This window comes from Roseovarius sp. (assembly GCF_027019125.1).
GTDB lineage: Bacteria > Pseudomonadota > Alphaproteobacteria > Rhodobacterales > Rhodobacteraceae > Roseovarius.
Window position 1 is genome coordinate 1 of record NZ_JALUXE010000009.1, and the last position, 57,344, is coordinate 57,344.

Genomic DNA, 57,344 nt, shown 5'->3' on the forward strand with positions numbered 1-57,344 from the left:
CCGCTGTAATCCCGCACCCTCTGGGTGATCCATGAAACAAGCCCCTCACAGCCTCCAACGCCATGATTTATATCTGAAATAATATGATCACGACAGCAAAATCAAAGATTTACTTGGGGAATGCGGGATCAGACCGCAACTCGGCACCCCCGTGGGCAGCGTCACGGCACAGAGCCCCAAGAGATTGCCCACCCGCGTATTGCGCAAGGTCAGCAGGTTCTCGGTTACGTAATAGTCGGGATCGGCCAGGAGCCGCGCCTGATCGGGCGGCAGATTGGGGGCCGCTGGCATGAGCACCGCATCATAGCCCGCCACCCGCACATTCCACGCGGCGCGCAACGCCTCGAGCTTGCGCCACCCCGCCACGTAATCCGCGGCACTGATGTCCTTGCCGCTGCGGAACCGCTCGAGAATCGGCGCGAACATCTTGTCCGGCGCTGCCTCGATCACCTCGCGCCAGAGCCCATAGGCCTCGCCCGTGAACAGCACCGGCGAGAGCGGCAGCGCCTCGGCCACCTCGGGCGCCTCGATCTCTTCGATCACCGCGCCCGCCTCTCGCAGCACTTCCAGCGCGAGCGCATGGGCGCGCGCCGGTTCGGGCCGAATATCCTCCATCACCGACGTCCGCAGCACCGCAAACCGCAGCCCCGCCAAGGACGCCCCGCGCAAATCCGCCGCCTTGCCCCCGTCCAGGGCCGCCAGCATCAGCGCGCAATCCTCGACCGAGCGGGCCAGCGGCCCCACCGTGTCGAACCGCAGGCACAGCGGCACGACCCCCTGCAACGAAACCCGCCCCGAAGTGGTCTTGAGCCCGACCAGATCATTCCACGCCGACGGGATGCGCACCGAACCGCCCGTGTCCGACCCGATCCCGCAGGGGGCCAGATCAAAGGCCACGCTCGCGGCCGCCCCCGACGACGATCCCCCCGGCACGGCCTCCGCATTGTTCACGCAGGGCGGCGTTGCCGTCACCGGATTGAGGCCCAGACCGGAAAAGGCCAGTTCGCTCATATGCGTCTTGCCAAGGCAGACCAACCCCGCCGCCGTGCCATTGCGCAAGACTTCGGCATCGCGATCCGGCACCCGGCCTTGCAACAGCGCCGATCCCGCCTCGGTCGCCACGCCTGCGCTGTCAAAGAGGTCTTTCCAGCTGACCGGCACCCCGTCGAGCAGGCCCAGACGCTGCCCCGCCTTGGCCCGCGCCGATGCCGCCGCCGCTTCGGCCCGCGCGCGCTCTTCGGTCACCGCGCTGTAAATGCGGCTCCGCAGCGGATGAGCCTGGATTGCCCCCAGATAGGTCTCACACAGCGCCTCGGGGTCAATCTCGCCACGACCAATGCCGCGCCCCAGATCGCCCGCCGTCATCTTCAGCCAGTCCTGCATCGCGTCCCCCTCTTGCGTTCAAAAACCATTGCTAGCGGCAGAGCGGCGCATGGACAATCCCGCGCGCACGCACATATTGGGCGCATGACACATGACAGCGACCTTCTCATCGTCGGTGGCGGCCTCAACGGCCCCACCCTCGCCCTTGCCGCCGCTCAGGCGGGGCTTTCCAGCACGGTGATCGACGCCCTGCCCGAACCCACCCGCAAGAACGCGGCCTTCGACGGGCGTGCCTATGCCTTGGCCCTCGCCTCGGTGCGGCTCTTGCAGAACCTCGGGATCTGGGACCGCGTGGCCGAACACGCCCAGCCGATGCTGGAAATCAAGGTTTCGGACGGGCGCGCGGGCGAAGGCCCCTCGCCTTTCTTCCTGCATTTCGACCATGCCGAGATCGAAGAAGGCCCGATGGGCCATATGCTCGAAGATCGCTACCTCCGCCGCGCCCTGATCGAGGCCATGGCCGAAGAACCGCGGATCACCCAGGTTTCCAACGACACGGTGACAGCACAAGAAAGCGACGCCACCGGCGTCACCGTCACGCTCGCCTCGGGCAAGACCCTCACGGGCCGCCTTCTCATCGGGGCCGATGGGCGCGCCTCGGGCACCGCCGCGCGCGCGGGCATCCGGCGCACCGGCTGGGGCTATGGCCAGACGGCACTCGTCGCGGCCATCGAACACGAATTGCCGCATCACGGCATCGCGCATCAGTTCTTCATGCCCCCCGGCCCGCTCGCGATCCTGCCGCTGCCCGGCAATGTCAGCTCGATCGTCTGGTCCGAGACCGACGCCACCGCCGCCCGCTTCGCCGCCCTTCCCGACGACGAATTCATGGAGGTTCTGCGCCCGCGCTTTGGCGATTTCCTCGGTGCCATCAAACTGCGCGGCGCGCGCTACACCTATCCGCTCAGCCTGACCGTGGCCAACAGCTTTGTCGCGGACCGCCTTGCGCTGATCGGTGACGCCGCCCACGGCATGCATCCGATTGCCGGACAGGGGCTCAACGCGGGCCTGCGCGATGTCGCCGCGCTGGCACAGGTGATGACCGAGGCCGCGCGCCGGGGCGAGGATATCGCTGCACCCGATGTGCTCGCCCGCTACCAGCAATGGCGGCGGTTCGACACCGCGACGCTCGCCTTGGCCACCGACCTCACCAACCGGCTTTTCTCCAACGACAACCCGCTCCTGCGCGCCGCCCGCGATCTTGGCATGGGCGCGCTCGGCCATATGCCCCGCCTGCGCCGGGGCTTCATCCGCGAGGCGGCGGGGCTGACAGGGGACTTGCCCGAGTTGATGAAGGGGTGAGGGATACACGATCCAATCCTCCGCGACCCGTAGGGTGGGTGACAACCCACCATAACCCCCACGCCGCCGCACATCCCGTAGGGTGGGTGCCAACCCACCACAACCCCACGCCGACGCACATCCCGTAGGGTGGGTGCCAACCCACCACACCCCCACGCCGCCGCACATCCCGTAGGGTGGGTGCCAACCCACCACAACCCCACGCCGACGCACATCCCGTAGGGTGGGTGTCAACCCACCGCCTACCCCCGCTCCAGAAACCTAATCACCGTATCGCCATAACGCCGCTCTTCCAACAGGCGCAGCCCCTCGGGCGGGGTGATTGCGGCACTTTCCTCCCAGACGATCAGCGCCTCGTCAGAAATCCAGCCCCCCGCCAGCGCCGCCGTGAGCGCCTCTTCGCCCAGGCCCTTGCCATAGGGCGGATCGAGAAAGACCAGCTCATGCGCCGCCGTGGGATTATTCCCCGGCCTGCGCGCATCCAGAGGGAACACGCGCGTTTCCTCCTCGGCGCGGCAAAGCCCGATGTTCTGCCGCAAGAGCGACAGCGCCTTGCGCCCGCTCTCGACAAAGCTCACGGCCTCCGCCCCGCGCGACAAGGCCTCCAGCCCCAGCGCGCCGGTGCCCGCGAAAATATCGAGCACCCGCGCCCCCGTCACCGGATCGCCATAGCCCCCGGCCAGCACGTTAAAGAGCGCCTCGCGCACCCGGTCCGACGTGGGCCGCAGATGCGCCGCCACATCGCCCTTGCCGACACTGGCCAGCGCCCGCCCGCGATGCGCCCCGCCGATGATCCTCACCCGAGCAATACCTTGAGATCGGCCCCCGCATCCGCCACCACCGCCGGATCGGCGGATTTCCCGGCATCAATCAACCGCTTGCCCACCATATAGGCGCGCGGATCGTTCATCGCGTCCACCGCCAGCAACTGATCACCCCGGTAGTACCAGAACGACATCGCCGCTCCGCCATCGCGCGTCACGATCCGGTCATAGCCGGTGCTCAGCCCCGTGATCTGCAACTTCACATCGTATTGATCCGACCAGAACCACGGCTTTGGTACATAATCCACGCCACGCCCCAGGATATTGCCCGCCACACAGTCGGCCATGTCGATGGCATTGGGCACGCTCTCCAGCCGCAGGCGCCCCTCGCCATGGGGGAAGGACGCACAATCGCCCGCGGCCCAGATCGCGGGATCGGAGCTGCGCCCCTGCGCATCCACCGCGATTCCATTGTCAATCGCCAGCCCTGCCGCCTCGGCGAGGGCGGTATCCGGCACGATGCCAACGCCAACGATCACCATGTCCACGGCCAACTCCGTCCCGTCCGACAGGCGCGCGCCGCTGACCTGGCCGTCACCCAGCAAACGCTCCAATCCCACGCCCTCGCGAATATCGACGCCGTGCCGGCCATGCAGTGCGCGGAAATAATCCGAGGTCTCCTTGGCCGCCACCCGCTGCAGGATACGCGGCGCCATCTCGACCAGAACCACCTGCATCTCCCGGCTGGCCGCGACCGCCGCCGCCTCGAGCCCGATATAACCGCCGCCCACGATCAGCACGCGCGCGCCGGGGCGAAACCCCGGTGCCATCGCATCGACATCGGCCAGTGTGCGCACCACATGCACACCGCCCAAGTCACCGCCAATCGCCGCAGGCAGGTGGCGGGGGCGCGATCCGGTGGCCAGCACCAGATGCTCATAGCCCAGCCGCTCCGCGCCCATCACCACGCTGCGCGCCGCGCGGTCAATCGCGGTCACACGCACGCCCAACCGCAGGTCAATGCCCGCTTCGGCATAATAGCTCTCGGGCCGCAAATAGAGCCGCTCCAGAGCCATCTCGCCTAGCAGGTATTTCTTGGACAGGGGCGGGCGCTGATAGGGCGGCACCGGCTCTTCGCCGATCAGCGTGATGGGGCCTTCATAGCCCTCGCTCCGCAGCTTCGCCACCAGCGAGGCCCCCGCCTGCCCCGCTCCGATCACCACGACACCCGACATCCCGCTCTCTCCTTCTTTGGCATGGTCACTTGCCTATCACCGGCCTATATCTACTTCCATCCCGAAACCCTCGACAGACAAGGAACGACCATGACCCTTTCTTCCGGCGACAAACTTCCCGACGCGACCCTGCTGAAACTGGGCGACAAGGGCCCCGAAGCGGTCGATCTCAAGAGCCTGACCGCGGGCCGCAAGGTGGTGATCTTTGCCGTGCCAGGGGCGTATACGCCCACCTGTTCATCGGCGCATGTCCCCAGCTTTATCCGCACCAAGGCGCAATTCGACGCGGCGGGCGTCGACGAAATCATCTGCGTTTCGGTCAATGACCCCTTCGTGATGAAGGCCTGGGGCGAGGCCACGGGGGCCACAGAGGCCGGCATCACCATGCTCGCCGACGCCGAAAGCGCCTTCACCAAGGCCATCGGCCTTGATTTCGATGCGCCGCCCGCGGGCCTGCTCGCGCGCTCCAAGCGCTATGCGATGGCGGTCGAGGATGGCACCGTCACCGTGCTGCATGTCGAGGAAAGCCCCGGCACCTGCGAAGCGACAGCCGGCGAATCGCTGCTCGCGGCGCTCTGAACCGGACCAGAGGTGCGAGGGGCCAGCCCCTCGCGCTCCCCGGAGTATTTGCACCATAAAGAAACCTCACACCCCCGGTGGTGTCAGGATGTGACGCAAGAGCGCCAAGGGATGCGCCCGCAGACTGAGGCGCAGGGCGGTGTAATCCTCCACCACCTCCTCGCCCAGCGTCATCGCGGGCAGATGCGCGGCAGGCTCGACAATCCCCTCGCCGTCAATATCCCGCGCAAAGAGCGGCAAGGGCTGCTCACCCCCGATTGCCCGCGCCTGCCAGAGCGCCTCGCGCCGCGTAAGACCAAGCGCCGCAAACACATCCGCCTCAGCCAGACGGGTCAGTGCCGCGGGCGCCACCCCCGCCCGCCGCCAGACATCTTCGGGGCCCACATAGCCATTGCCCCGTGCCGCCGCGATCCAGTCGGCCTCGTCCTGCGCCACGCCCTTGATCTGGCGAAACCCGAGGCGCAGCGCCAACCGCCCCCGGCTGTCCGGCTCGATGGTATTGTCCCAATACGAGGCGTTGATGCAGACCGGGCGCACGGTGACACCATGTTCGCGCGCATCGCGCACGATCTGCGCCGGGGCATAGAACCCCATCGGCTGGGAATTGAGCAGCGCACAGGCAAAGATCGCCGGGTGATGGCATTTGAGCCAGGCGCTCGCATAGACCAGATGCGCGAAACTGGCGGCATGGCTCTCGGGAAAGCCATAGCTGCCAAAGCCCTCGATCTGGGAAAAACAGCGCTCGGCGAAATCATTGTCATACCCGTTGGCCTGCATGCCCTTCAGAAACCGCGCGCGAAACTCAGAGACATTGCCATGTTTCTTGAAGGTGGCGAGCGACCGGCGCAAACGGTCCGCCTCTTCGGGCGTGAACCCCGCGCCGATGATGGCAATCTGCATCGCCTGTTCCTGAAAGAGCGGCACGCCCAGCGTCTTGCCCAGCACCCGCCCCAGTTCATCCGACGGGAAACTCACCGCCTCTTCGCCATTCCGCCGGCGGATGAAGGGATGCACCATATCGCCCTGAATGGGACCGGGGCGAATGATCGCCACCTGTATCACCAGATCGTAAAAGCAGCGCGGGCGCATGCGCGGCAGAAAGTTCATCTGCGCCCGGCTCTCGACCTGAAAGACACCCAGACTGTCGGCACGGCTCAGCATGTCGTAGACTTGGGCGTCCTCGGGCGGCAGCGTGGCCAGGCTATAGGCCTGCCCGCGATGCTGCACCAAGAGGTCAAAGGCCTTGCGGATACAGGTCAGCATCCCCAGCGCCAGCACATCGACCTTGAGAATCCCCAGCGTGTCGATGTCATCCTTGTCCCAGCAAATGACCGTGCGTCCCTCCATGCTGGCATTCTCGATGGGCACCAGCTCATCCAGCCGTCCCTCGGTGATGACGAACCCGCCGACATGCTGGCTCAGATGCCGGGGAAAACCGATGATCTCGCGGATCAGCGCCAGCGTCCGCGCCAGACGCGGATCGCGCGGATCAAGCCCGATCTCGGCCAGGCGCGCAGGCTCCAGCGCCCCCTCGCCGCCATGCCCCCATATCTGCGAGGTCATGGCCCCCAGCAAATCCTCCGACAGCCCCATGGCGCGGCCCACCTCGCGGATGGCGCGCTTGGTGCGGTAATGGATCACCGTGGCGCAGAGCCCCGCGCGATGCCGCCCATAGCGCTCATAGATCCACTGGATCACCTCCTCGCGGCGCTCATGCTCGAAATCCACGTCGATATCGGGCGGCTCGTCGCGCGCCTCGGAGACAAAGCGCTCGAACACCATCGTGCCGATCTCGGGGCTGACAGAGGTGACACCAAGACAGTAGCACACCACCGAATTGGCCGCCGATCCGCGCCCCTGACACAGGATCCCGCGCGACCGGGCAAAATCCACCACGTCATGCACGGTCAGGAAATAGGGCTCGTAGCGCAGCTTGGCGATCAACGCCAATTCATGCTCCATCATGCCACGCACCCGCGCGGGCGCACCGCCCGGATAACGCCAGTCCAGCCCCGCCTCGGCCAGACGCCGCAGCCTCTGGGTTGGGGTCTCGTTCTCGGCAACCTCGCTGGGGTATTCATACCGCAGCTCTTCCAGCGAAAATCTCAGCCGCGCGGCCAGCGCCGCCGCGCGGTCAATCGCCCCTTCATGCCCCGCGAAAAGACGGCGCATTTCCGTCTCTGACCGCAGGCGCTGTTCGGCATTGCGCAGCGCATGACGACCCAACCGGTCCACCGTCACCCCCAGCCGGATCGCGCTCAGCACATCGGCCAGACGGCGGCGATGCCCGCGATGCAGGATCGGTGCTGCCGCCGCCACCGTCGGCAGGCCCAGCCGCGCCGCCTGCCCCGCCAGCCGCGCGAACCGTGCCGGATCACGCCCGTCATAGCGCGGGCTGAGCAAGAGCGCGACAGAGCCCCCCCAGCGCTGCGCCAATTGCCCAGCCTGCGCCTGCCACGCGCGCCCGGGGCCGGGATGCAGCAAGAGATAGAGCCCCGCCGCCCCCGCCAATACATCCGCCAGCCCCAGATCACAGGTCCCCTTGACCGCCCGCTGCCGCCCCAGGCTGATGAGACGGCAAAGGCTGGCCCAGCCGCCACGATCCATCGGCAGGGCGGTGATCTCGATCCCTTCGCGCAGCACCAGCCGCGCGGCGGGAACAAGACGCGGGCAATTGGCCCAATCGGGCGGCGCAGGCTCCGGCGCGGGCGGCCCGATGGGCCCCTGCCGCGCCTCCAGCGCCTGCCGCGCCGCCACCTCGCGGGCAATCTCGCGCGCCGCCGCATGGGCGCGCACGATCCCCGCCACCGAATTCACATCGGCAATCGCCACGCCCGAGAGGCCCAGCGCCGCGGCATGACGGATATATTCCTCGGGATGCGACGCCCCGGTGAGAAAGGTGAAATTCGACGTGGCAGAAAGCTCGGCAAAGGGCATGGCAGCACTGATTCCCAGACCCGCCCAGTATGTTCACTTTTTGTTCTTTTTTCCACCCTGCGTTTGCGCGCGCTCAGCGGCGCGTGCGCATGCAAGGCCCCCCTTGCAAACACTCCAGCGCCTTGTCCAGCATGGCAGGTGTCGGATCGGGATGGCTCATACCGCCGCAGGGGTCCACCGTCAGCACATAGCCGCCGTCCCGCCGCTCCAGAAACCCCAGATACTCCGCCCCCGGCACCGCCGAGGCACACCACGGGCCAAAACATTGCACGTCGAGCGTGATGGCGCGGTCGAACGCCTGATCGAACCCACCCTTTGTCAGCGCCTGCCCCGTCAGCCGCGCCGGGATCAGCGTATGCGCGGGCTTTTGCTGCGGGATCATATCGGTGCCGGGCAGACGCGCCGGATCAAACGTCAGCCGCCCCTGCACCACGATATAGGTCTCCTCCGCCTCTGCCGCGCGCCGATAGGTCTCGGCCACATCCGGTGGCAGGCAACTCAAGGCGAGGGCCGGTCCTCCCAGCGCACATCCCAGCGCCAGAACCGCCGCCCGGATCACAGCAAGGCCCCGAATTCATCCAGCACGCGCGAATAAACCGCCCGTTTGAAGGGGACAATATTGGCCTCGAGATCATGGGGCGGCAACCAGCGCCATTCCGAGAATTCCGGGTGATCGGTGGCGATGTTCACATCCCCGTCGCGGCCCAGAAACCGCATCAGCACCCATTTCTGCTCCTGCCCCCGATACCGCCCCTTCCAGATGCGCGGCACCATCTCATGCGGCAGATCATAGGTCAGCCAGCCCGGCGTTTCCGCCTCGATGCGCACCTTGTCAGAGGTCACGCCGGTTTCCTCCCAGAGCTCGCGCAGCGCGGCTTCGGTCACGCTCTCGCCCTTGTCGATGCCCCCCTGCGGCATCTGCCAGGCCGGCGCGTCATTGTCGATCCGCTGCCCGACAAAAACATGGCCCTCCGCATTGACCAGCATCACCCCTACACAGCGGCGATAGGGCAGTTTTACAATCTCTTCCGGCGTCATCATCAGGTCTTTCAGCTAGGGTCACGGGCAGAGTGCGGCGAGACGCCAGAGGCGTCAAGACCGCAACAGATCATTTGACTTTTCCCGTGGCTCACCCAGTGTGGGTCACATAACAACGCCAACAGAGAGACCCGAACATGACTGAAAAACCCGTGCTATACGGCTTTGATGCCTCGACCTATGTGCGCACCGTGCGCATGGTTCTGGCGGACAAGGGCATCGCCTATGATCAGGTGCCGGTGAATGTGCTGGCGGGCGAGACCCGCACGCCCGAACATCTGGCCCGCCATCCCTTCGGCAAGGTGCCGGTGCTCGACATCGACGGGCTGCGCATCCGCGAGACCGACGCCATCTGCCGCTATCTCGAGGACATTGCGCCAGAGCCTGCGCTCTCTCCCGCCGATGCCAAGGGCCGCGCCCGCATGAACGAGGCCATCGGCCTCATCGACAGCTACGGCTATGGGGCGCTTGTCGGGGTTGCGGGCTATCACCTCTTTCCCGACCTGATCGGCGGGCAGAACGAAGACGCGCGCAAGGCGGCGCTCGAAGCCTCGGCAACGCTGCTGACGCTGCTCATGGAAAATCGCAACGGTGCCAAATGGCTGGCCGGGGACAGCCCCACGCTCGCGGATTACTTCCTCGCGCCGATCATGTTCTATGTCTCGCTCACACCCGATGCCGATCAGGTGCTCTCCACCCCCGGCGTGGCCGACTGGTGGGAGGCGATGAAGGCGCATGACACCTTCGCCAAGACCGAGCCCGATCTGGGCTGAGGGGATTTGCAGTCGAGCGCGCGCGGGGAAATGGCGATTGCGGGCATCTGGCCCGGTTACACCTCGCGCGCGCCCACCATGCCCATGATCTCGTAGGTCTGGCGCAGGATCGGCGCGGCAATGGCACGGGCACGGGCCGCACCATCCGCCAAGATCCGGTCAATCTCGGACAGATCCTGCATCAGCCGCGCCATTTCGGTCGAAATCGGGGCGATGCGGTCCACCGCCAGATCGGCCAGCATCGGCTTGAACTCGGAAAACGGCCTGCCGCCCACGTCCGCCATCACCTGATCCACCGACATATCGGCCAGCGCCGCATAGATATTCACCAGATTGCGCGCCTCTGGCCGCCCTTCCAGCCCGGCAACCTCCGAGGGCAACGGCTCGGGGTCGGTCTTGGCCTTTCGGATCTTCTTGGCGATGGTATCGGCATCATCGGTCAGGTTGATACGGCTCATGTCCGAGGGATCGGATTTCGACATCTTGCTCGAGCCGTCGCGCAGCGACATCACCCGCGTCGCCGCCCCTTCGATCACCGGTTCGGGGATCGGGAAGAACTCCACGCCGTAATCGTGGTTGAACTTGATCGCAATGTCGCGCGTCAATTCCAGATGCTGCTTCTGATCCTCGCCCACCGGCACATGCGTCGCGTGATAGGTCAGAATATCGGCGGCCATCAGCGCCGGATAGGCGAAAAGACCAAGCGAGGCGTTCTGCGCATTCTTGCCCGCCTTGTCCTTGAATTGCGTCATCCGCTGCATCCAGCCCATGCGCGCCACGCAGTTGAACACCCACGCCATCTGCGTGTGCTCCGCCACCTGAGACTGGTTGAACAGGATCGAGCGCGCCGGATCGAGGCCAGAGGCAATGAACCCCGCCGCCAGCTCCCGTGTGGCACGGGCCAGATCGGCCGGATCCTGCCAGACCGTGATCGCATGCAGGTCCACCATGCAATAGAGCGTCTGGATCCCCTTGTTCTGCGCTTCGGCAAACCGCTTCAACGCGCCCAGGTAATTGCCCAGGTGCAAGTTGCCCGAAGGCTGGATTCCCGAAAACACGCGGGGGGTAAAGGCCGCCTCGGTCATGGCACAACTCCGTGGTGGATTTCTCTGCCCGCCTCGCTTACCCATGCGCCAAAGCCCCGTCAAGGAGAGGTGCCATGTCCGAGCAGAGACCACCCGCCCCCGTCAACCCCCTGCCGCCCTTCCTCATTGCCCTCTTTCTGGTGCTGATCGGGATAGAGGCCGCCTTTACCCTTGGCGCGCGCGGGTTCATTGGCGGTCCCGATGCGGTGGGCTGGCGGTCGGCGGCGATTCAGGATTACGGGTTCAACGGGGAAATCCTGCGCTGGATGCTGGAACACGGCACCTATCCGGTCGAGCACCTGCGCCGCCTGCTCAGCTACGCCTTTGTCCACGGCAGCTTTACCCACGCGCTTTTTGCCGGGGTGCTGCTTCTGGCCATGGGCAAATTCGTCTCGGATGTCTTTCGCCACTGGGCGGTTCTGGTTCTGTTTCTGGTCAGCACGGTTGCGGGCGCGGCGATCTTTGGCCTCGTGGCCCCCGGCGGGACGTGGCTCATCGGGGCCTTTCCCGGCGTTTACGGCCTGATTGGCGGCTTTACCTATATCATGTGGCTCAGGCTGGGGCAGCTGGGCAGCAATCAGACCCGCGCCTTCACCCTCATCGGCGTGCTGATGGGGCTGCAACTGGTGTTTGGGCTTTTGTTTGGCGGCAATGCCACCTGGATCGCCGATGTCAGCGGCTTTGCCACAGGCTTTCTCGCCTCTTTCGTGCTCAGCCCTGGCGGCTGGTCGCGCCTGCGGGCCAAGCTGCGCCACGATTGAGCAGACGACCACCCGCGCGGCGCCCGACCGCGGGAGGGCGCTGCAACAGACGTGATTGGCAGTTTATGCCTGCCAAATCTTCCGCGTTTTCAATGAAACGAGCCGTTGCAAAGGCGCCCGCCCGGGGGGCGGTCGGGCGCCGCGCGGCGGTGCCTGCGGCACCTTGAGTCCGCGCAAAAAGACGCCGCCCTACCGCCTCAACCGGCCCCGGATTTCCTGCATTCGAAACGCCCCCAGCCCTTGCCCGAACAGCCCATAGGCCAGCGTGCCGACGCCAATCAGCAGCAAGAGCGCCAGCCACCGCACGCCCCCCATGCCGAAAAGCGGCCCAAGCAAAACCCCCGCCCCCCAGAGCACGGCCCCCATCAGCACCGAGGCCAGACAGATCCGCCACAACCGGCGCTGAAACTGCGCGTCGAACCGCGCCACCTCGCCAAACTGCCGCGCCCCACGCGACAGTTGCACGACCATGACCCAAGCGGCCAGCGTCGTGGCAATCGCGGCGGCGATCCAGCCAATGACCATCGCCAATCCCACGGCCAGGACCGCATTGACCAGCATCGCCCAGACCGCATAGCGGAACGGGCTGCGCGTATCCTCGCGCGCGAAAAACACCGGTTGCAGGATCTTCTGCAACACGAACGCCGGCAGGCCCAATCCATAGATCGCCACCGCAAGCGCTGTCGCCGCACTGTCATCCGCCCCGAACGCCCCGCGCTCGAACAGCACCGACACAAGCTGAACAGGGATCACGATCAACGCCACGGCACAGGGAATGGTCAGCGCCAATGCGATCTCGCCCGCGCGCGACAACGCCACGCGCGCCCCCACGTCATCCTGCGCCTTCAGCCGCCGCGACAGATCCGGCAAGAGCACGATGCCCACCGCGATCCCCACGACCCCCAAGGGCAATTGATAGAGCCGGTCAGCGGAATAGAGCCAGCTCACCGCCTTTTCGGTGTTCGAGGCGACCAATTGGCCGACCACGAGGTTGATCTGCACCACCCCGCCCGCCAGCGCCGCCGGAACCGCGATGCGCACCAGTTGCGCCATCTCCGGCGTCCAGCGGGGCCGCACCAGCGGCAAACGCAAACCCGCGCGCCGCGATGCGTGCCACACGAGCGCCAGTTGCGCGACACCGGCCACCGGAATCGTCCAGACCAGCGCCTGCGCCACCGCCCCGCCCGCGACCGCCGCATAACTCATCGTGCCGATCAGAAACAGGTTCAGCAGCACCGGCGCGGCGGCGGCGGCTGCAAAATGCCCCGCCGCGTTCAGCATCCCGGAAAACAGCGCCGCCAGAGAGATGAAAAAGATATAGGGAAACACGATCCGCCCGAACTCGACCGTCAGATCGAAGCGCGCATCGCCCACGAACCCCTCCGCCGTGGCCCAGACCAGCGCGGGCATGAACACCATGCAGAGGCCCGTCAGCACCAACAGGACAAGGCTCAGCCCCGAACAGGCCAGCGCGGCAAAACCCAAGGGGTTATCCCCCGCCTCCAGCCGCTTGGAAAACATCGGCACAAAGGCCGCGTTGAATGCCCCTTCGGCAAAGAAGCGGCGGAACATGTTGGGCAGGCGAAAGGCGGCGACAAAGGCATCCATCACCGCGCCGGGGCCGATATAGCTGGCGATCATCACATCGCGCACAAACCCCAAAAGACGGCTGAGCAAGGTCCAGCCGCCAACGGTGAGAATACCAGAGAGAAGGCGGACGGGTTTCATGCTTGGACTTTCGCCGGGATCAAGGCCGAGGAGTAGACCATCCGCTCGCCGGGGAAAAGAGGGCGCAAACGGCGACCATTTTCGCGACCTCACGCAAATTTCGCTACCCACCCCCGCGACGACACGACAAGGTAGCGCCAGAGGGCAGAAGCCCGCCCCGCCCAAGCAGGCAGAAAGAGACCCAAGATGACCACCAATATCCGCCAATGGCTTCAGGACAGACCCGAGATCGAATCCGTCTTTGCCTGCGTTTGCGATCTCAACGGCGCGATGCGCGGCAAACGCCTGCCCATCGAAAAGGCCAAGGCGATCATGGATGACGGCCTGCGCCTGCCGCTCTCGGTGCTCAGCGTCGACATCTGGGGCGAAGACATCGAGAACAACGAACTGGTGTTCGAGACCGGCGACTCGGACGGGATCTGCGAACATACCGGGCGCCCCATCGTCATGGTGAACTGGACCAGCCGGCCTTCGGCACTGGTGATGTTCTGGATGCACACCGAAGATGGCACGCCCTTTCCCGGCGATCCGCGCCATGCGCTCTCCAATATCGTGCAGCGCTACAAGGCGCGCGGCCTCACCCCCGTCGTGGCCACGGAACTCGAATTCTATCTCTTCGACCCGCGCGAGGCGCGGCCGCTCCCGCCCTGCTCGCCCGTCACCGGCAAGCGGCTCGATTCCGACGGCGCGCTCTCGCTCGACGAGCTCGAACATTTCGACGAATTCCTCAACGATGTCTACGACGCCTGCCACGAACAGGGCATCCCCGCCGATGCCGCCATTTCAGAAAACGGCGCGGGCCAGTTCGAGATCAACATGGTCCATGTCGCCGACCCGCTACAGGCCGCCGATGATGCCGTCCTCTTCAAACGCCTCGTGCGCGGTATCGCGCGCAAACACGGCATGGCCGCCACCTTCATGGCCAAGCCTTATGGCGACCGCTCGGGCAGCGGGTTTCACGTGCATTTCAGCCTTATAGATGAAAACGGCGTCAACCTCTTCGACAATGGCGGCGACAGCGGCACGCCGCTCTTGCTCAATGCCGTCGCTGGCCTGCTGGAAACGATGCACGAAAACACGCTCACCTTCGCGCCCCACCAGAATTCCTATCGCCGCCTCCTGCCCGGCACCCATGCGCCTACCGGCATTTCCTGGGGCTATGAGAACCGCACCGCCGCGATCCGCATTCCCGGCGGCAGCCCCAAGGCGCGGCGCATCGAGCACCGCGTCGCGGGCGCAGACGCCAACCCTTACCTCGTGCTGGGCAGTATCCTCGGCGGCGCGCTCATCGGGATCGAACAGGGGCTCACCCCCTACCCGCCCATCGACGGCGACGCCTATAACCAGAAACTCGACAATCTGCCGCTCGACTGGGCAACCGCGATTCAGGCCTTCCGCCGGGGCCGGCATGTGCAGGACATCTTTTCAAAGCGGCTCCAGACCATGCTGGTGGAATGCAAGATGCAGGAACTCAAGCGCTTCACCCGCTACGTGACCGACTTCGAATATGACGCCTATCTCGAAAGCGTGTGACGGCCGCGCTCAGACCGCCACGCAATCCGCGAAATAGCGCGTCACGCCGTCCTCGCCCACCTCCTGCACCAGCCCGTGAATATCGGTCTCGAACCCGGGGCATTCGCGGGCGAATTCGCGGTTGAACCGCAGATATTGCACGATGGTCTTGTTGAACACCTCACCGGGGATCAAGAGCGGGATACCCGGCGGATAGGGCGTCACGAGGCTGGTGGTCACGCGCCCTTCGAGATCGTCGATGGCGACCCGCTCCGTGGTGCGCCGCGCGATATGGGCAAAGGCCTCGCTCGGCGTCATCGCCGGAGTGAGGTCGCTCAGATACATTTCCGTCGACAGGATCGCCACATCGTATTTCGCATAGAGCGTGTGAACATGCTGGCACAGATCCCTTAGCCCCATGCCCTCATAGCGCGGCTGCTTGGCGCAAAACTCCGGCATCGCGCGCCACATCGGCTGGTTCTTGTCGTAATCGTCCTTGAACTGTTGCAGCGCGGTCAAGAGCGTGTTCCACCGGCCCTTGGTGATGCCGATGGTGAACATGATGAAAAAGCTGTAAAGCCCGGTCTTCTCAACGACGACCCCATGCTCGGCCAGATATTTCGTGACGATCGAGGCGGGAATCCCCGACTTCTCGAACCGTCCGTCCAGATTGAGGCCGGGGGTGATGATCGTGGCCTTGATCGGGTCCAGCATGTTGAACCCCGGCGCCATCTCGCCGAAGTCATGCCACGACTCTTCCCCATCCGAGGCCTGCACGCCATGGGCATCGGTGCGTTTGAGCACCCAGTCCTTGGCCGCCCCGATCCCCTCTTCCTCCACGACGTCCGGTCCCCAGACCTGGAACCACCAGTCGTCCTCGCCGAACTCGGCATCGACCTTTTGCATGGCCCGCCGGAAGTCCAGCGACTCGGCGATGCTCTCCTCGACCAGCGCCGTGCCCGCCGGCGGCTCCATCATGGCCGCGGCCACATCGCAACTCGCGATGATGCTGTATTGCGGGCTGGTGCTGGTGTGCATCAGATAGGCCTCGTTAAAGAGGTGCCGGTCCAGCTTGGTGGTCTGGCTGTCCTGTACCAGCACATGACTGGCCTGACTGATCCCCGCGAGCAGCTTGTGAATCGACTGGGTGACATACGTCACCGATTGCTTGGGCCGCTCCCGCGACCGGCCCATCGCGTGAAAATTGCTGTAGAACGGGTGAAAGCTGGCATGCGGAAGCCACGCCTCGTCGAAATGCAGGTTGTCCACATAACCATCGAGCACATCCTTGATCACCTCGGTGTTGTAGAGCACGCCATCATAGGTCGACTGCGTCAGCGTCATGATCCGTGGCTTCACGGTATCGGGATCAACCCCCGCCAAGAGCGGGTTGGCGCGGATCTTGGCCTTGATCGCGTCAATCTCGAACTCACCGCGCGGAATCGGCCCGATGATGCCGAAATTGTTGCGCGTGGGGCGCAGGAACACGGGAACTGCCCCGGTCATGATGATGCTGTGCAGGATCGACTTGTGGCAATTGCGGTCCACGACCACCACGTCACCGGGGGCCACGGTGTGATGCCAGACCATCTTGTTGCTGGTGCTGGTGCCGTTGGTCACGAAAAAACAGTGATCGGCGTTGAAAATCCGCGCGGCATTGCGCTCGGACGCGCCAATCGCCCCGTCGTGATCCAAGAGTTGCCCCAGTTCCTCGACCGAATTGCACACGTCGGCGCGCAGCATGTTCTCGCCGTAGAACTGGTGATACATCTGGCCGATCGGGCTCTTGAGGAATGCCACGCCCCCCGAATGACCGGGGCAATGCCACGAATACGACCCGTCCTCGGCATAATCCAGCAAGGCGCGGAAAAACGGCGGCTGGATACCCTCGAGGTAGATCTTGGCCTCCCGGATGATATGACGCGCGACGAATTCCGGCGTATCCTCGAACGCATGGATGAAGCCGTGCAATTCGCGCAGGATGTCATTGGGCAGGTGGCGGCTCGTCTTGGTCTCGCCATAGACATAGATCGGCACATCGGCATTCTTGCGCCGCACCTCCTGCACGAAAGTGCGCAGGTTGGTGATCACCGGATCAATATCGGGGCCGGGGCTGAACTCCTCGTCGTCAATCGACAGGACAAAGGCGCTGGCGCGCGATTGCTGCTGCGCGAATTGCGACAAATCCCCATAGCTCGTGACGCCCAGAACCTCGAATCCCTCGTCCTCCATGGCCTTGGCCATGGCCCGGATACCCAGCCCCGAAGAGTTTTCGGACCGGAAATCTTCGTCGATGATGACAATGGGAAAGTGGAACTTCATGGACTTCTCCTTTCAGGAGATCAGCAGAGGGGCGGTCACACCGAGCATAGCGACAGGACCCCCCAAATGCCCGGGAAATCCGACTCGGCGCAGCTTTTTTCCGCTGCGCGACCCAAGGTCAAGCCCCGCCGCGACCCCAAGGCCACTTTGCGCGCGCTCCTGCCGCCAGCCCGGTCAGAGACCCAGTGCGCGGCGCCGCCCCTCGGCCATTTTCTTGATCAGATGATCCGCCGCCAGCCCGATGAAGGCCACGGCAAACCCCAGCACAAGCCCCTTGCCCACATCGGTGGAACTGAGCGCGCGCTGCATTTCCTGCCCCAGATCCTGCGTCCCGATAAAGGCCGCGATGATCACCATGAACAGCGAGAACATCAGCGATTGATTGATCCCCACCATGATGGTCGGCAGGGCAAGCGGCAGTCGCACATGCCACAGGCTCTGACGGCGCGTCGCCCCCGACATATCCGCCGCCTCGATCACCGTCTCCGGCACGCCGCGCAGACCCTCGATGGTATAGCGGATGAGCGGCACCGCGGCAAAGAGCACCACCGCCCCCACCACCGCCACATCATTGACGCCAAAGAGCATGATCACGGGAATGAGGTAGATGAAACTCGGAAAGGTCTGGAGACTGTCACACAGCAGCAAGACCCGCTTGGCCCGCGCCTCGTGCCGAGCGGCCCAGATACCCAGGGGAAAGCCGAAACTCGTCGCGACCGCAACCGCCACCAACACGGTGTAAATCGTGATCATCGCCCGATCCCACCAGCCGGTGATCGCGATATAGCCGATAAAGCCCACGCAGATCAGCGCCGACCGCCAGCCGCCCACCGCCAGCCCCGCCGCCGCCACCAGCGCCAGCACCGCCGTATAGGGCAACCACAAGAGCGCATCGCGCACCGGAATGAGAACCCAGGTGATCAGGAACCACCGCAACCATTGCGTGACCGGATCAAGCGCCACGATCACCCAGGACATCATCGCATCCAGCGGGTCCGCCACCGACAGCGATTGACCCCGCCCGACCTCGGCAAAGAAAGGCACCACCGCCGACAGGGCAAAGCCCAGCGCCATCAGCACCGCCCAGAGGCTCAGCACCCGGTGCCGCGCCACCCATCCCAGCCCCGGTTCGTGATGCACGGGCTGTAACGCGACCCAGGCCTTGGAACAGCGGTCCAGCGCCACGGCCAGGAGAACAATGGTAATGCCGATCTCGATCGAGCGCCCGATCTTGAGCGCCTGCAACAGTTGCAACAGCTTCTGCCCAAGTCCCGGCATACCGATGAAACTGGCCAGCACCACCATCGCCAGACATTGCATGATGACCTGATTGACCCCCACCAGAATCTCGGTCCGCGCCGTGGGAATACGCACCCGTGTCATCAACTGCCAAGCCGTGCTGCCACACATCTTGCCGCTCTCGATCACCTCGGGCGGCACCTTGCGCAGCCCCAGCAGGGTCATACGGATCATCGGCGGCACCGAGAAGATGATCGTGACAATCGCCCCCGCCTTGGGCCCCACCCCGATGAACACCACGACCGGGATCATATAGGCGAAATGCGGCAGGGACTGCGCGATGTTGAGCAGCGGATTCATCACCGCCTCAAGCGGGCGCCAACGCCACGTCGCCACCCCGACCACCAGCCCCAGCAACACCGAAAAGGGCGCGGCCACGACGATCACCGACAGGGTCTCCATCGCCCATTTCCATTGCCCCATCAGCGCGATCCAGACAAAGGTGCCCCCCGCCAAGAGCGCCAGTCGCAGCCCGCCCAGCCAATAGCCCAGACAGCCCGCGCTCAGCGCCACAACGATCCATGGCAGCGGGCCGATGCGGGGCCAGCGGTTCTTGCCATAAAGAATATTCGCCGTCACATCGAGCAGCCACTCGATCCCGTCGGCAAAGGCGCGGGTTACATGGATCAAGCCCAGATCGTCGCGCAGCCAGGTAAACAGCGCGTTGATCCAATCCGCCAAAGGCAGGATCAGCCCCTCCGCCGGGCGCATCAACCCCTCGGGCAAATAGGGCCGCGCAAGGATCAGGCAAAGCGCCAGACACAGAACCATCCACGCCGGGCTCAGCCGCAACCGCGTGGCGGGGGCGCTTGGAATGGCGCTCTCGCTCATGCCTGACCCCCGAGCAGCACATCGAGCGCCTCCTTGCGGCTCAGCACGCCGGTCACGCGCCCCGCCTCATCCGCCACCGGCAGGATCTCGCGCGGATCGTCGATCAACTGCCGCGCCAGCGCGCGGATCGTGCTCTTGCCTGCCACCGGCAGCCCCTCGGGCATCACGCCGTTGATGGGCCGCGCCAGACCTGACGCATGCACCACCCGCGCCTTCTCGATCTCTTCCGTGAACTTGCGCACATAATCCGTGGCCGGGTTCAGCACGATCTGATCGGGCGTGTCGCATTGCTCGACCGCGCCATCCTTCATGATGGCAATCCGATCCGCCAACCGCAGCGCCTCGTCGAAATCATGGGTGATAAAGACAATCGTCTTGCCCAGCATCCCTTGCAGGCGCAGGAACTCATCCTGCATCTCGCGCCGAATGAGCGGATCAAGCGCCGAAAACGGCTCGTCCAGAAACCAGATATCCGGCTCGATGGCGAGGCTTCGGGCGATCCCCACCCGCTGCTGTTGGCCGCCCGACAATTCGCGCGGGAAATAATCCTCGCGCCCGCCAAGGCCAACAAGGTCGATCACCTCCAGCGCCCGCTTGCGCCGCGTGGCCCGGTCCTGCCCGCGCATTTCCAGCGGAAAGGCCACATTCTCCAGCACCGTGCGATGCGGCAACAGGCCAAAGCTCTGGAACACCATGCCCATCTTGTTGCGCCGCAGTTCGATCAACTGCGCCTCGCTCAGCGCGCCAATGTCCTGCCCCTCGACCGATACCGTGCCGCCGGTGATCTCGATCAGCCGCGAGAGACACCGCACCAGCGTCGATTTGCCCGAGCCGGACAAACCCATGATCACCAGCATCTCGCCGCGCGCGATGTCGAGCGACACATCGCGCACCGCCGAGATATAGCCCGCCTGCCGGATCGCCTCAAAGCCGGGATCGCCCTCCAGCCCCCGCAGATAGGCCTCGGGCGACGGCCCAAACAGTTTCCAGACATTGCGGCATGAAATGACGGGTTCAGACACCGGCACGCGACACCCCCTTGTTTTCAATGGTAAAACCCCACCCATGGCGCGCCACGGGCGGGGCGGATTTCAAGCCTCGATCAGTTGATCCAGACCTTCCAGACGTCGCCGTTCTCTTCCAGCCAATGCGCGGCGGCCTCTTCCGGCTCCATCTCGTCGATGTCCACCAGCTTGGCCATTTCCGCAATCTGGGGGTTGGTAAAGCTGATCTGTGTCAGCACCTCGTAGGCGTCCGGCCACTTGTCCTTCATCCCGTCCCAGGCGGCCTTTTTCAGATAGCCATTCGCGGGATTGCCGCAATCATAGGTCTTGTCCGGGTTCGGCCCGACCGCCGGGTCCTTGTCGCACCCGTCTACCCATTCGGGGAACTCCACGAATTCTCCCGGCCAGACGGCTTCGGCGAAATTCGGCGTCCAGTTGAACAGAACGATGGGCTTCTTGGTCTTTTCGGCCGCGCCAATTTCCGCCCAAAGGGCTGCGGCAGAACCGGCATTGACCACCTTGAAATTCATGCCCAGCCCGTCAACCCGCTCCTGGTCATGCTTGAGCCAGTCCACCGGCCCCCCGAGGAAGCGTCCCGCATCGCCGGTCTCGGGCGTGGCAAAGGCTGCGGCACAGTCATTCAGCGCCTGCCAGTCGGGCAGGCCGGGGCAGGCCTCCTTGGTCCACATCGGATACCACCAATCCTCGCGCGTGACCGCGTTGTGATCGCCCGCATCATGCAAACCGCCCTTTTCCAGCGCAGCGCGGAACGACGCGCCAAATGCGCCTTCCCAGACCTCAAGCTCCAGCGCCACATCGCCCAGACGCACCGATTCATAAACCGACTGGCTGTCAGTCGAGACATATTCCACGTTATTGCCCATGGATTCGAAAATCTGGCCTACCACATGGCTCATCACGATCTGGCTCGACCAGTTGTGAATGGGGATAACGATCGGATCCTCGGAATCCGCCAAGGCCCCGGTCGCCGCCATGGCGAGCACGGCAGCCCCACCGATCAGTCGCAAACGTCGTGTCATTCTAGAAAACTCCCTGTTTGATACATCCCGCCCGTTTTCCGGGCTTTGGTGCAGAAAGCTTACGGATCGGATATGAATACGTCAGAGGGGCGGCATGAACGAACTGGACTTAATTGTGAAAAATTATTAACAGGAGGAAACCGCGCAGAGGGTGCCACGGTGGCCAGACCCGCCCATATCGTCATCATCGAGGATGAGCCCGTCACCCGCACCACGCTGGCGGAGTATCTGACGTCCCATGGCTATACCGTCACCGCCTTTGACAGCGCCGAACGCGCCGAAGCGATGCTCGACAGCGACCGCGCCGACCTCTTGCTCGTGGACATCACGCTTGATGGCAAGGACGGGCTCCAGATCACCCGCGAACAGCGCGCGCGCTCGGATATCGGCATCATTCTCACCACCAGCCTCAGCGATGACGTGGACCGCATCGTCGGTCTGGAGCTGGGGGCGGATGATTACGTCTGCAAGCCGTTCAATCGCCGCGAACTGCTGGCGCGGATCAAGAACCTCCTGCGCCGGACCGAGGTGCAGCGCCGCCTTTCGCGCCAGACCCTGCGCTTTCACGGTTTCACCTTTGCCTTTGCCACGCGCCAGTTGACCGGCCCCGATGGCCACCCAATCCGCCTCACCCGCGCCGAATACGAGGTGCTGGCCGAACTCTTGCGCCATCCCGGCGCGGTGCTCAGCCGCGAGCGGCTGATGACCGTGATCACCCACCGCCAAGAGCATCCCGACACCCGCACCGTCGATGTGATCATCCGCCGCCTGCGCACCAAGCTCGAAGAAGACCCCGGCGCGCCGCGCCTCATCACCACCGCCCATGGCGAGGGCTACGTGTTCACCGCCACCCTGGACTGAGGCATCAGCGCCTCCGCAGCCCGCAACAGCGTGGCCCGCGCCGTCGCAATCTCTTCGGGCAGATCGGCCATGTTCGCCCGGATCGCCGCCGCGTCGCCGGCGCGCGCCGCATCTTCCACCGCACGCAAAACCGCACTCAGGCCCGGCAGGCTGAAATTGCCCGCCGCGCCCTTCATCCGGTGCGCCACCTTGGCCACGCGCGCGGCATCCTCTGCCGAAGCCGCCGCCGCCAGCCCCTGCGCCTCGTCCGCGACCCCATCAAGATAAAGCCGGATCGCCGCAATCGTCTGCTCCGGCCCCAGATCGGCCAGCATCCCGCCCAGAACGTCACGCGCTCCCCCCGTGACGCGCGCGGCCGACCGCGGCGACAGGAACACGCCACGCCGCTGCCCGCCCGTCACCTGCGCAATCGCCGCCGACAGGCGCTCGGGCGATACTGGCTTGGCCACGAAACAATCCATGCCCGCGTCCAGTTGCTCGGCTACCTCTTCCTCCTGCACATGCGCGGAAATGCCGATCACCGGCAGGTCCCGCCCCTCGGGCCGCGAACGCAGCCGCCGCGTGGCCTCGGTGCCCGACAGGCCCGGCAGGTTCACATCCATCAGCACCAGATCGAACCGCTCGCGTGTCAGCCGCTCCAGCGCCTCCTCGGCGCTGCCCACACAGACTGCGGTATGCCCCATCCGTTCCAGATAGCTGCGCGCGACCATCTGGTTGACGCCGTGATCCTCGACGATCAGCGCATGCAGACTGCGCCCCGCCCGCTCCGGCACCCATTCCGGCACGCTCTCAGCCAAGAGCGCCGGATCGGCCAGATCGAAATCCGCCATGAAGGTAAAGACCGATCCCACATTCGGCGTGCTCTCGACACTCAGCGCGCCGCCCATCACCTCCGCGAACTTGCGACAGATCGCAAGGCCAAGCCCGGTGCCGCCATAGCGCCGCGCCGTCAGCCCGTCCTCCTGCTCGAAAGCTTCGAAAATGCGCTGCCGCGCCTGCGCCGAAATCCCCTTGCCGGTATCGCTCACCTCAAGGATCAGCGTGACCCGCCCCGCCCCTGCGGACCGCACCCGCAGCCGCAAGACCACCTCGCCCTCTTCGGTGAACTTGACCGCGTTCGAGACAAGGTTGAACAGGATCTGCCGCAGCTTGGCCATGTCGCCCATCACCGCCGCGGGCGCATCCTCGGGCAGATCAAGGCACAGCACGATCCCCTTCTCCCGCGCGCCCGGCTCCAGCAGGGTCACGATCACCCGCATCACCTCCGCCACCGAAAACACCACCTGCTCCAGATGCGCGCCGCTCAATTCGGTCTTGGAATAGCTCAGGATGTCATTGAGGATCGTCAGCAGGCTCTCGCCCGAGGCGCGTGCCGCGCGCAATTGCTCCAACTGCGCCTCGGCCAACCCCTCGGCCGACAGGTTGCGCAACATCCCCAGAACCCCGTTCATCGGCGTGCGAATCTCGTGGCTCATCATGGCGAGGAATTCCGATTTCGCCCGATCCGCCGCCTCTGCCTTTTGCCGTGCCACCGCATGCGCCTCGACCTCGCCGCGCAAGGCTTCGGTCTTTTCCGCCACCAACTCCTGCAAGGCATTGCGATGCCGCGCCAATTCCTCCTCGTTGCGCCGCCGCGCCGCCTCCAGACTGCGGTTGGCGATAGCCTGCTGACGAAACACCTCGACGGCGCGCTCCATGCCCGCAATCTCGTCGCTGCCGCGCGGTGCCACGCGCATATCAAGCTGCCCCGCCGCCAGCCGCGTCATCATATCCGACAGGTTGTCCAACCGCCGCGAGATATTGCCGCGCACGTAAAACCACAGCACCGCCAGCGACAGCAAGAGCGCGACACCCGCCGCACCCGCGCTGCGCCACCGCGTCGCCCGGATCACCTCGAGCGAGGCCGCTCCGGCGCGCTGCGCCTCCGCCTGCACCCGGCTCGCCAGATCCGTCACCGCCACATGCAACCCGTCCGCCGACACCCGCAGCGCCGCCTGCGCGCTCTCGATCCGGCCATCCAGCCCCAGAATAGCCTCGGTCAATCCCAACAGGCCCCCCGGCCCCGCCGGATCGCTGAGCGTGAGGATCGTGGCCAGCAGGGTCTGTGCCTGCGCCGCCCGCCCCGGATCGCGGATCGCCGCCACGCGCCGCGCGACAATCTCGGTCCGCTCCCCCAGCGTGGCGCGGATCGGGGCCAGATCGCCCGCATCGCTCAGCCCGGCAATCCGGTTGAACAAGAGCCCGATTTCCGCCGTGCGCGAACGCAATTCGAACATCAACCCCAACTCGAAGAGATCGACCTCGATCAGCTTGTCCAGCGTCGCCAGATGCTGCGCCTGCCCCGGTTCGTCGTCATACAGGTTCGAGATCACCGCCGCCGTGCCCATCTCGGCATTGGCCACCAATGTATCGGCCATGTTGAGCAAGGCCTGCGTCGCCCCTAGCGCGCGGTCCAGCCCCTCGCGCCGCGCCTGCACCAGCGACAGCCGCTGCTTGACCAGCCGGTCAAGCTCGGCAATCCCCGCCTCCATCGCCACCACGGCACGGGTCAACTCGCCGCCGCTGCCGCCACCATGCTCCGCCTGAAACCGGCTCAGATGATCCGAAAGCGCCGCCACCCGCGCGCCCAGATAGGCGGCCCGGTCGCGCCGCGCCGCCTCGTCATCCACCGCCGCCAATTCCGGCGCCACCGTGATGATCGCCGAACTTTCCTCGGTAAAGCGCCGCATATCCGACAGAACCGGGATCGACCTGTCATAAAGCTGCTGTTGCGCCCGCGTCACATCGCGCAGTTCGAACCAGCCAAAGAATCCCGCCAACGCAGGCAGCCCGGCAATCACGAGAAACGCCGCCAACAGACGCGCGCCCAATCCGGTTCTGCTCTTCATCCGGCCCTTCCCGCTCCGCCCATGTTGCAGTCCATCCGCGACAGTCTATAGTAATTTCCGCAGAGGAGTGAGCGTTTCATGCAAAGAATAATCGCCTGTATGCTGGCGCTTCTGGCCCCCCTGCCCCTCGCCGCCGATCCATGGGCGCTGCAAACCCATACCTTGCCTTTCGATTACACCAGCCCGGCGCGCCCGCTCGCCTATCAACCGCTCGACCGCGCCGCGTCGCGCTGGACGATCTGCGTCTCCTATCCCCATCTCAAGGACGCCTATTGGCTTTCGGTCAATTACGGCATGGTCGAAGAGGCGCAGCGTCTCGGCGTGGGCTTTCGTCTGGTCGAGGCAGGCGGTTATCCCAATCTCGACCGCCAGATCGAACAGATCAGCGATTGCGTGGCCCAAGGGGCCGATGCCCTCGTGGTGGGCACCGTGTCCTTCGAGGGGCTGACCCCCACGGTTCAGGCGCTCTCGCAAGAGGTGCCGGTCATCGCCGCCGTCAATGACATCGCCGACCCCGGCATCGCGGCCAAGGCAGCGGTGTCCTGGTACGAGATGGGCGCGATCACCGGCCGCTTCATCGCCGACCGCCACCCACAGGGCAGCGCCCCGGTGCGGCTCGCATGGTTTCCCGGCCCCGAGGGCGCCGGTTGGGTCGGCTTTGTCGAGGCAGGCTTTCGCGACGCCATCGCCAACAGCGCGGCGCAGATCGTGCTGACCAAATATGGCGACACAGGCCGCGAAATTCAGGTGACGCTGGTCGAGGAAACGCTCGATAGCGGGATCGAGATCGACTATATCGTCGGCAGCGCCCCCACCGCCGAGGTTGCCGTGTCGATCCTGCGCGCGCGCGGGCTCGAAGGCCGGATCAAGATTGTCTCGGATTACATGAGCCACGCCGTCTTTCGCGGAATCCGCCGGGGCCGCATCCTCGCCGCGCCCACCGATTTCCCGATCATGCAGGGCAAACTCGCCATCGAAATGGCCGTGCGCGCCATCGAGGGCACGCTCGAAACACGCCACGCCGGCCCCCGGATTCAGCTTGTGACCCCCGATATGGTCGGCAATACCGACCTCGCCGAAACGCTGGCCCCCGCCAGCTTTATCCCGGTGTTCGAACTGGACTAGCACGCAACTTGCAGTCATCATGGCGACACGGTCGGACGACGGGGCCAGAGCAGGGACAAGAGCGGGCAGCGCGGCGCACAACGCCCCACCGAATGACCCGCCAAATCCTGCTGATCCCGGCGCCGCCGTCGTAATTGGTACGTCCTGGGCAAGAGGCAGAGCATGGCAAAAAGCGCAACGATCAAGAAAGCTGCCGCCCGACCGGTCGCGGCAGAACCGGCCGCCGTGCTCAATCTGCCGATGTCGCGCGGCAATCCCTACCAGCACCTGATCTACGCCGCGACCGAGGCCGGTTTTCGCCCCGCGCCTCTGGCCAAGACCGAGATCACCGATCTGCCCCGCTTGCTTGCCGAGGGGCACCGCCTCTTGCACCTGCATTGGGATGACCTGATCTTTGGCCGCTCCCGCGACAGCGCCGCCAATGCCAGCGAGGCCGAGCGCGACTTGGCGGCGCTCGCGGCGTTCAAGGCCGGGGGGGGCCGCATCCTCTGGACCGTGCACAACCGCAGCCCGCATCGCGACATGGACCCCGAGACCTTTCGCGCCGCGCGCGCCCGTATCGTGGAACTCGCCGATCTGGTGCATGTTCACACCCCCGATGCCGCCCTGCACATGCAGAGCGACTGGGGGGTCGACCCCGCCCGCCTGCGCATCATTCCCCACCCCAGTTATCTGGGCCAATACGAACCCGCCGCCACCAGTCTTGCCCGCGACCTGCCAGACTGCGACGCGCGCGCCTTTCTGTTCTTCGGGGCCTTTCGCGCCAACAAGGGGCTGGACAAGCTGGTCGATACCGCCCGCACGCTGATCCGGCGCGAGACGCCCTTTCACCTTCACCTCTGCGGCCGCGCGGCGCGCAGCCATCAAAAGCTCTTTCGCGGCCTCTCCGATGCCCCCGCGATCTCCATCACCGACGAGGCCGTGCCGGACGAGGACGTGGCCGGCATCTTTGCCCGCGCGCAGGTCTTCGTGGCCCCTTTCAGCAATCTCTTCACCTCAGGCTCGGTGATGCTGGCGCAGGGTTTTGGCCTGCCGGTGATCGGTCCCGATACCGAGGCGCTGCGCGCCCATGTCGCCCCGGAAAACCACGACCTGCTCTATGATCCCGGCGCGCCGCGCGGCCTTCTGCGGATGATGACCCGGCTGGTCGACATGCCCGATGACGAATTGCGCACCCGCCGCGCGGCGGCCTTTGCCCTCGCCGAGGATCGCGCGCCGTCGCGCATCGCCGCCCAGATGATGCAGGTGCTTGCCGACCTGCGCGACGGCACCGGGGCCAGCCTGCATGCGGTGCAGCCCACCCCCATCGCCCCGCCGCGCAAGACCCCCTCGCCCGAGGCCCGCGCGCAGCAACGGCTCGCCGATCTCACGCGCACTCTGGGTCTCGCTGCCCCCCTGCGCATCCTCGACATCGGGGCCAACCCGATGAACCACGACGCCCCCTACAAAGAGCTTCTGGCCGCCGGTCACGCCCATGTCACCGGCTTTGAACCCCAGCCCGAGGCTCTGGCCGCCCTCAACGCCCGCAAATCCCCGCACGAGACCTATTTCCCCGATGTCGTGGGCGACGGAGAGACCCATCGCCTCAACCTCTACCGCGGCTCTGGTCTGGCCTCGCTCCTCGAGATCCGCCAGCCGACGCTCGACCACCTGCTCGGCCTGCGCCGCGCCGCGCGTCCCACAGGCCATGTCGACCTTCCCAGCCGCAAACTCGACGAGATCGACGGCATCGGCCATGTCGATTTCCTCAAGATCGACGTGCAGGGCGCCGAGGCGATGATCTTCACCCACGCCCAAACCGCGCTCTCGCAGGCGCTTGCGGTGCAGACAGAGGTGAATTTCTTCCCCCTCTACGACAATCAGCCCTCCTTCGGCGAGATTGACCGCCTGCTACGGGCGCAGGGGCTGGTGCCCCACTCCTTCCTGCATATCGAAAAACGCCTGCTGCGCTCGCGCTGGCTGGGCCGGATCGAGGATGCCACGCCGCAGCAGATGCTCGACGGCGACATCCTCTACCTGCGCGATCTCTCCCGCCCCGATACGCTCGACAACGACGCCCTGCGCAAGATCGCGTTGCTTTGCGATACCTGTTACGGCTTCACCGACGTCACCCTGCGCTGCCTCGAACTTCTGGTCGACCGAGGCGAGATCAAGCCGCGCGTCGCCGAACGCTTCATCGACAGCCTCTGACCGCGTCAGCCCACCCGATAGGGCAGCACGCCGCGCTCGTCCGGCGTCACCTGTAGCCGCCGTTCCAGCGGCGGCACCGAGCGTTGATGACAGTCCGCCCGCTCGCAGATCCGGCAGGAAATGCCGATCGGCTCGAACGCCCGCGCGTGGCTCACATCCAGATCGTCGGCATAGACCAATTCGCCCGCGTGCTTCACCTCACAGCCGAGGCCGATCGCAAACCGCCGCACCGGCGCGCCGAAACTGCCCCCCGGCTTCGAGACATCGCGCGCAAGGCTGATGTAGCGCACCCCGTCCGGCGTCTCCGCCAATTGCCGCAGGAACCGCCCCGGCGTCTCGAAGGCCCGATGCACATTCCAGAGCGGGCAGGCCCCCCCGAACCGCGCGAATTGCAACCGCGTCGCCGAATGGCGCTTGGTGATGGTGCCCGCCTGATCGACCCGCACGAAGAAAAACGGAATCCCCTTGGCCCCCGGCCGCTGCAAAGTCGAGAGGCGGTGACAGACCTGTTCGATCGAGGCCCCGAAGCGATGCGCCAAAACCTCCAGATCGTGCCGCACCTCCTGTGCCGCCGCCAGAAAGCGGCCATAGGGCATCATCGCCGCCCCCGCGAAATAATTGGCCAGCCCGATCTTGGCGATCGACCGCGCCGCCTCCGACTGAAACCGCGCGAAATCCAGCGTCGCCTCCAGCAACTGATCCTGCGTCACAAGCGCCATTTGCAACAAGAGCTGAAAGCGGCGGCTCTCGGGGGCCGCGCGCGACGACAGCGTCAGAACCCCGGCGGCGCGGTCGTAATGGCGCAATCGCGCCGTGTCCGCCTCGACCACCGTGATGCCCAGCCCCGCAAGGCGCGCGCAGGCCAGATCCGAAATGGGCTGTCCGCCGCCGGCTTCGGCAAACCGCTCTGCGGCATGATCCACCGCATCTATGTAATTGTCGCAATAATGAAAGAAATCGCGCACCTCATCCCAGGGGCTTGTCTGGTTGCGCGCATCCTCGCGCCCCAGCGCCTCGTCCAGGCTCGCCAACCGCTCGTGGGTCTGGCGATAGGCGCTGTGCAACTCCAGAAACGCCCGCGCCAGCGCCGGCGCATTGGAGGCCGTCAGCCGCAGATCGGCCAACGGCGGCGGATCGTCGCCAAACACCGGATCGGCCAGCGCCTCGCGCATGTCGCTCACCATCCGCTCGGCATCGCCCGTGCTCAATTCGGTGACGTCGAAGCCGAATTCCTGCGCCAGTGCCAGAACCACCGTCGTGCTCACGGGCCGGTTGTTGTTCTCCATCTGATTGAGATAGGGCAACGACACGCCCAGCTTGCCCGCGAAATCCTTTTGCGTCAGGCCCAGTCTCTGCCGCGTCTCGCGCAGCTTGGCCCCGGCATAGAGTTTCTGGATTGCCATGGCGCGCACCCTTTGCAACTTCGCATCCACGCCAGACTACATTTGCAAAGACGCGCGGGCAATCCCCCGCCGCGCGCAGCCCCATGGACAGCGCCGCCACAACCGCTAAGCTGACCCTGACACACAGCATCAAGAGGAGCGCGCGCAGATGCCGGACCCGGCGATCCTTCTCGAATGGGCCGGGTTTGCCGCCCGCTGGCTGCATGTCGTCACCGCCATGGCCTGGATCGGCACCTCCTTTTTCTTCATCGCCCTCGATCTCGGGCTGCGCCGCGCGCCCGACCTTCCCCCGGGCACGCAGGGCGAGGAATGGCAGGTGCATGGCGGCGGATTTTACCACATCCGCAAATACCTCGTGGCACCCGCGCAGATGCCCGACCACCTCACCTGGTTCAAATGGGAGAGTTACGCCACCTGGCTGTCGGGCGCGGCCCTGCTGATGCTGGTCTATTGGGCCTCCGCCGATCTCTTCCTGCTGAGCGCCGACAGCCCGCTCACCGCGACCCAGGGCATCGCCCTTTCGGCGGGCTCGCTGGGTCTGGGCTGGCTGATCTACGACAATCTCTGCAAGTCGCGGCTTGCCGCCCGGCCCACCCTGCTCATGCTCCTGCTCTTCGCGCTGCTGACCGCGATGGGCTGGGCCTATGCGCAGGTCTTTACCGGCCGCGCCATGATGCTGCATCTCGGCGCCTTCACCGCCACGATCATGACTGCCAATGTCTTTCTCGTCATCATGCCCAACCAGCGCATCGTGGTCGCCGATCTGCGCGCCGGGCGCAGCCCCGAGGCGCGCTATGGCCAGATCGCCAAGCTGCGCTCGACCCATAACAACTACCTCACCCTGCCTGTCATCTTCCTGATGCTCTCGAACCATTACCCGCTCGCCTTTGCCACGCCGTACAACTGGCTGATCGCCGCCCTCGTGTTCCTGATGGGCGTCACCATCCGGCATTTTTTCAACACGCTGCACGCCCGGCGCGGACGGCCCTGGTGGGCCTGGGGCGTGACCGCGCTGATCTTTGCCGCGATCGTCTGGCTCTCGACACTGGGCGCCGCAACCAACGCAGACACTCCTTCGAAAACCGCAAACCTCAGCCCGGCCCAGCTCCGGCTCACCAAAGCCCCCGGCTTTGACACGGTGCAAGAGATCGTCGCCCTGCGCTGCGCCATGTGCCATGCCGCCGAACCGCTCTGGCCCGGCATGATCCACGCCCCCAAGGGCGTGATTCTCGAAACCCCCGCCGACCTCGCCCGTCAGGCCCGCGCGCTCTATCTTCATGCCGGGCTCAGCACCGCCATGCCGCCCGCCAACCTCACCGCGATGGAGCCTGCAGAGCGCGCCACCCTCATCGCCTGGTATCGGGCGGGCCGGGCCGCGCCCTGACCTCGTAGCGCGCCGAATCAAGCCCGGCCTTCAACCAGCCGATTTCTCGCAACCGCGCCTGCGCTGTCAGCGCATGATGTTCCATCCGTGCCTGATCCGCCGTCTCCAGCGCCTTCATGTCGCTGACCGAAACAAGGCCCGCCACCGGCACCCCGTTGCGCAGCACCATCACCCGCTGACCGCCCGCGGCCAGATGATCCACCACCCGGCGCAGCAGGGTCCGCACCCGGTGAATCGGCATCTCGTCATACATCGCCCGCCTCATGCCTTCCTGATCCCGCCACTCTGCCAGACGGGGGTTAAGAAATCGTTGCGCCCGGCGCGCGCTGCGCGCAAACCCGATCCGGGACCTTACAAAATCACCTGCAAGACCTTACAAAGCTTACATCAGACCTCAGCCCGGAGCGCGCCCATGAAAATCGCCACCGCCGCCTATCCGCTCGACGCGCTCGCCTCCTGGGCCGACTACCGCCGCAAACTCTCCGATTGGGTGACCGAGGCCGCCGCGAACGGGGCCGATCTCGCCGTCTTTCCCGAGTATGGCGCGATGGAACTGGCCACGCTCGCCGGGGCTGAGGCGGCCGGCGATCTCGAACGCTCGCTCCACGCAGTTTCCGACGTGATGTCAGAGGCTTACGATCTGCACGCCGAGCTTGCGACGCGCCACGATCTGCATATCCTGGGGGCCTCCGCCCCGGTCTTTGACCCCGAGCTTGGCCCGCGCCCCGTCAACCGCGCCATGCTCTTTACCCCCACCGGCGCGCGCGCCGCGCAGGACAAGCAGATCATGACCCGGTTCGAGCGCGAAGACTGGCATGTCGCCCCCGGCGGCCCGCTGCGCCTCTTTGACACGAGCCTTGGAAAAATCGGTATCCTGATCTGTTACGATAGCGAATTTCCCTTGCTGGGCAAGGCTTTGGCCGATGCCGACCTGATCCTCGTGCCCTCCTGCACCGAGGCGCTGACCGGCTATTCCCGCGTCCGCATCGGGGCCATGGCCCGCGCTCTTGAAATGCAATGCGTGACCGTCATGGCCTCGACCGTGGGCACCGCGGATTGGTCCCCGGCGGTCGATAGCAATTGTGGTATGGGTGGCGTCTTTGGACCCCCAGATACAGGGTTTCCGGCCACGGGCGTCCTCGCCGAGGGCACGCTCAACCGCCCCGGCTGGACCTATGCCGAGGTCGATCTGGACCGCATCGCCCACGTCCGCGCCGATGGCGTTGTCCTCAACCGCCGCCATTGGGACGACCAACTGGGGCGCGACGTCACAGTCACATCTGAGCGCCTGCGGTGATTAGACCCTTGAAAACTGCGTAAAACAGGCGCATTTACTAGCGCGTTCCGCAAAACGGCGGGGCGCCACATCAAGGAGAGACCATGGCCAAGGAAGACACGCTCGAATTTCCCGGTGTCGTCAAGGAACTCCTGCCCAACGCGACATTCAGGGTCGAGCTTGAAAACGGCCATGAGATCATCGCACATACGGCAGGCAAAATGCGCAAGAACCGCATCCGCGTTCTTGCCGGCGACAAGGTGCAGGTGGAAATGACCCCCTACGATCTGACCAAGGGTCGGATCAACTATCGCTTCAAGTAAGCGACTGATTTTACATGCGTTTGATCCTCGGATCCGGTAGCCCGCGCCGGCGCGATCTGTTGGCGCAGATCGGAGTGGTGGCGGACGACACCCGCCCCCCCGAGATCGACGAAACCCCCGCCAAGGCCGAATTGCCCCGCCCCTATTGCGCCCGCATGGCGCGGCAAAAGGCGTGGGCCGTTGCGGCCGAGGACGATGACATCGTTCTTTGTGCCGATACCACGGTGGCGCTTGGTCGCCGCATTCTTGGCAAACCGCAAGACATTGGCGAAGCAGCACAATTCCTGCTCGCCCTGTCCGGGCGGCGGCACCGGGTGATCACCGCCGTGGCGGTCCGGCGCGGCGCGCGGATATGGGAGCGGGATGTCGTGACCACCGTGCAGATGAAGCGCCTCTCGGATGAGGAGCTCAATGCCTACCTTGCCACGAACGACTGGCAGGGCAAGGCCGGCGGCTACGCCATCCAAGGCCCGGCAGGCGCGCTAATCCCCTGGATTCAGGGCTCTTTCACCGCCGTCGTCGGGCTGCCCCTGGCCGAGACCGCAAACCTCTTGCGCGCCGCGGGCTACCCTCTCTGGAAGGACATCCCATGACCCTGCGCACCATCGCGCTCGACCATCTGAACGGTGCCGAGGCCGCAGCCCTGCTCGTGGGTGGGCGGCTAGAAGATCTGCTGATCGACTCGGATCAGCCGCGCCCCGGCGCCATCTACCGCGCCATCGCCGACCGACCGGTCAAAGGCCAGGGCGGCATGTTCCTGCGTACGCCCGACGGCTCCGCTTTTCTGCGCCAGGTCAAGGGCTTGGCCCCCGGCCAACCGCTGCTGGTGCAGGTCACTGGCTATGCTGAACCGGGCAAGGCGCTGCCGGTGACAAGCACTCTGCTCTTCAAGAGCCGTTATGCCATCGTCACCCCCGATGCGCCGGGCCTCAATATCTCGCGTGCCATCAAGGATGAGAACCTGCGCGATTCCCTCCTTGAAATCGCCCATGCCGAGATGGGCGACAGCCCGATGGGCCTGATCCTCCGCTCCGCCTGCGAGAGCGCCGAGGCCTCTGATATTGCAGAGGATATTCGCGCCATGCGCGATCTGGCCGAGGCCGTGCGCGCCGATGCCACAGGAACCGATCCCGAGACCCTGACCGAAGGCGACGGCCCTCATAGCCTTGCCTGGCGCGATTGGGCGGACCCGGCGGATGTGCTGACCGAACCGGGCTCCTTTGCCGAAACCGGCGTGCTCGACCAACTCGACGCCTTGCGCGACCCCCTGGTCCCCCTGCCCGGTGGCGCGTCCTTTTACATCGAACCCACCCGGGCGCTTGTGGCCGTGGATGTCAACACCGGCGGCGACGCCAGCCTGGCCGCCGGGCTCAAGGCCAATATCGCGATGGCCCGTGACCTGCCGCGTCAGTTGCGCCTGCGCGGCCTCGGAGGGCAGATCACCCTCGATCTGGCCCCGATGCCCAAGAAAGACCGCCGCACCTTCGAATCCGTCCTCCGTGCGGCCCTGCGTCAGGATACGACCGAAACCACCCTTGCCGGCTGGACCCCGTTGGGCCACTTTGAATTGCAGCGCAAGCGCGACCGCCAGCCCGTGACCGACCGCCTCAAATGACCTGCCCGATCTGCCAGAGAAAGACCGACCCCACCTACCGCCCCTTCTGCTCACGGCGCTGCGCCGACGTGGATCTGGGCAAATGGTTCGCGGGCGATTACGCCGTGCCGTCCACCGACCCCGCCGATCTCGAAGAGGCTCTCGACGCTCTGGATCAAGAGCTGAAAAAACCCCATTGATTTTTGTTCATACCCTCTGGACACCCCGCGCGCGCTCGCCTAGAAGGCATCCACCCGAAGGCCCAGCCTTCTCCCATGCCCGGGTAGCTCAGGGGTAGAGCAGTGGATTGAAAATCCTCGTGTCGGTGGTTCGATTCCGCCCCCGGGCACCACTTAACAAGCTGAAATGGTTGGTTTCTGTGCTCATGTCTGGTCCTTACTCGGATCGGGTTTGACGCTTTTCGGCGGAAGGTTTGACAATCTTCGCGCGTTTCGCGTTCTCTTTTTCCAGTGTCGCCATCGTCTCGCGGTTCTTCTCGGCGAGGTTCGCAGACCGCGAGTAATGCCGCGCCATCGACGGCGTTTTCTGACCCAACAGGTCCGCGATGCGCCGTTCATCGAGGCCCGCCTCGCGCAGCGTCGTCGCCACGGTGTGGCGCAGGCCCTTGAGCGTCAGACCCGGCGCGATCAGCCCGTCCTCCTCCAGCGCGGTCTTGAAGCGGTGCCAGACGGTGGAAAAGCCGTTATAGCTCCATGCTGCGCCCAGCGAACTGGCCAGCACGGTGGCGGCCTCATGCGCGGGGATGCTGTCGAGGGCTGCCTGCAAGGTCGGGCTGACGGGAATCGCCACCTCCTCGCCGGTCTTGCCGCGCACACCCCAGATCGTGTCGCCGTCGATCTGGTCCTTGCGCAGCTTCAACGCGTCTGACGGGTCGAGCCCGGTGTTCATCATCAACGCCAGCGCCACCCGCACATGCGGCTTGGCACGGGACAGGACGATGTCGCGTTCCTCGATCGTCCAGGGCCGGTTGGCATGGGCCCGGTCGCGCGGGCGGCGCTTGGGGATCACGTCCTTGGCGTAGTTCGCGGAAATCAGCCCTTGGGGGATGGCATGGCGGAACACCTCGCTCAGCAGGGTGCGCACCATGTTGGCCCGCCGCCAGCCGATCTTTTTCGCCGCCTTGTCATGGATGCCCGCAATCAGCGGCGTGTCGATCACATGGACCGGCGTATCGCGGATGGGGGCCAAAAAATCCGCGCATTTGCGGTAATCGCGGCGCGTGGCCTCGGCCAGATTGGCGAAATGCCCGGTTTCGAAATAACCCTTGATCAGCCCGCCAAGGGTGCCCGCACGCGGGCCCTTTTCCTTCTGCGCCACGGCGATGGCGCGGATCGTCTCGCATTGCGCCAGAAATTCGGCCGACCCCAGCGGTGCCTCTGTCAGGTCGATCTTGTGGCCCGTCGCGCGGTGGTAGCAGCGCATCCGGCCGTGACGATCCTTGAATATCTTGAAGCCCTTGATGCGCACATGGGTCATCAGAGCCGGTCCAGGATGTCGTCGCGCGTCATCTCGACATGGTCGGCCTTCATCGTGTCGATCCAGCGGTCGATGTCGCGCCGGTCCCACAGCAGGGTGCCGCGCGCCAGCTCGACAGGCCGCACCGGGCAGCTCGCCTTGAAATGCTTGACGGCGAGGCCGGTGTAACTGGCGGCCTCGGATTGTTTCAGCATGCGCTTGTCGATCACGCTGATGTTGAGATTGGTCGTGCCCATCGGCTCTCCCCCTGATCAATTCACACTCGACACCGAACCATCCCTCTCCCTCTCGTCCCCGCGCAGCTTGGTGGCGCGCTTCTGGAACCGCTCCCAGCCCGTCATGGTCAGCAGGCGGGTCTTGGGCGAGATCTCGACGAATTCGAGCCGTCCGTCGTTCATCAAGGCACGAATCTGCGCCGTGCTGAGCCCCACGAGGGCGCCAAGCTCCTTGGGCGACAGCAGCTTTTCCTGTGACAAATCCCTCTCCTTTCTTGCAAATGGACGAAAACGCATTGAATGCGGTGCTTGGCCGTGGTTCGATGGTGGAACGCAGCCATTAACGCACAAATGTGCGCTTATATGCGATCATGCGTCATAGCAATCTGATTGATGTCAAGAATGGTGAATCGTCCGGATACCTACCTCGGCGGCCTCGGCGCGCGCATGGCGATCGCGCGCAACGAGCTTGGCCTGTCGCAGGCCCGGATGGCCGAGGCGCTCGGCATGTCGCAGCGGGCCTATCAGAGCTACGAGACCGGCAAGCGGTCGATCCCGGTGGAGGCGCTGGTCGACATGCACCGCCAGTTCGGTGTGGACCTGAACTGGATCCTGCTGGGGGTCGAAGCGGTGCGCCCGGGCCATGATCTGGCCGCGCTGGAGGGGTTCGAGACGGCGCTCGACCGCCATCTCAGCGCGACCGGCATCCGCCTGAAAAGCGAGAAACGCGGTGCGATCGTGGCGCGCTGGTACCGGTCGTTCCTGGAAGGGAAGGAAATCCCGATGGACGACGTCCACACCTGGATCGAATTGTTGAGAGAATGATGATGGAAATCGAGAAGAGCGTTGCCTGGCAACGGCACCAGATGGCCACGGTGGAGCGGATGCAGAGGGATCTGGCGCGCTGGACGCATCCGGTGATCCGGGCGGTGGGGCTGTGCGGGGTCGCGTATCTGGCGAGCTGGGCGGTTGTGATGGTGGTTGGGGCTGCTGCCGGGGCGATGGTGGTCGTGGCGGCGGTGTCTGCGGCTGTGCTGGTATTTGGTGCTCCGGCTTTCGCATTGGCGGTGGGGGTGGAGGGGTATCTGCGGGGGCGGTTGGCGCGGATCTGACGAATTCGAAAGGTCAGTCATGACTTTCGGCCCAAGTTGCGCTCAGGAGCCCGGATCCTTCTCGCCAATTTCAATGAATGATCCGCCTTCGAGGATCCAATGCGCCAACTGCTCGATGGCGCTATGAAGATTGGCCTGCTTTTTCAGCGTGCATTCCCAGACAATCGCGACCCGCCAGCCCTCATCCGACAACGTTGCCACGACCTTCTCATCGCGCCGAACATTGGCCATGAATTTCGCTGCCCAGAATTCGGGGCGCGTGGCAGGAGTCGATGCAAACCGACAGCCTTTGTGCCGGTGCCAGAAGCATCCATGCACAAAGACGGCGACCTTGTGCTTGGGCAGGACCAGATCCGGTCGACCACTCACGGTCTTGGGGTGAAGCCGGTAGCGGAACCCGCGCGCGTGAAGGGCGCGGCGCAACAAGAGCTCGGGCCGCGTATCTTTTCCACGTATTCCGGACATCATCCGGGATCGGGTCTCCTTGTTGACAATATCTGCCATTTGCCTCCTGGCATCGCCTCGCCCACCTGGTATACAGGCAACAGTCCTGTCATGAGAGGTTCCTGATTTGCCAGCCAAATTCGGCATTGTCGATCTGTTTGCCGGTCCTGGCGGACTTGGCGAGGGTTTTTCCTGCCTCAGGATTGATGACCACGCGCCCTTTCACATCGGCATCTCCGTCGAAAAGGAAGCCTCAGCGCATCAAACGCTCAGGCTGCGGGCCTTTCTGCGGGAACATCAGGCGCGTCACGGAAAGCTGCCGCAAGCCTTCGTCGATTTCCATGCAGGGCTTTCGGATGAACCGGATTGGCACGAGGTCGATGCCGAGGCGTGGGCGCAGGCCGATGCCGAGGCGCGCTGTCTTGAACTCGGGACCGAGGGCACAGGCAAGGACATCGATGCGGCCATCGCGAGCCTGCGCAGGGATTACGATGACACGATCCTGATCGGTGGGCCGCCCTGCCAGGCCTATTCGCTGGTCGGCCGCGCCCGGTCGAAGGGGAAGGCCGGCTATGTCCCTGAGGACGATGAGCGGCACTACCTGTTCCGGGAATACATCAGCGTCCTCGACCGCCTGCGCCCGGCGGCCTTCGTGATGGAAAACGTCAAGGGGATGCTCTCCTCGACCATCGAAAGCCGTCTCGTGTTCGAGATGCTGATGGAGGACCTGGCATCGCTCGGCACTGGCAAGGGCCATCAATACGAACTGCGCGCGATCCATGTCGAAGACGGCAGGGCAAGCCTGCAGGAGGCAGCGCAGCCGTCCGATTTCATCGTGCGTGCAGAACGCTTCGGCGTGCCGCAGCGCCGTCACCGCGTCATCATCATCGGGATACGCTCCGATCTCGCCAAGGGCGCAAGCGATGCCGACATTGCGGTGTCGGGTGTTGCCCGAACGGTCGATGACGTGATCGGGAACATGCCGATGCTGCGCAGCGGGATCAGCCGGGGGCAGGATGATCCGGACGCATGGCGGACGGTTGTCGCCGATGCTGCCCGGCTGCTGGCCAATCTTCATGGCGGCAAGGCGAATTCGCAGATCCGGGGCGTCTTCAAGGATGTCGCGAAACGGCTGAAGGCGGGCGGCACAGCGGCCCGCTCGGCGTCACGATTGCCAGAGGGGTATGGCACCTCCAACGACGCTCTGCTGCAGTGGCTGGAAAGGCCGGGGCTGCGCGGGCTGGCGCAGCACGAGACGCGGGGGCACATGGCGTCGGACCTTCGCCGTTACCTCTTCGCGGCCGCGTTCGGTGATGTGCATGGCTACAGCCCTAAGGCCGCCGACTTCCCGTATCTCATCAGCCCGGACCACAAGAACTGGGACAGCGGGAAGTTCAACGACAGGTTCCGGGTGCAGCTGGCGGGGGAGGCCTCAACGACCGTTACGAGCCACATTTCGAAGGATGGTCACTACTTCATCCATCCGGACCCTATGCAGTGCCGCAGCCTGACGGTGCGCGAGGCTGCGCGCCTTCAGACCTTCCCTGACGACTATCTGTTCCTCGGCAATCGCACACAGCAATACGTTCAGGTTGGGAACGCGGTTCCGCCGTTCCTCGCAACGCAGATCGCGGGTCTTGTGCATGCTGCGCTGACAAATACGGGCAAACTACAGCCCTGAAATCCTTGCAATATCGAGTTCCTCCCGCCAAAGTTGTTGAGAGGCTTGGAGAAACGAAGGATAGCATGCAGGAAGTTGTTTCGACACGTCGCGCCGATGCAACACCGCATGCAGCCTCATTGATCGAGGGTCTGAGGGATATCGGCTATTCCCTCGAGACCGCAATTTCCGATGTCATCGACAACTCGATAACTGCCGGAGCACGGCGCGTCCGGATCGTGACCGAGACGTTCGCGGACGATCCCCATATCGCCATCATCGATGATGGGGGCGGAATGACGGAAGAAGAATTGATCGCAGCTATGCGTCCAGGTAGCCGCAACCCCCTGGCATCACGAGATGAACCCGACCTTGGCCGTTTCGGTCTTGGAATGAAGAGCGCAAGTTTTTCGCAATGTCGTCGGCTGACCGTCGTGTCGCGGAGGGATAGCAGAACATCGGCAGCAGTCTGGGATCTGGACGATGTCGCGGAGCGGAACGAGTGGGCGGTACAGCTTCCCGATGACGTGTCCCAAATTCCCGAGGTCGAAAAGCTGGGAGAAACCGGCACCCTCGTTCTCTGGGAAAAGCTTGATCGTTTGTCAGGCGGGTACGCCCATAACGCGGCAAAGCGAGCCGAGGTGATCAATCAGCGCATTGCCGAAACGGAACGGCATCTGCGCCTCGTCTTCCACCGCTTCATTGAGGATGCAAAACCGCTTTCGATTTCGCTGAATGGTCGGGTGCTTCCGCCTCTCGATCCATTTGCCCGAAAGAACCCGGCTACCATTCCCGACCCCGAGGAGCGGCTTTCGCTGATCCGGGGGGACGTCGAAATCCAGAGCTTCACCCTTCCGCACCACAAGCAGATGGGCAAGACGGACTGGGAAGACATTGCCGGACCGGAAGGCCACCTGAAGTCACAGGGCTTCTATCTCTATCGTGGCAAGCGGCTGATCCTGTACGGGACCTGGTTCGGCCTGTGCCGCCAGTCGGAACTTACCAAGCTGTCGCGGGTCAGGATCGACATTCCCAACAGCATGGACGCCGACTGGAAGATCGACGTCAAGAAGTCCTCGGCGCAGTTGCCACCCATCGTCAGGGACCGCCTCAAGAAGGTCATCGAGCGGATTCAGGACGGATCGAAGCGCACCTACCGCAAGCGCGGCCAGAAGCTGGTCGATCACAAGCGTCTGCCCATGTGGCATCGCATCCAGGCCGAGGGGCAGATCCGGTACAGACCCAACGTCGAGCATCCGGCCTTTGCGGACTTTGCCGAAAGTCTGCCGCCAGACCTGCGGCGCGGCTTTTTCAATTGTATCGCTCTGGTCGGTGCGTCCCTGCCGATCGAGACCCTGCACGCGGATATGGCGGGGACCGCCGAAGAGATCGTGCCTGATCGGGTCGACGAGGACACCCTCGCACAGGCCGTTCAGGCGACCCTTTCCGTTCTCATGGGTGCGCGCAAGGACATCAAGGAAATCATGGCCTTGATGAAGGACGTTGATCCGTTTCGGTCAGCTTGGGACGATACGCAGCGCATCATCGCGACGACGCTTGAAGAAAAGGAGCAGCAATGACGCCGCTTCTCAGCAGTCTTGAGGGCATGACGTCCATGTACATGGCGTCCCAAGCCGGGCCTCACACTGCACAATCCATTCGGGACATCATCGCCCAACTGCGCGAAACCCCGATGTTCGCTGGCAAGATCGAGGATGAGGACGCCGAGGAACTGGCGCGGCTGATCGAGGAGAAATACGGGATCAGCATGGGTCTTGGCGCCATCGTGGATGCCGAAGATTTCAAGCCCTGGCTGCACGACGCTCGGATCAATGGCGAGGTAGGAGATTTCTACTGGGGGCGGTATCGCAGGCTTCTGGGCCTGAAGGGGCTGCCAAAATCGGTGATCGACGGAACCGACGAGGTCACGGATAAGGTGCTGGACCGCCTGGGCAACCCGAACAACCTGAGCCCCTGGAGCCGCCGCGGCATGGTGGTGGGGCATGTCCAGAGCGGCAAGACAGCGAACTATACCGGCCTGATCTGCAAGGCGGCGGATGCGGGCTACCGGCTGATCGTGGTCATCGCGGGCATCCACAACAACCTGCGCAACCAGACCCAGGCGCGGATCGACGAAGGCTTCATCGGGCGCGATACCGGGCGGCTGGCCCATGCCAACAAGGCGCAACGCCAGAAGATCATCGGCGTCGGACAGTTCGATCAGCGCGAATTTCCCGTATCGCTGACCAACACTCTGCGCGATTTCAACAAGGCGACGGCCACGACTTTCACCGCGCAGCTGAGCCAGATCAACGTGCCTGTGGTGCTGGTGATCAAGAAGAACTCCAGCACGTTGAAGAACCTGCTGGAATGGCTGAAGGAACATTCCGTTCACCAGAGCACGCAGATGGTCAGCCAGCCCATGCTGCTGATCGATGACGAGGCCGACAACGCCTCGATCAACACGGCCTATCAGCGGGACGAGGTGACACGGATCAACAGCCAGATCCGCGAGCTGCTCTCGTTGTTTCATCGCAGTTGCTATGTCGGCTATACCGCGACGCCCTTCGCCAACATCTTCATCGATCCCGACACCGATGACGATGCGCTGAAACAGGACCTGTTCCCGCGGGATTTCATCATCGGGCTGGATGCGCCGTCGAACTATTTCGGGGCGCAGAAGATCTTCCTCGACGCGCGCGACCAGCACATCCGGCTGATCGACGACAACGAGGACGTGCTGCCGATGAAGCACAAGATCGACCATCCGGTCGATGTGCTGCCCGGCAGTCTGGTGGAGGCCGTGCGCGCCTTCATCGTCGCCCGCGCGATCCGGAACGCGCGCGGGCAACAGGCCGGCCATGCGTCGATGCTGGTCAACGCCTCGCGCTTTACGGACGTGCAGGGGCGCTTGCGGTCGCGGATCGCCGATGTGGTGGCGCGTATCCGTGACGCCGTGGCCGTCGACGCAGGAAAGGGCGCGGCTGCGCTGCGGAACCCCGAGATCGCTGCGCTGCATGCGACATGGAAACGGGAATTTGCCGACGCGGAGGGGGGCGACTGGCCATCGGTGCAGGCGCGATTACACGAGGTTCTGGTGGCGGCCCGCGTGGTCGAGGTCAACGCCTCAAAGCGCGCCCAAGCGCTGGATTATGACCACGCCGGGGAAAACGGGATCACGGTAATCGCAGTCGGTGGCTTCTCGTTGTCACGGGGGCTGACCCTCGAAGGACTCACGGTCAGCTACTTCCTGCGCAATTCCATGATGTACGACACATTGATGCAGATGGGCCGCTGGTTCGGCTACAGGCCGGGCTACGAGGACCTGTGCCGCGTCTGGATGCCTGCGGATGGCGTCGGGTGGTATGCCCATATCCACGAGGCCATGGACGACCTGCAGACACAGCTGAAGCGGATGGAGCTTGCCAAAGCAACGCCCGCCCAATTCGGGCTCGCCGTGCGCAGCCACCCAGAGGCGCTTATCGTGACGGCGCGCAACAAGATGGGGACGGGGAAAGAATTCCCCATGAAAGTTGGTCTTGCAGGCAAACTGGTCGAAACGACACGCATTCGTAATGATCGTGAACAACTCCAACGCAACGTGGAAGCTGGGCGGGCGCTAGCCGCTGCAATCAAGGCCAGTGGCCTGCCAGAACAACGTCCTTCACGCGGAACCCTTTTCAGCGGCGTTTCCGTCGATCTGATACGCGATTTCCTTCGTGTATTTCGCGCGGACACCTCCGATCCTCTCACGGATCCAAGGTTAATGGCTGACTACATCGATGCTCGCGCTGAAACAGAACTGCGTGATTGGGATGTACTTTTCGCCAGCGCTCAGAAGGAAGATGCAAAGCTTGCAGATTTGTCCGGACTTGAAATGCGAGCCTTTGGCCGATCAGTTGGCGAGCCGGAACTTCGCGATGGAATTCTCGCGATCAGCGGTACAAGTCGACGTGTTGGCTCTCCGGGTGACGAGAGGGTCGGTCTGACAAAGGAGCAGATCGAAACCGCTATCGATGCCTTTCGCGAAGAGCGTATGCGTGATGGCAAGGATGTTCCGAAAACCCTTCCACCACGCATCTTTTGCGAGATTCGCGGTCGCCGCCCGCTAATGATCCTCCGCTTTGTCGAACCTGTGGTTCCGGAGGAACTTCAGGCCAAATCACCTGCTTTGGTCTTGGCCTGGAGCATTTGCTTCCCGGGATCTGACATCCACGGCGGCACCGTCGAATACATCGTGAACACCATCCGCATGCGCGAAATGTTCGGCGAGGAGGAGATCGAAGAGGAGGCGCTTGGTGATCCCGAATGACACGCCTTGGTCCGGCCTCGAGGCGGGAAAGGTCGATACGCGGCGGGTGGATGCCGCGGCTCGATGGAACTGGTTCTGGGCCGTCATGCCGAGGGCGGATGCGACGCTGGTTCTTCAGTTGAGTGATCTGCCGCGCCCCGTCCCGGACCTCCCCAAGCTCAAGAACCTTGAAATCCGTTTCCAGACCCTGCCGGGTGGTCCGATCCTCTATATCAGGCTTAAGGACAACGCCCAGATGGAGCTGTTCGAGACGCTCTGCCGCGACGTGATGGCAGCGGGAGAACTGGCGGAGACCGAGGCCGAGGCCCTGGAGCGGGCCATCGGGCGCACCTTCCGGTGGCACTACCTTCTGCGCGGAGGCAAGCTGGAAGTGCTGTCCGAGGACGCGCAGAAGGGCCTGATCGGCGAAATTGAAGTCCTGAAGCTTCTGATCGCCGAGCTTGGGCCAAAGCCCGCCCTTTCCGCATGGATGGGACCATCCGGCGCGCCCAAGGACTTCGAACTCAAGGCAGATTGCATCGAGGTCAAGGCTCGTCGTGGCGCGTCGCAGCCTTTCGTCAAGATCACCAGCGAGCATCAGCTGGCCGATGTGCCTGATCGGCGTATCTGGCTGGCGGTGCTGGCCGTCGACAAGGTGCAGCCGCCGCATGGACGATCCCTGACCGAACATGTGCACATGGTCACGGAGCTTCTGGAGCGCACTGAACCATCATCGGTGATGGATTGGGACCTGCACCTCGCGGATGTCGGCTACGACGCCCTGCACGACTATTCGCCATGGCGCTGGATCGTGTCCGCGCCCGAGTTTTTCGCGGTCACAGACGAGTTTCCGCGGATCGCTGCACCGGTCCCGCTCGGCGTGTCCGGCGTCACCTACGCGCTGGCGCTTTCGGCCTGTTCGCCCTTCCTCAAGGCTTGGGATGATGTGCGGGTCGGCTTGATCGAAGGTGGGCAGACATGAGCGAGCTTCAGGAATACCATCAGAACCTTATGGCCGACATCCGCCGCGAAGCCGACGCCAGTGGGATCTTCCCGGTTGAGGCCTTTTTCGACCGGATGACCGAGCGCCTGACGGAAGCGGGTGAACTCGAGGTTGCGGATCGTTCCTACTACCAGAGCGGCGAGGGCGGGCAGAGGCTCAGGATCGACGGATACGCAGGAGACCCGCGTGACAGCGGGGGCGTGTTGGGTCTGATCGTCTGCGACTTCGTGGACAGTGAAGAGATCCAGACCTTCGGAAAGGGCGATGTGCCGCCCATCCTGAACCCCTTGATCCGTTTTCTTAAAAAGGCCCGGACGGAAGATTTCCGTGATGCCCTGAACGAGGTGAGTCCCGCATTTCAGGTCTCGGACCTGATCATCACGACTTGGTCGCAGGTCACCAAGGTCAAGCTGATCCTGGTGTCGAACCGCCAGTACATCGGTCGTGACGATGCGGTGAAGCTGCAGGAACTCGATGACGTTCCGGTCACGTGGTCGGTCTGGGACCTTGCCCGCTTTGAGCGCTTTGATCGTTCCGGCCAGGCGCGCGAGGACATGGTGATCGACTTCGCCGGGGACTTCGGCGGGCCATTGCCGGCGCTGAAGGCGTCACAAACGGGCGCAGCACTGGAAAGCTACCTCCTGATCGTGCCGGGCGAACAACTGGCTTCGATCTACGACCGATGGGGCGCAAGGCTTCTCGAGGCGAATGTGCGCTCGTTCCTGCAGGCGCGGGCCAAGACCAACAAGGGCATCCAGAAGACGATCAAGGAAGAGCCGGAGCTGTTCTTTCCCTACAACAACGGGCTATCCGCGACGGCGGACGACGTGACCTGCGTCCGCACGGATGACGGACTTGCAATCGCGTCGATCAGCAATCTGCAGATCGTGAACGGTGCCCAGACGACCGGATCGATCCACACCGGGCTGAAGAACGCCCGCGAGCAGCTTCCGCAGGTTTTCGTCCAGATGAAGCTGACCGTGGTGCCGCCCGACCGGTCGGAGGAGATCGTGCCGAAGATTTCCGAGTTCGCGAACACCCAGAACAAGGTGAACGCGGCAGATTTCTTCTCGAACCACCCGTTCCATATCCGCATCGAACAGTTCTCGCGTAGTGTGATCTTCACGGCCCGCGAAGGCGAGCGCCATGACAGCAAGTGGTTCTACGAGCGGTCCCGCGGTCAGTTCATCAACGCGCGTGGGCGCCTGACACCTGCCCAGCAGAAAAAGTTCGACCTCGAGTTCCCCAAGGCGCAGCTTTTCAGCAAGACCGACCTTGCGAAGTTCGAGTATTCGGCTGCAGGCCATCCTGACTTGGTTTCGAAAGGCGCACAGAAGAACTTCGCAGAATTCGCCAAGGAGATCGGTGAGGCTTGGGCGAGGAGCGATGCCCGATACGATGAACTCTGGTATCGGCGGCTGATCGCGAAGGCCATCATTTTCAGGAAGCTGGAGACCGAGGTGCCGAAACAGCCTTGGTACGAAGGCGGCTACCGCGCGAACATCGTGACCTACGCCATGGCGAAGGTTTTCCATGATGCGGCCAGTGACAAGCAGGTGCTGGACGTCGATGCCATCTGGCGGCGTCAAGCGGTTTCGGTCGCCTTGTTGCGTGCGCTGCTCGTCGCCGCGGCCGAGGCCAACGATGTCATCACGCACCCACCGGCCGGGGTCCGGAACATGTCCGAGTGGGCAAAGCAGCAGGCGTGCTGGAACGGCCTGAAGGGGAGGACGCTCGATTATGACGACGATTTCGCCAGCTGCCTGACGCTGGTGGAATCCGTCCGAACCGCGGTGCGGGACTCGAGAGCGAAGAAGGCACTGACCGAAGGCATCAACGCCCAGACCGAAGTGGTCAACCTTGGGTCCGAGTTCTGGACCAAGGTGATGAATTGGGGGAAAGCCGAACGGAAGCTGTCACCCAAGGACCTGCAGATCCTGCAGATATGCATGTCGATGCCGCGAAGGATTCCGTCGGATTTTCAAGCAAAGCACGCCATGAACGTACTGCACAGGATGAAAGATCAGGGTTTTGAGGCCCAACAATGACCCTTTTCGGCCCATAGCCGACAGTTGAGCCCGGCGCAGGCCACCGCGGCACGCGACCAATTGCGGACGGTCTGGAACACGCCGTACCCGAGGTGCGGCGCTTCTTTCGCGGCCGCCTGATCGATGCGGCGACACATCGTCTGTGCTATCCCTCCTACCGTTTTGGCCCTCGTTCAATCCGCCCGAATTGAATCGCATGCATGTCAGGCCCCGGCAGGCCCCCTTGGTTCGTTTGGATCTATCGCCAAACGGTCGAACAGCAGGGCGACGTAATCCAACTCGTCAGCGAAGTCGCTGCTAACCATGATTTCTTTTCCTAGAAGCGCCGCGGCGCCTCCGGTCGAAACAATAGGCAGAACAGCAGCGCCATCTGCAATCTCAACGAACAGTCGATACTCTTCGAATATTCCTGCCATGCCTCCAGCGAAAACTGCAGCTTCAAACTCATTCTCAGAAAGCATGCGTCGCCTCATGATCGCAAGGCTCTGCTCCCGATCACCGTACACCGCCTCGGTCACGATCACGTTTCCAAAGCGTTTGTTCTCCTCCGGAAAATCGTCTTGAAAAAATTCGCTTTGGTAGAGCGTAACCCATTTACTATAATCAACATTCAGGGCCTCCGCATAAGCCCAGACCATGGGCGTTATAGCCGGGTGTCCACCCCAAACAATAGGACGGCGCCCAAGCGCGACAAAGAGAAGTGCACTGACCAAAGCGGAAATCGCAGCTGTATCGCCTTCCCCCATGAAGTGCTTCGCACTTGGGTCAGGCACACCCGCCGACAGGAAAATCGACCGATGCTGTCTCATTCATCCCACTCCACTAGTTCCCAGCCTGCATCCGAAACCTTCAAGGTGCGCACTGACGATATTTGTGCGTCGAGCCAACGCAGGTGATCAATCCACGCGGGACGAATTCCGATATGATTGTAAACCAAACAGGGAAACCTGCCATGGCCAGCCTTGCTTGCCTTATCTTGAATGTCGTTCAGCATGTCTGCAGTAGGTACACCCACCATCGGATAGGCCTCCAACCTGCGACCGCCAGGTAGCGTCAGGCTCACCGAACGGTAAGCACCGATCCCCTCAAATTGGCCGCCTATTCGAACCACTTCGCTCTTAAGCCGTCCGACGAGATCCAAGTGCCGCGTCGCAATGCTGCGGCTTCGAAGCGCCTCGGCTTTCTTCGCGATGACCGCCAGCAGTTCCGGTCGAAGTCTATTGCTTGCATCGAGATCGTCCGGGGTAAGCCGAACTGTGTCGCTCAGTGACAGATGTCTCGATCCGCTGTGCTCAGGCCAGATGACACGGAGAATCTGGATACCAAGAGCTTGCGAGCGTCCGAGTTCTTGGGCAGTCCACTTGCTTCCAAAATAGTCTTTCGTGTCAAGCATGACAGTTACGTCACAGTCTGACAGGCGATGCCACAGCATTTCTTGGAAGGCTTCTGCCGGACGGATGTCGTGGGTGTCCAAGAATACGTCGAAACCCCGACTGGACAGCTCGTCAAAAAGCTGAAGAGCTGCCTCGCGCGAGTCTGTTCGCCGGTAGCTGATGAAGATACGACGCTGACGGTGCAGAAGGCCCAGCACTTCCAGGGACACTGAGGCAAGAGCCTCCAAAGTGTCATCACCAGCATCAATAAGGCAAGCATTCGTGTGTGCAATTTCGTGCGGTACAGCAGCAGTGACAGACTTGCCCTGCTCGACAACTGGCACGATAGGCACTTTCGCCGTCTCGAGTTGATTTACTGCATCGACGTCGACCGTAGGGTCGCCACCGAAGTACAAGGCTAATGTCGTGGCTTTTGGGCTACGCCTTTGCAAGTCCAATGTCGTAAGTATCGAAAGATCATCTGGAACTTCGAGTGACATGACTTTCGCCACATCTTCCAGCTGCTTAGTGATCGCTGCGATCTGATTTGCTTCAGGTGAGCCGATTATCAGTACTTCATAGAGCGCCATTTAAGACCAACCTTGAAAGCCCATACGCCATGATCTCTCAAATTAAATACATGATGAGCGGCAATCCATAGCTAAGGCCACTAAAAAAACCAACCAGTGGCCACAGAAATACTGGCATCTAAACAGTTGCCTTTGGATATTTGGCCGCGCTCATCTGCGTGATCACTCTGAAACCGTCATGATCTGCCTGCAAACCAAAATCCTTGGGTTACTGACAAACATCACGATAACAACATCACACGCCAAACGCATGCGCCATTCCTAGTTTGCATTCCGGATCTTAATCGCCTCTTCAACAGCAGCCGAAATGTTATTGGAAATCCAGTCGTAGCGCGCCTTGCTGTCGGAACCCTGCGGATCATAGCACTTAACCATTGACGACAGCATCTTTCCAGAATTTCCATACCCAATATAATCGAAGGGATTATTTCCTTTTGCAGTTGTGTTTCCGCTCACGTCCTTGATCCCGTGGACGTAAATTCCAACTACCCCTTTTCCATCATCCCAAGACTTGATGATCTCGTGATTGATCCACTTCCTGTTTGCCGTCTGAGCTCCAACGAGCACAATCGTGCAGGTGCGACCTGCCATCTGATCTGCAATCCATTTTTTGATTGCAGCTTCGCCTCCTTTGGTTACGGATTCCCAGTCGTTGTCCGAGGCTGGTTTGTTGCCCTCGATTGCACCAATATTGCGCACCGTCGAGGTACGCCAATTATCAGGAGTATAATGGAAACTATAGAAACACTTCCGAGCCAACTTGGTCCCTCCTGCACAATGCGATTCTCAACTAGAACGAATATAGTTGAGCCCTTCCGACCGGTAAAGCGGGTATCGGGCGTTGATCCAAGAGTTGGGGAGTAGCTCACTTGAAACCGAAGCCGCCAAGGAATTCAGAGACGGCAGCATGACTCGCGACGCGCTGTCTTACAGCCGTGCCCCGGTGCTGGGTGAACATCGGGGGCGAGCATCGCAACGTCGATCGCGCAAGGCGCGCCTTCCCATGCACGGTCAGCACTCTGTAGAGAGGGGGCATCTGTGCATCACACAAAATCAGAAGCGCTTGATACCGGTCGGCATGAATTTCCCCTACGCACGGCGGTTGCGATTTAGCTTATGGACTATATGTGAACTTCATAGCCCTCGCGCTATATTGACAAAATATCGTCCTTGAGCTATCAGTGGACCATGGACACCTTGCCCGCATACCCCATCCGAAGCCTCCGCCAAGCCGGGGCCGTGCTGAAGGCGCGGCGCGCGGCGCGGAAGATCAGCCAGAAGCAGCTTGGCGAGATGACGGGTACGGCGCAATCCACCATTTCCGACATCGAGAACGGCGTCGTTTCCGTCAGCCTCGATGTCTATCTTCGCCTTCTCGAGGCCCTCGGTGCGGAACTGTCCGCGACGGATCGTATAGCCGACCCGGGGCAGCGCTAGGATGGCACGCATCGCCCGCGCGGGCCGCCGCACACGCCAAAGCAAGACCGCCGTCTGGTACGAAAGGGCGCGGGTGGGCACGCTGACCCGCGCGACGGATGGGGCCATCGCCTTCTCCTACGATCCTGACTGGCTCGCGTCCGAGGCCGCTTTTCCGGTTGCCAGCGCCCTGCCGCTGACTAGGCTCAAGTGGCAGGGCGATCCGGTCGTCGCCGCTTTCGACAACCTCCTCCCCGATGCCGAAGGTGAACTTCGGGAGAAAATCGCCGCCCGCGTCGGGGCGCAGGGCAAGGATGTGTTCTCGCTGTTGTCCGTCCTGGGGCGCGACTGTGTTGGTGCGCTGCAATTCCTGCCGTTGGACGAGGCCCCGTCCGATCAGGACATGCAGTATCGCGTCATTTCCGAAGGGGAGATGGTCGCCGACCTGAAAAATCTCGCCGCCGCACCGCTCGCCCTGGGTGAAGACGAGGATTTCCGGATTTCCATCGCCGGCGCGCAGGAGAAGACGGCCTATCTGCGGATTGACGGGCAGTGGGCCAAGCCGCGCGGCATTACGCCGACCAGCCATATCTTCAAGACGCCCATGGGAATCATTCCCGGCCCCGAGCAGATCGACCTGAGCGACAGCGTCGAGAACGAGTTGTTCTGCATGACGCTGGCGCGCGAAATCGGCCTGCCCGTCGCGCATGTCGAAAAGCTCACATTGCCCGGGCAGGTCGTGCTCTCGGTCGAGCGGTTCGATCGCGTCTGGCACGGCGACACCCTGAAGCGCCTGCCGCAAGAGGATATCTGCCAGTCGTTGGGCTACCCGTCTGCCATGAAATACCAGAGACTGGGCGGCCCCGGCATCGCGCAGATCATGGAACTCTTGCGGGAATCCGACACGCCCATCGAGGACCGGGAGACGTTCTTTCGGGCGCAGATATTCTTTTTCCTGATCGGAGCTTCGGACGGGCATGCCAAGAACTTCAGCCTGCGTCTGGGCCGCCGGGCGCGGTTCACGCTCGCGCCACTCTATGACATCCTGAGCGTCGCCCCAGTCGTCCGCGCGGGGCGCTTGCAGCGCAAGCGCTACCGCCTCGCCATGTCGATCGATGGCCATTACGGCATCGACGAGATCGTGCCGCGCCACTTCGAGGCCGAGGGCCGCGCGGCGGGTTTGCCCAAGGGCCGCGCCTTGGAGCTGTTGCAGGACATTACCGATCGGCTGGGCCCTGCGCTGGAGCGGGCGCTTCTGGTGGTGGGCGATCAGGTCCCGGCGGCGGTCAGCGAGCCGATCGCAAGCGATGCGACGCAGCGGGCGGCGCAGATGCGGGACCTACTTTAGGGTTCCGGTGCCTTTGCGGCCAACCCCTCCAACGCCTTGTCGACCTCGCGCGCCTTCGCGGCCAGCTGTGCCTCCCACAGACTGCGAAACGCCTCGGCGAATTCGACCAGCCCCCCGGCGAAGTTGCGGATCGTGGTCATGTCATCGTCGGTGAAGGGAAGCGGGCGGCCGCGTAGCTTGGCCTCGTTCAGCTTGCGGGCGATATGGTTGACCGCAGCGCCATCGGTGGCGACCTGCGCGCCCCAGGCTTGCAGGTGGTCGCGCACGACCGGGTCTGCCGGACGCAGCAGGATGTCGGCCGCTTCCATCAGGCGGCCCAGGGCGGCGGGTTGGTCGGTGATGCCTCGGCGCTCAAGCGCGGCTTGAAATCCCGCCAGTTGGCGCGCGCTCAGGCGGGTGCTGATCGTTGTTGTCGAAGCAGAGCGCGCGCCTTTGGCCCGGCTCAGCGTGTTGTAGATCACCCGGGTCGAGACGCCGAAGCGGCGGGCCAGAGCGGCGGCAGGGCTGCCCTCGGCGCGAGCCTCGATGATCTGGCGACGTTCGTCGTCAGTCAGTTTGCGATGGTGGCGCATGTGAAGTTTACGTTCCTATTTCTTGCCAACTTCCTTCAAGCCCCCCGCCTCCCAGCGTCAGCGGAGGGGGATCTCCGACGAGTATAAGATCCTCTATCGCGAGGGTGACGCGCCTGCGGAAGTCGGAGGGCAAGGTCAACATCTACTGGTTGGCAGAAAACGCGGGCACCTCGGTCGAACAGTTGGAGCGGTTCTACTTGAAGCGGATGGAACCCACGGGCGAGCGGGTACGGAATATTCAGTCGTTTGGCAGTGGGTGACTACATAGTGCTATTCCAGAACGGCACAGACGGCGTCTTCGAAAGGATTCACACTTGAAACCACGCGCTCGCCATTCTCTACCATATCGTAGGTAACCGTCGCCATGCGATGAACAGGCGGTTCGGATGACGGCATTTCAAAGATTATGATTTCAGACAATCCCATAATCGGATCTTCATATCTGACCGATAGTTTGAAGCCACCGCTGTGATCTCTGAGACCCACAACATTGCCAGACAGCTTGTTTCCTCCAGTCGCGACAGTCGCGTCACTACCCTTCCATGTTACCGCGGTGCCGAAATTGATCCCTGCAACCTCCTGATCGAGTTTGCAGGTGCCAGCGACTGGAAGTGATGCGGCAACGCTTGGGAATGCGATAAGAAGTAAAAGAGCGATTTTCCGTATTTTCATCACAACCCCTGATGCTAACTTTATTTCACGCTCGTTCAGGTCTGACTTTCTACGTGCGGAAAGCGAAGAAGGGAAATTTGTGTATTTACTACTCAGACAGTCTAACAATTTCCCCACCCTCGAATGCAATCATCGTCATCTCAACTTCGATGCTTCCGGTTTTGTTTGTAACCATCGGTAGAAGTTTGTCGTATGCCTCTCCAGGGATAAACTGGTTGTCTTCAAAGTAATAGAATAGGTTGTAAGTTGAGGCTTTCCCTGGCGCCACGGGTTCATCTAATTCACCGGAAAACTTGAAAATTTCGTCGCCAAACGCATTCAAGAAGCGCGCCACAAACTTTGCGCCAACGATTCTTTTGTCCGAAACATTTTTGTACACTGGCATGAAGCGAACACGCTTTTGACCATATTCGCCAACATGGTGCGCAAAGTAGTGGTTCTGAAACTCTACATAGTCGCCATCCGAGGTATTGTTCGCCTCTAAGAATTCGTAAGTCCCGTCGTCACGCAAATCAATTGTCCGACCATCTGTGGTTTGAACAATTTCGGCATGCACAGCATTCGACAAATACATTGCTAATATACCTGAATAGACCGCCAGCCTCACAGTCACCTCCATGCTTGTTGGCTATAGCGTGGCATAACCGTTCAGCGATGACAATCATTCGGCAAGTTGCGCCTCCAACTTACCTTCTCAATGCCCGATACACCGTCATCCGCGACACGCCCAGTGCCGCCGAAATCTCGCTGACCCGCTTCCCCTGCTGCTTCAGGTCGATGATCTTCTGGTCATCGACCTTTTTCTTTCGACCACGATACACCCCGCGCGCCTTCGCCTTCGCGATGCATTCTGCCTGACGTTTGCGGATGATGTTCCTCTCGAACTCGGCAAACACGCCCATCAACTGCAACTGTACGCGCATCTGCTGTCCGAGATGACCCGCGTCCAGAAGAAGGGCGCGCGCAGCAAGTATGCCTTCTCCTCTGTTTCAGGTCGACGTTGACCTGCGCCCCTGGAACGCTTGGTGTCCGAAAATTTACGAAAGAACCGTCAATTCAGACAGGATGGCATCTACGACACGTTGCCTTTCAGTCTCGATCACATCAGGGTCTGTAAATCTCTTCTGCAGATTTGACGCGGTGTTCAGCCATGCCTTTGCCAGCTCGATATCCGGCTTCAGGCTTTTGATGCAGGCGGCAGCTTCGTCGGATGACATTCCGAAAGTGTTGATCATGCACTCCCGCGGCACAAGTGTCAGCGCTTTGTGACCGGGGTCTGCATAATAAGTTGGAATGCCCCCCACAACAAAAGCGTCAAAAATCTTCTCGGTGACATAGTTCCGCTGATGGGTATTTTCATAGGCAGACATGATACGCACTCTCATGTCCGTAGCCGCGATCTTGTCGAGATGCCAATCCGGCAAATCCTGCCTGCGTGCCTCTGGCTGCCAACCCCGGCCATTGCGTATCGTTCCTGGAAGATCGACTTTTCGTGCCACCTCGGTTCGATAGACGCTCAATCCGTAGAGATTTTCCTGTTCGTGTGATGCAGCGTATGCGTCCTTCTCGCGCACTTCTGCAAAGAACGCTGCTGGAACAGGAGCGCTGTTCCAATGATCAAGCAAGGCGGAGGGCGTGACACTCGCATACCGTGCCAAGAGAATCCCGTAACGCGACAGGTAGTTTTCATTGGTTAGCAAAAAATACGGAATCGCGTCGAAATTGAATATCGAGGAATTGCTATGGTTCAGGAACGTATATGTTAATTCGACGTCACCGCATCTCTCAGACCGGATGCGCTCCACAAAGCCACCACTCCATATGCTGTCCCAAAGCGGCTCTTCTGATATGACGACGACTTTGGCATTGGGGCGCTTGATCACAAGCTCTTCGAATACCTGGGGATTCTCACGGATGTCGATGTTGAAACCCGTCATTACAATGTCGGCAGACAATGGCTCGTCAACAAACTCGAGACGTGAGCCGGTCGTTCTTTGAAACGGCTCGTAAGACAATGGTGTCCGGTTGGAATGCCGTCCATATAGACACACCTTCGCCGGCCTGTTGCGAGCGATCTCTGGAGAAACCAGTTTGGGACGCGCAATGCGCGTGACATGATCCCGAACGCTTCGGAAGTGACGCACGAGGCGATCGTCGGGGCCTAGCCTGTCTTGCGCAAGTAACAAAATTTTCGAAAGATCTGTGCGCGCTTCAATCTCCTCAAGCGCGTCGAATCCCTTGAGTAAAAGCTGTCCACTATAGAACTGAAGCAGAGACTTCGATGCATCGACTGAAATCGAGGCATTATCATTCGATGGAACAGTCAAACGCGCCGCAAAAGGTATGATCTCGTCCGGGTTCGACCGTATCTCTGCGCCTCGTGTGCCTGCCAATTTCAGCATCAGGTTTTGAATATCGCATACAAACCCATGTGGGCCGTACAGAATCCACAACTGGCGCATCGCATGCCGCATCATTGCAAGACGCGCAGGATCACTTGCGATCGCCTCTAGACGCTCAGGCAAAGCCTTGATCGCAGCTTCGGACTCTTCACAGAAAACCACAGCTTGGTCCCAAAGCGCTGAGTTGCCCGGTGGGGCATATGTATCTGCGAGAATAACTGGAATCGATCCTGCCCCGAGAGATTCCCAGAGCCGAATGCTATTGGGGCCAGAGCCAGACGGGCAAAGCGAGAACAGGCTTTGCTCCAGCGAAGCCTTGAATTGTTCCGACGCAGACTGGTTTACCAGTTCATCCTTGCCACCAAGTTTGCCGTTATTGCGTATCTGATGCTCGTAGACGACCTTGTTGTAATGCCAGCTGTCCCGCCCGATGACCAAGCCCCTTGGGTGGTCGCTCAGGAGGTCGATGATCAGTTCGCGCGCATTCGTGAGATAGTATTTGTTTGAACGCGCCCCGATAAAGGAGAAAAGAAAAGGCCGCTCGGCCGTGGCACAGGCGTCGCTCTCCCGGTCGATCTGGACGGGATAAAGCGGGAAGGGATGCAGCGTGATGCCGTCCTCTCGACAGGTCGCCAGATCCTCGCGCGTCGCATGGCTCCAGAAGATGTCGGATATTTCCGCCTCGTTGAAAAGTTGCATGAACTCCTTCATCTTGATGTGCTGACAGACGGTAACCCGTCGCTTGCCGGACGGCAGCTGTGCGCAATATTCGCGAAAGCGTTTCAGGAAGAGATGGGCATCGCGCGCCTTGGTCTGCAGCTTGTCGATCAGCGTGGCCCATGGATAGGCGACATAGGTGATGTTATCCGGCACGGCTCCGATATCGCGCATCTGGCGATAGGCATGTTGCTCGGTGATGGCGGGAAACTGCCAGTCCCGGTCATAGGCCAGGATATTGCCCGTGCGCCGCAGGATGTCTTCGATCGGATCGGGTTCCGGCGGAGTTTCGACGAGGCCGGTCGCCACGACCTGCTGTTCGGCGGCCCGCGCGATATGGCGCGGCGGTTCTCCGAACACCTTTTCGTGGTTATGTTTCCACACGAAGCTACCATCTTCTTCAGCGACGGAGAGCTGTGCGTCGGCATAGCGGATTTTCAGCACGCGCCGGAGGACCGGCTGCGCCTTGCCCAGATACGCGAGGCTTTGCCTGCGGGTCTCGTGCGGGATGATCGCGTCGATCTCGGCCATGTAGCTGTCGCGCCGCTGCGCCGATAGCTGCCCCTCGACGATGCGAAATCGCCCGAGCGCCAGCTTGGTCTGCACCAACGAGGAACGCTCTGCGAAGAGCCGCCAGAGATTCCAGTCTCCGGCGAGCTTCATCGGCCGGATGTTGCGCTCCGGGTCGATCGCGGACCACAGCCATTTTCGAAAGAAGACACCCTCCTGCTGGAGAAAGTTCCAGTGCACCCCGTCGCACAGCCCCGCCCTCAGCGCCGCCCTAGTGATCGGATTGTCAAAGACCAGCAGCGGCATGTCGCCCCGCAGCACCGCGCTGGCCCCGCCGATCCACGAGAGTTGCTGGGCCGACAGCTGCCGGTCGATGCTGGCAATCAGCGCACAGGCCCCCTGCGTCAGGATATCGTCGGCGTTGATCCAGGTCATGAAATCTTTATCGCCGATCCGAAGCGCCCCGAACCCGGCGCAGATCGCGTCATACATGCCCGTGTCGGGCTGCGAGGCAAAGGAGAACTCGATTCCCAGACACTGTAGTGGAAACTCGCGCGCCGAGAGCCGGCGTTGCCACTGTTCCAGCCGCTCCAGCGTGCCATCAGTCGAGCCGCCATCCTGAACATGATAGCGCAGGAAAAAATCGCCCGCTTGGGTCGCCACGCTCAGGATCGTGCGGTCGATAGTCTCGTGGCTGTTCAGGCTGGGAGTGACGATGAATATCGTGGCGGTCATGGCACTAGCGCTCCAATGTCTTCGGGCCGGGTATAAATGCCGCGGTGGTCAAATACGATGAAATTTGCCTTGTCGCGCCTCAATCGGCACCGAACAGATCGC

General features: G+C 62.9%; 51 protein-coding genes and 1 tRNA gene (1 of these 52 running past the window's edge). 24 read left to right on the top strand and 28 right to left on the bottom strand.

Annotation, left to right across the window (positions count from 1 at the left end; genetic code table 11):
* Positions 1-87: 87 nt before the first annotated feature.
* The gene (locus MVC20_RS05240) at positions 88-1,383 is read right to left on the bottom strand and encodes an amidase family protein (protein ID WP_297539156.1); all 1,296 of its coding nucleotides are present in this window, start codon (positions 1,381-1,383) and stop codon (positions 88-90) included.
* Positions 1,384-1,467: 84 nt separating this feature from the next.
* Between MVC20_RS05240 and MVC20_RS05245 the strand changes: the two genes are divergently transcribed.
* On the top strand, positions 1,468-2,685 hold the full coding sequence (locus MVC20_RS05245; RefSeq protein ID WP_297539158.1) for an FAD-dependent monooxygenase: 1,218 nt from the start codon (positions 1,468-1,470) through the stop codon (positions 2,683-2,685).
* A 242-nt stretch (positions 2,686-2,927) separates the two neighbouring features.
* On the opposite strand, the gene rsmD is transcribed toward MVC20_RS05245, so the two are convergent.
* Both rsmD and MVC20_RS05255 read right to left on the bottom strand, forming a co-directional pair.
* Complete coding sequence (gene rsmD, locus MVC20_RS05250; RefSeq protein ID WP_297539160.1) at positions 2,928-3,485, bottom strand: 16S rRNA (guanine(966)-N(2))-methyltransferase RsmD; 558 nt, start codon at positions 3,483-3,485, stop codon at positions 2,928-2,930.
* Positions 3,482-4,684, bottom strand: a complete 1,203-nt coding sequence (locus tag MVC20_RS05255) for an FAD-dependent oxidoreductase (protein WP_297539162.1) — start codon at positions 4,682-4,684, stop codon at positions 3,482-3,484. The genes rsmD and MVC20_RS05255 overlap by 4 nt, the downstream gene beginning before the upstream one ends.
* Before the next feature lie 90 nt (positions 4,685-4,774).
* Between MVC20_RS05255 and MVC20_RS05260 the strand changes: the two genes are divergently transcribed.
* Positions 4,775-5,263, top strand: coding sequence for a peroxiredoxin (locus MVC20_RS05260; protein ID WP_297539164.1), 489 nt, complete (start codon positions 4,775-4,777; stop codon positions 5,261-5,263).
* 66 nt (positions 5,264-5,329) lie between these two features.
* Here MVC20_RS05260 and MVC20_RS05265 read toward each other — a convergent pair whose 3' ends face one another.
* The 3 genes from MVC20_RS05265 to MVC20_RS05275 all read right to left on the bottom strand — a co-directional run bounded on the left by MVC20_RS05265 (position 5,330) and on the right by MVC20_RS05275 (position 9,238).
* Positions 5,330-8,200: an error-prone DNA polymerase gene (locus tag MVC20_RS05265; protein ID WP_297539166.1), complete on the bottom strand. Its 2,871-nt coding sequence runs from the start codon at positions 8,198-8,200 to the stop codon at positions 5,330-5,332.
* Positions 8,201-8,273: 73 nt separating this feature from the next.
* Positions 8,274-8,759: a hypothetical protein gene (locus tag MVC20_RS05270; protein WP_297539168.1), complete on the bottom strand. Its 486-nt coding sequence runs from the start codon at positions 8,757-8,759 to the stop codon at positions 8,274-8,276.
* The gene (locus MVC20_RS05275) at positions 8,756-9,238 is read right to left on the bottom strand and encodes an RNA pyrophosphohydrolase (RefSeq protein ID WP_297539170.1); all 483 of its coding nucleotides are present in this window, start codon (positions 9,236-9,238) and stop codon (positions 8,756-8,758) included. The genes MVC20_RS05270 and MVC20_RS05275 overlap by 4 nt, the downstream gene beginning before the upstream one ends.
* 137 nt (positions 9,239-9,375) lie before the next feature.
* On the opposite strand from MVC20_RS05275, the gene MVC20_RS05280 reads away from it, so the two are divergent.
* Positions 9,376-10,011 (top strand): glutathione S-transferase family protein, encoded by a 636-nt coding sequence (locus MVC20_RS05280; RefSeq protein WP_297539172.1) that lies wholly within the window; start codon positions 9,376-9,378, stop codon positions 10,009-10,011.
* Positions 10,012-10,067: 56 nt separating this feature from the next.
* Here the strand turns inward: MVC20_RS05280 and trpS are convergent, their stop codons facing one another.
* A complete protein-coding gene (gene trpS, locus MVC20_RS05285) occupies positions 10,068-11,096 on the bottom strand; it encodes a tryptophan--tRNA ligase (protein ID WP_297539174.1) in 1,029 nt (342 codons plus the stop codon).
* A gap of 74 nt (positions 11,097-11,170) precedes the next feature.
* On the opposite strand from trpS, the gene MVC20_RS05290 reads away from it, so the two are divergent.
* Positions 11,171-11,857, top strand: a complete 687-nt coding sequence (locus MVC20_RS05290; RefSeq protein WP_297539176.1) for a rhomboid family intramembrane serine protease — start codon at positions 11,171-11,173, stop codon at positions 11,855-11,857.
* A gap of 189 nt (positions 11,858-12,046) precedes the next feature.
* Here the strand turns inward: MVC20_RS05290 and murJ are convergent, their stop codons facing one another.
* Entirely contained in the window at positions 12,047-13,585 is a 1,539-nt protein-coding gene (murJ, locus tag MVC20_RS05295) for a murein biosynthesis integral membrane protein MurJ (protein ID WP_297539178.1), read from the bottom strand.
* Between the two features lie 186 nt (positions 13,586-13,771).
* Between murJ and MVC20_RS05300 the strand changes: the two genes are divergently transcribed.
* Positions 13,772-15,118 carry a glutamine synthetase family protein gene (locus MVC20_RS05300; RefSeq protein ID WP_297539180.1) on the top strand — a complete coding sequence of 449 codons (1,347 nt, stop codon included), beginning with the start codon at positions 13,772-13,774 and terminating at the stop codon, positions 15,116-15,118.
* A gap of 9 nt (positions 15,119-15,127) precedes the next feature.
* Here the strand turns inward: MVC20_RS05300 and MVC20_RS05305 are convergent, their stop codons facing one another.
* The 4 genes from MVC20_RS05305 to MVC20_RS05320 all read right to left on the bottom strand — a co-directional run bounded on the left by MVC20_RS05305 (position 15,128) and on the right by MVC20_RS05320 (position 21,593).
* Entirely contained in the window at positions 15,128-17,419 is a 2,292-nt protein-coding gene (locus tag MVC20_RS05305; RefSeq protein ID WP_297539182.1) for an arginine/lysine/ornithine decarboxylase, read from the bottom strand.
* Between the two features lie 174 nt (positions 17,420-17,593).
* Positions 17,594-19,549: an ABC transporter permease subunit gene (locus tag MVC20_RS05310; protein ID WP_297539184.1), complete on the bottom strand. Its 1,956-nt coding sequence runs from the start codon at positions 19,547-19,549 to the stop codon at positions 17,594-17,596.
* The gene (locus MVC20_RS05315) at positions 19,546-20,577 is read right to left on the bottom strand and encodes a glycine betaine/L-proline ABC transporter ATP-binding protein (RefSeq protein ID WP_297539187.1); all 1,032 of its coding nucleotides are present in this window, start codon (positions 20,575-20,577) and stop codon (positions 19,546-19,548) included. The genes MVC20_RS05310 and MVC20_RS05315 overlap by 4 nt, the downstream gene beginning before the upstream one ends.
* A gap of 74 nt (positions 20,578-20,651) precedes the next feature.
* Positions 20,652-21,593 (bottom strand): ABC transporter substrate-binding protein, encoded by a 942-nt coding sequence (locus tag MVC20_RS05320; RefSeq protein WP_297539189.1) that lies wholly within the window; start codon positions 21,591-21,593, stop codon positions 20,652-20,654.
* Positions 21,594-21,752: 159 nt separating this feature from the next.
* Here MVC20_RS05320 and MVC20_RS05325 point away from each other — a divergent pair, with 159 nt between their 5' ends.
* Positions 21,753-22,454, top strand: a complete 702-nt coding sequence (locus MVC20_RS05325) for a response regulator (protein ID WP_297539191.1) — start codon at positions 21,753-21,755, stop codon at positions 22,452-22,454.
* On the opposite strand, the gene MVC20_RS05330 is transcribed toward MVC20_RS05325, so the two are convergent.
* Positions 22,427-25,342, bottom strand: coding sequence for an ATP-binding protein (locus MVC20_RS05330; RefSeq protein ID WP_297539193.1), 2,916 nt, complete (start codon positions 25,340-25,342; stop codon positions 22,427-22,429). The genes MVC20_RS05325 and MVC20_RS05330 overlap by 28 nt on opposite strands.
* A gap of 78 nt (positions 25,343-25,420) precedes the next feature.
* Between MVC20_RS05330 and torT the strand changes: the two genes are divergently transcribed.
* Complete coding sequence (gene torT / locus MVC20_RS05335) at positions 25,421-26,467, top strand: TMAO reductase system periplasmic protein TorT (protein ID WP_297539196.1); 1,047 nt, start codon at positions 25,421-25,423, stop codon at positions 26,465-26,467.
* Between the two features lie 162 nt (positions 26,468-26,629).
* Positions 26,630-28,657, top strand: coding sequence for an FkbM family methyltransferase (locus MVC20_RS05340; RefSeq protein ID WP_297539198.1), 2,028 nt, complete (start codon positions 26,630-26,632; stop codon positions 28,655-28,657).
* Positions 28,658-28,662: 5 nt separating this feature from the next.
* On the opposite strand, the gene MVC20_RS05345 is transcribed toward MVC20_RS05340, so the two are convergent.
* Positions 28,663-30,060 carry a helix-turn-helix transcriptional regulator gene (locus MVC20_RS05345; RefSeq protein WP_297539200.1) on the bottom strand — a complete coding sequence of 466 codons (1,398 nt, stop codon included), beginning with the start codon at positions 30,058-30,060 and terminating at the stop codon, positions 28,663-28,665.
* Positions 30,061-30,208: 148 nt separating this feature from the next.
* On the opposite strand from MVC20_RS05345, the gene MVC20_RS05350 reads away from it, so the two are divergent.
* Positions 30,209-31,444: a urate hydroxylase PuuD gene (locus MVC20_RS05350; RefSeq protein ID WP_297539202.1), complete on the top strand. Its 1,236-nt coding sequence runs from the start codon at positions 30,209-30,211 to the stop codon at positions 31,442-31,444.
* On the opposite strand, the gene MVC20_RS05355 is transcribed toward MVC20_RS05350, so the two are convergent.
* A complete protein-coding gene (locus tag MVC20_RS05355) occupies positions 31,407-31,709 on the bottom strand; it encodes a type II toxin-antitoxin system Phd/YefM family antitoxin (protein WP_297539204.1) in 303 nt (100 codons plus the stop codon). The genes MVC20_RS05350 and MVC20_RS05355 overlap by 38 nt on opposite strands.
* Before the next feature lie 147 nt (positions 31,710-31,856).
* On the opposite strand from MVC20_RS05355, the gene MVC20_RS05360 reads away from it, so the two are divergent.
* From MVC20_RS05360 to MVC20_RS05385, 6 genes are all read left to right on the top strand, one after another.
* Positions 31,857-32,741, top strand: coding sequence for a carbon-nitrogen hydrolase family protein (locus MVC20_RS05360; RefSeq protein ID WP_297539206.1), 885 nt, complete (start codon positions 31,857-31,859; stop codon positions 32,739-32,741).
* A gap of 83 nt (positions 32,742-32,824) precedes the next feature.
* Positions 32,825-33,043 carry a translation initiation factor IF-1 gene (gene infA / locus MVC20_RS05365; protein WP_005978431.1) on the top strand — a complete coding sequence of 73 codons (219 nt, stop codon included), beginning with the start codon at positions 32,825-32,827 and terminating at the stop codon, positions 33,041-33,043.
* A gap of 14 nt (positions 33,044-33,057) precedes the next feature.
* Positions 33,058-33,636, top strand: coding sequence for a nucleoside triphosphate pyrophosphatase (locus MVC20_RS05370; protein ID WP_296634496.1), 579 nt, complete (start codon positions 33,058-33,060; stop codon positions 33,634-33,636).
* The gene (locus MVC20_RS05375) at positions 33,633-34,658 is read left to right on the top strand and encodes a ribonuclease E/G (protein WP_297539208.1); all 1,026 of its coding nucleotides are present in this window, start codon (positions 33,633-33,635) and stop codon (positions 34,656-34,658) included. The genes MVC20_RS05370 and MVC20_RS05375 overlap by 4 nt, the downstream gene beginning before the upstream one ends.
* Positions 34,655-34,837 (top strand): DNA gyrase inhibitor YacG, encoded by a 183-nt coding sequence (gene yacG, locus MVC20_RS05380; RefSeq protein WP_297539210.1) that lies wholly within the window; start codon positions 34,655-34,657, stop codon positions 34,835-34,837. The genes MVC20_RS05375 and yacG overlap by 4 nt, the downstream gene beginning before the upstream one ends.
* A 77-nt stretch (positions 34,838-34,914) precedes the next feature.
* Positions 34,915-34,989 (top strand) — tRNA-Phe (locus MVC20_RS05385).
* Between the two features lie 44 nt (positions 34,990-35,033).
* Here MVC20_RS05385 and MVC20_RS05390 read toward each other — a convergent pair.
* The 3 genes from MVC20_RS05390 to MVC20_RS05400 are packed head-to-tail and all read right to left on the bottom strand — an operon-like array spanning position 35,034 to position 36,610.
* Positions 35,034-36,134 carry a tyrosine-type recombinase/integrase gene (locus tag MVC20_RS05390; protein WP_297539212.1) on the bottom strand — a complete coding sequence of 367 codons (1,101 nt, stop codon included), beginning with the start codon at positions 36,132-36,134 and terminating at the stop codon, positions 35,034-35,036.
* Positions 36,134-36,370, bottom strand: coding sequence for a hypothetical protein (locus MVC20_RS05395; protein WP_297539213.1), 237 nt, complete (start codon positions 36,368-36,370; stop codon positions 36,134-36,136). Before MVC20_RS05395 ends, MVC20_RS05390 begins: the two co-directional genes overlap by 1 nt.
* Before the next feature lie 15 nt (positions 36,371-36,385).
* Positions 36,386-36,610, bottom strand: coding sequence for a hypothetical protein (locus tag MVC20_RS05400; RefSeq protein WP_297539215.1), 225 nt, complete (start codon positions 36,608-36,610; stop codon positions 36,386-36,388).
* A gap of 141 nt (positions 36,611-36,751) precedes the next feature.
* Here MVC20_RS05400 and MVC20_RS05405 point away from each other — a divergent pair, with 141 nt between their 5' ends.
* Positions 36,752-37,174, top strand: coding sequence for a helix-turn-helix transcriptional regulator (locus MVC20_RS05405; protein WP_207014704.1), 423 nt, complete (start codon positions 36,752-36,754; stop codon positions 37,172-37,174).
* Positions 37,174-37,461: a hypothetical protein gene (locus tag MVC20_RS05410; protein ID WP_297539218.1), complete on the top strand. Its 288-nt coding sequence runs from the start codon at positions 37,174-37,176 to the stop codon at positions 37,459-37,461. The genes MVC20_RS05405 and MVC20_RS05410 overlap by 1 nt, the downstream gene beginning before the upstream one ends.
* Before the next feature lie 42 nt (positions 37,462-37,503).
* Here the strand turns inward: MVC20_RS05410 and vsr are convergent, their stop codons facing one another.
* Entirely contained in the window at positions 37,504-37,965 is a 462-nt protein-coding gene (gene vsr, locus MVC20_RS05415) for a DNA mismatch endonuclease Vsr (RefSeq protein WP_297539220.1), read from the bottom strand.
* Positions 37,966-38,032: 67 nt separating this feature from the next.
* On the opposite strand from vsr, the gene MVC20_RS05420 reads away from it, so the two are divergent.
* The 5 genes from MVC20_RS05420 (at position 38,033) to MVC20_RS05440 (ending at position 46,907) form a co-directional block, all read left to right on the top strand.
* Entirely contained in the window at positions 38,033-39,586 is a 1,554-nt protein-coding gene (locus tag MVC20_RS05420) for a DNA cytosine methyltransferase (protein WP_297539222.1), read from the top strand.
* Positions 39,587-39,651: 65 nt separating this feature from the next.
* The gene (locus MVC20_RS05425) at positions 39,652-41,145 is read left to right on the top strand and encodes an ATP-binding protein (protein ID WP_297539224.1); all 1,494 of its coding nucleotides are present in this window, start codon (positions 39,652-39,654) and stop codon (positions 41,143-41,145) included.
* Positions 41,142-43,877 (top strand): Z1 domain-containing protein, encoded by a 2,736-nt coding sequence (locus tag MVC20_RS05430; protein ID WP_297539225.1) that lies wholly within the window; start codon positions 41,142-41,144, stop codon positions 43,875-43,877. The genes MVC20_RS05425 and MVC20_RS05430 overlap by 4 nt, the downstream gene beginning before the upstream one ends.
* Positions 43,864-44,838: a PD-(D/E)XK motif protein gene (locus MVC20_RS05435; RefSeq protein WP_297539227.1), complete on the top strand. Its 975-nt coding sequence runs from the start codon at positions 43,864-43,866 to the stop codon at positions 44,836-44,838. Before MVC20_RS05430 ends, MVC20_RS05435 begins: the two co-directional genes overlap by 14 nt.
* Entirely contained in the window at positions 44,835-46,907 is a 2,073-nt protein-coding gene (locus MVC20_RS05440; protein ID WP_297539229.1) for an AIPR family protein, read from the top strand. Before MVC20_RS05435 ends, MVC20_RS05440 begins: the two co-directional genes overlap by 4 nt.
* A gap of 203 nt (positions 46,908-47,110) precedes the next feature.
* Here the strand turns inward: MVC20_RS05440 and MVC20_RS05445 are convergent, their stop codons facing one another.
* The 3 genes from MVC20_RS05445 to MVC20_RS05455 all read right to left on the bottom strand — a co-directional run bounded on the left by MVC20_RS05445 (position 47,111) and on the right by MVC20_RS05455 (position 49,629).
* A complete protein-coding gene (locus MVC20_RS05445) occupies positions 47,111-47,716 on the bottom strand; it encodes a hypothetical protein (RefSeq protein ID WP_297539231.1) in 606 nt (201 codons plus the stop codon).
* Positions 47,713-48,870, bottom strand: a complete 1,158-nt coding sequence (locus MVC20_RS05450) for a toll/interleukin-1 receptor domain-containing protein (RefSeq protein WP_297539233.1) — start codon at positions 48,868-48,870, stop codon at positions 47,713-47,715. The genes MVC20_RS05445 and MVC20_RS05450 overlap by 4 nt, the downstream gene beginning before the upstream one ends.
* A gap of 261 nt (positions 48,871-49,131) precedes the next feature.
* Positions 49,132-49,629, bottom strand: a complete 498-nt coding sequence (locus MVC20_RS05455; RefSeq protein WP_297539234.1) for a TIR domain-containing protein — start codon at positions 49,627-49,629, stop codon at positions 49,132-49,134.
* Between the two features lie 429 nt (positions 49,630-50,058).
* Here MVC20_RS05455 and MVC20_RS05460 point away from each other — a divergent pair, with 429 nt between their 5' ends.
* Together MVC20_RS05460 and MVC20_RS05465 are read left to right on the top strand one after the other, a co-directional pair.
* Entirely contained in the window at positions 50,059-50,307 is a 249-nt protein-coding gene (locus tag MVC20_RS05460; RefSeq protein ID WP_166131985.1) for a helix-turn-helix transcriptional regulator, read from the top strand.
* A gap of 1 nt (position 50,308) precedes the next feature.
* Positions 50,309-51,634 carry a type II toxin-antitoxin system HipA family toxin gene (locus MVC20_RS05465; RefSeq protein ID WP_297539238.1) on the top strand — a complete coding sequence of 442 codons (1,326 nt, stop codon included), beginning with the start codon at positions 50,309-50,311 and terminating at the stop codon, positions 51,632-51,634.
* Here the strand turns inward: MVC20_RS05465 and MVC20_RS05470 are convergent.
* The 6 genes from MVC20_RS05470 to MVC20_RS05495 form a co-directional block, all read right to left on the bottom strand.
* Entirely contained in the window at positions 51,631-52,206 is a 576-nt protein-coding gene (locus tag MVC20_RS05470; RefSeq protein ID WP_297539240.1) for a helix-turn-helix domain-containing protein, read from the bottom strand. The genes MVC20_RS05465 and MVC20_RS05470 overlap by 4 nt on opposite strands.
* A gap of 270 nt (positions 52,207-52,476) precedes the next feature.
* Positions 52,477-52,878 (bottom strand): hypothetical protein, encoded by a 402-nt coding sequence (locus MVC20_RS05475; RefSeq protein ID WP_297539242.1) that lies wholly within the window; start codon positions 52,876-52,878, stop codon positions 52,477-52,479.
* Positions 52,879-52,966: 88 nt separating this feature from the next.
* Entirely contained in the window at positions 52,967-53,497 is a 531-nt protein-coding gene (locus tag MVC20_RS05480) for a hypothetical protein (RefSeq protein ID WP_297539244.1), read from the bottom strand.
* Positions 53,498-53,564: 67 nt separating this feature from the next.
* Complete coding sequence (locus tag MVC20_RS05485; RefSeq protein ID WP_297539246.1) at positions 53,565-53,801, bottom strand: helix-turn-helix domain-containing protein; 237 nt, start codon at positions 53,799-53,801, stop codon at positions 53,565-53,567.
* Positions 53,802-53,915: 114 nt separating this feature from the next.
* Positions 53,916-57,242 (bottom strand): exostosin family protein, encoded by a 3,327-nt coding sequence (locus tag MVC20_RS05490; RefSeq protein ID WP_297539248.1) that lies wholly within the window; start codon positions 57,240-57,242, stop codon positions 53,916-53,918.
* Positions 57,243-57,321: 79 nt separating this feature from the next.
* On the bottom strand, positions 57,322-57,344 hold the 3' end of the coding sequence (locus tag MVC20_RS05495) for a nucleotide sugar dehydrogenase (RefSeq protein ID WP_297539258.1). Its footprint extends 1,144 nt past the window's final position; only the last 23 of its 1,167 coding nucleotides appear in the window; its start codon lies off the right edge, out of view; it ends in the stop codon at positions 57,322-57,324.

What these genes read in the sequence shown, in the direction of transcription:
- MVC20_RS05280 (WP_297539172.1), top strand. Translation starts at nt 9,376, where the DNA reads ATGACTGAAAAACCCGTGCTATACGGCTTTGATGCCTCGACCTATGTG.
- MVC20_RS05265 (WP_297539166.1), bottom strand. Translation starts at nt 8,200, where the DNA reads ATGCCCTTTGCCGAGCTTTCTGCCACGTCGAATTTCACCTTTCTCACC.
- MVC20_RS05300 (WP_297539180.1), top strand. Translation starts at nt 13,772, where the DNA reads ATGACCACCAATATCCGCCAATGGCTTCAGGACAGACCCGAGATCGAA.
- MVC20_RS05475 (WP_297539242.1), bottom strand. Translation starts at nt 52,878, where the DNA reads ATGAAAATACGGAAAATCGCTCTTTTACTTCTTATCGCATTCCCAAGC.
- MVC20_RS05355 (WP_297539204.1), bottom strand. Translation starts at nt 31,709, where the DNA reads ATGAGGCGGGCGATGTATGACGAGATGCCGATTCACCGGGTGCGGACC.
- MVC20_RS05320 (WP_297539189.1), bottom strand. Translation starts at nt 21,593, where the DNA reads ATGACACGACGTTTGCGACTGATCGGTGGGGCTGCCGTGCTCGCCATG.
- trpS (WP_297539174.1), bottom strand. Translation starts at nt 11,096, where the DNA reads ATGACCGAGGCGGCCTTTACCCCCCGCGTGTTTTCGGGAATCCAGCCT.
- yacG (WP_297539210.1), top strand. Translation starts at nt 34,655, where the DNA reads ATGACCTGCCCGATCTGCCAGAGAAAGACCGACCCCACCTACCGCCCC.
- MVC20_RS05305 (WP_297539182.1), bottom strand. Translation starts at nt 17,419, where the DNA reads ATGAAGTTCCACTTTCCCATTGTCATCATCGACGAAGATTTCCGGTCC.
- MVC20_RS05370 (WP_296634496.1), top strand. Translation starts at nt 33,058, where the DNA reads ATGCGTTTGATCCTCGGATCCGGTAGCCCGCGCCGGCGCGATCTGTTG.
- infA (WP_005978431.1), top strand. Translation starts at nt 32,825, where the DNA reads ATGGCCAAGGAAGACACGCTCGAATTTCCCGGTGTCGTCAAGGAACTC.
- MVC20_RS05425 (WP_297539224.1), top strand. Translation starts at nt 39,652, where the DNA reads ATGCAGGAAGTTGTTTCGACACGTCGCGCCGATGCAACACCGCATGCA.
- MVC20_RS05405 (WP_207014704.1), top strand. Translation starts at nt 36,752, where the DNA reads ATGGTGAATCGTCCGGATACCTACCTCGGCGGCCTCGGCGCGCGCATG.
- MVC20_RS05445 (WP_297539231.1), bottom strand. Translation starts at nt 47,716, where the DNA reads ATGAGACAGCATCGGTCGATTTTCCTGTCGGCGGGTGTGCCTGACCCA.
- MVC20_RS05310 (WP_297539184.1), bottom strand. Translation starts at nt 19,549, where the DNA reads ATGAGCGAGAGCGCCATTCCAAGCGCCCCCGCCACGCGGTTGCGGCTG.
- vsr (WP_297539220.1), bottom strand. Translation starts at nt 37,965, where the DNA reads ATGGCAGATATTGTCAACAAGGAGACCCGATCCCGGATGATGTCCGGA.
- MVC20_RS05260 (WP_297539164.1), top strand. Translation starts at nt 4,775, where the DNA reads ATGACCCTTTCTTCCGGCGACAAACTTCCCGACGCGACCCTGCTGAAA.
- MVC20_RS05275 (WP_297539170.1), bottom strand. Translation starts at nt 9,238, where the DNA reads ATGACGCCGGAAGAGATTGTAAAACTGCCCTATCGCCGCTGTGTAGGG.
- MVC20_RS05430 (WP_297539225.1), top strand. Translation starts at nt 41,142, where the DNA reads ATGACGCCGCTTCTCAGCAGTCTTGAGGGCATGACGTCCATGTACATG.
- MVC20_RS05350 (WP_297539202.1), top strand. Translation starts at nt 30,209, where the DNA reads ATGCCGGACCCGGCGATCCTTCTCGAATGGGCCGGGTTTGCCGCCCGC.
- MVC20_RS05490 (WP_297539248.1), bottom strand. Translation starts at nt 57,242, where the DNA reads ATGACCGCCACGATATTCATCGTCACTCCCAGCCTGAACAGCCACGAG.
- MVC20_RS05390 (WP_297539212.1), bottom strand. Translation starts at nt 36,134, where the DNA reads ATGACCCATGTGCGCATCAAGGGCTTCAAGATATTCAAGGATCGTCAC.
- MVC20_RS05410 (WP_297539218.1), top strand. Translation starts at nt 37,174, where the DNA reads ATGATGGAAATCGAGAAGAGCGTTGCCTGGCAACGGCACCAGATGGCC.
- MVC20_RS05240 (WP_297539156.1), bottom strand. Translation starts at nt 1,383, where the DNA reads ATGCAGGACTGGCTGAAGATGACGGCGGGCGATCTGGGGCGCGGCATT.
- MVC20_RS05245 (WP_297539158.1), top strand. Translation starts at nt 1,468, where the DNA reads ATGACACATGACAGCGACCTTCTCATCGTCGGTGGCGGCCTCAACGGC.
- MVC20_RS05330 (WP_297539193.1), bottom strand. Translation starts at nt 25,342, where the DNA reads ATGAAGAGCAGAACCGGATTGGGCGCGCGTCTGTTGGCGGCGTTTCTC.
- MVC20_RS05360 (WP_297539206.1), top strand. Translation starts at nt 31,857, where the DNA reads ATGAAAATCGCCACCGCCGCCTATCCGCTCGACGCGCTCGCCTCCTGG.
- MVC20_RS05395 (WP_297539213.1), bottom strand. Translation starts at nt 36,370, where the DNA reads ATGGGCACGACCAATCTCAACATCAGCGTGATCGACAAGCGCATGCTG.
- MVC20_RS05345 (WP_297539200.1), bottom strand. Translation starts at nt 30,060, where the DNA reads ATGGCAATCCAGAAACTCTATGCCGGGGCCAAGCTGCGCGAGACGCGG.
- murJ (WP_297539178.1), bottom strand. Translation starts at nt 13,585, where the DNA reads ATGAAACCCGTCCGCCTTCTCTCTGGTATTCTCACCGTTGGCGGCTGG.
- MVC20_RS05470 (WP_297539240.1), bottom strand. Translation starts at nt 52,206, where the DNA reads ATGCGCCACCATCGCAAACTGACTGACGACGAACGTCGCCAGATCATC.
- MVC20_RS05480 (WP_297539244.1), bottom strand. Translation starts at nt 53,497, where the DNA reads ATGGAGGTGACTGTGAGGCTGGCGGTCTATTCAGGTATATTAGCAATG.
- MVC20_RS05290 (WP_297539176.1), top strand. Translation starts at nt 11,171, where the DNA reads ATGTCCGAGCAGAGACCACCCGCCCCCGTCAACCCCCTGCCGCCCTTC.
- MVC20_RS05465 (WP_297539238.1), top strand. Translation starts at nt 50,309, where the DNA reads ATGGCACGCATCGCCCGCGCGGGCCGCCGCACACGCCAAAGCAAGACC.
- torT (WP_297539196.1), top strand. Translation starts at nt 25,421, where the DNA reads ATGCAAAGAATAATCGCCTGTATGCTGGCGCTTCTGGCCCCCCTGCCC.
- MVC20_RS05255 (WP_297539162.1), bottom strand. Translation starts at nt 4,684, where the DNA reads ATGTCGGGTGTCGTGGTGATCGGAGCGGGGCAGGCGGGGGCCTCGCTG.
- MVC20_RS05485 (WP_297539246.1), bottom strand. Translation starts at nt 53,801, where the DNA reads ATGCGCGTACAGTTGCAGTTGATGGGCGTGTTTGCCGAGTTCGAGAGG.
- MVC20_RS05440 (WP_297539229.1), top strand. Translation starts at nt 44,835, where the DNA reads ATGAGCGAGCTTCAGGAATACCATCAGAACCTTATGGCCGACATCCGC.
- MVC20_RS05375 (WP_297539208.1), top strand. Translation starts at nt 33,633, where the DNA reads ATGACCCTGCGCACCATCGCGCTCGACCATCTGAACGGTGCCGAGGCC.
- MVC20_RS05460 (WP_166131985.1), top strand. Translation starts at nt 50,059, where the DNA reads ATGGACACCTTGCCCGCATACCCCATCCGAAGCCTCCGCCAAGCCGGG.
- MVC20_RS05450 (WP_297539233.1), bottom strand. Translation starts at nt 48,870, where the DNA reads ATGGCGCTCTATGAAGTACTGATAATCGGCTCACCTGAAGCAAATCAG.
- MVC20_RS05340 (WP_297539198.1), top strand. Translation starts at nt 26,630, where the DNA reads ATGGCAAAAAGCGCAACGATCAAGAAAGCTGCCGCCCGACCGGTCGCG.